At 45.4% G+C, this 57,671-nt stretch carries 53 protein-coding genes (2 of these 53 cut by a window edge); 20 read left to right on the top strand and 33 right to left on the bottom strand.

Annotation, left to right across the window (positions count from 1 at the left end):
• Both GZK95_RS20920 and GZK95_RS20915 read right to left on the bottom strand, forming a co-directional pair.
• Positions 1-421: the 5' portion of an AraC family transcriptional regulator gene (locus GZK95_RS20920; protein ID WP_075714508.1), read on the bottom strand. It extends 407 nt beyond the left edge of the window; 421 of the gene's 828 nt are visible here — the first part of the coding sequence; the start codon lies at positions 419-421; its stop codon lies beyond the left edge, outside the window.
• A 37-nt stretch (positions 422-458) separates the two neighbouring features.
• On the bottom strand, positions 459-1,055 hold the full coding sequence (locus GZK95_RS20915) for a LysE family translocator (RefSeq protein ID WP_075714510.1): 597 nt from the start codon (positions 1,053-1,055) through the stop codon (positions 459-461).
• Positions 1,056-1,275: 220 nt separating this feature from the next.
• Between GZK95_RS20915 and GZK95_RS20910 the strand changes: the two genes are divergently transcribed.
• The 3 genes from GZK95_RS20910 (at position 1,276) to gltS (ending at position 5,028) form a co-directional block, all read left to right on the top strand.
• Positions 1,276-2,880: an ABC-F family ATPase gene (locus GZK95_RS20910; protein ID WP_075705525.1), complete on the top strand. Its 1,605-nt coding sequence runs from the start codon at positions 1,276-1,278 to the stop codon at positions 2,878-2,880.
• 102 nt (positions 2,881-2,982) lie between these two features.
• Positions 2,983-3,393, top strand: a complete 411-nt coding sequence (locus GZK95_RS20905) for a VF530 family protein (protein WP_139312600.1) — start codon at positions 2,983-2,985, stop codon at positions 3,391-3,393.
• Between the two features lie 408 nt (positions 3,394-3,801).
• Entirely contained in the window at positions 3,802-5,028 is a 1,227-nt protein-coding gene (gltS, locus tag GZK95_RS20900) for a sodium/glutamate symporter (protein ID WP_075705519.1), read from the top strand.
• 95 nt (positions 5,029-5,123) lie between these two features.
• Here gltS and GZK95_RS20895 read toward each other — a convergent pair whose 3' ends face one another.
• Together GZK95_RS20895 and GZK95_RS20890 are read right to left on the bottom strand one after the other, a co-directional pair.
• Positions 5,124-5,990: a hypothetical protein gene (locus GZK95_RS20895; protein WP_075713221.1), complete on the bottom strand. Its 867-nt coding sequence runs from the start codon at positions 5,988-5,990 to the stop codon at positions 5,124-5,126.
• 131 nt (positions 5,991-6,121) lie between these two features.
• On the bottom strand, positions 6,122-6,505 hold the full coding sequence (locus GZK95_RS20890) for a hypothetical protein (RefSeq protein ID WP_075705515.1): 384 nt from the start codon (positions 6,503-6,505) through the stop codon (positions 6,122-6,124).
• A gap of 384 nt (positions 6,506-6,889) precedes the next feature.
• Between GZK95_RS20890 and GZK95_RS20885 the strand changes: the two genes are divergently transcribed.
• Entirely contained in the window at positions 6,890-7,918 is a 1,029-nt protein-coding gene (locus GZK95_RS20885; RefSeq protein WP_075713223.1) for an alpha/beta hydrolase, read from the top strand.
• 68 nt (positions 7,919-7,986) lie between these two features.
• Here GZK95_RS20885 and def read toward each other — a convergent pair whose 3' ends face one another.
• A complete protein-coding gene (gene def, locus GZK95_RS20880) occupies positions 7,987-8,490 on the bottom strand; it encodes a peptide deformylase (RefSeq protein ID WP_075713225.1) in 504 nt (167 codons plus the stop codon).
• A 383-nt stretch (positions 8,491-8,873) separates the two neighbouring features.
• Here def and GZK95_RS20875 point away from each other — a divergent pair, with 383 nt between their 5' ends.
• On the top strand, positions 8,874-10,142 hold the full coding sequence (locus GZK95_RS20875) for a hydroxymethylglutaryl-CoA reductase (protein WP_075713227.1): 1,269 nt from the start codon (positions 8,874-8,876) through the stop codon (positions 10,140-10,142).
• A gap of 44 nt (positions 10,143-10,186) precedes the next feature.
• On the opposite strand, the gene GZK95_RS20870 is transcribed toward GZK95_RS20875, so the two are convergent.
• Positions 10,187-10,846, bottom strand: coding sequence for an HAD family hydrolase (locus GZK95_RS20870; protein WP_075713231.1), 660 nt, complete (start codon positions 10,844-10,846; stop codon positions 10,187-10,189).
• A gap of 231 nt (positions 10,847-11,077) precedes the next feature.
• Here GZK95_RS20870 and GZK95_RS20865 point away from each other — a divergent pair, with 231 nt between their 5' ends.
• Positions 11,078-11,428 (top strand): DUF3147 family protein, encoded by a 351-nt coding sequence (locus GZK95_RS20865; protein WP_075713229.1) that lies wholly within the window; start codon positions 11,078-11,080, stop codon positions 11,426-11,428.
• A 56-nt stretch (positions 11,429-11,484) separates the two neighbouring features.
• Here the strand turns inward: GZK95_RS20865 and GZK95_RS20860 are convergent, their stop codons facing one another.
• From GZK95_RS20860 to ppsA, 3 genes are all read right to left on the bottom strand, one after another.
• Entirely contained in the window at positions 11,485-11,745 is a 261-nt protein-coding gene (locus tag GZK95_RS20860; RefSeq protein WP_075705508.1) for a hypothetical protein, read from the bottom strand.
• A gap of 227 nt (positions 11,746-11,972) precedes the next feature.
• A complete protein-coding gene (locus GZK95_RS20855) occupies positions 11,973-12,701 on the bottom strand; it encodes a MipA/OmpV family protein (RefSeq protein WP_075715273.1) in 729 nt (242 codons plus the stop codon).
• Between the two features lie 319 nt (positions 12,702-13,020).
• Positions 13,021-15,390 carry a phosphoenolpyruvate synthase gene (gene ppsA, locus GZK95_RS20850; protein WP_075715274.1) on the bottom strand — a complete coding sequence of 790 codons (2,370 nt, stop codon included), beginning with the start codon at positions 15,388-15,390 and terminating at the stop codon, positions 13,021-13,023.
• A gap of 175 nt (positions 15,391-15,565) precedes the next feature.
• Between ppsA and ppsR the strand changes: the two genes are divergently transcribed.
• The 3 genes from ppsR to GZK95_RS20835 all read left to right on the top strand — a co-directional run bounded on the left by ppsR (position 15,566) and on the right by GZK95_RS20835 (position 18,458).
• Positions 15,566-16,399: a posphoenolpyruvate synthetase regulatory kinase/phosphorylase PpsR gene (gene ppsR, locus GZK95_RS20845; protein WP_075705502.1), complete on the top strand. Its 834-nt coding sequence runs from the start codon at positions 15,566-15,568 to the stop codon at positions 16,397-16,399.
• 141 nt (positions 16,400-16,540) lie between these two features.
• Entirely contained in the window at positions 16,541-16,972 is a 432-nt protein-coding gene (locus GZK95_RS20840) for a hypothetical protein (protein WP_075705500.1), read from the top strand.
• A gap of 58 nt (positions 16,973-17,030) precedes the next feature.
• Positions 17,031-18,458, top strand: coding sequence for a coniferyl aldehyde dehydrogenase (locus GZK95_RS20835; protein ID WP_075706209.1), 1,428 nt, complete (start codon positions 17,031-17,033; stop codon positions 18,456-18,458).
• Between the two features lie 106 nt (positions 18,459-18,564).
• Here the strand turns inward: GZK95_RS20835 and secF are convergent, their stop codons facing one another.
• From secF to GZK95_RS20815, 4 genes are all read right to left on the bottom strand, one after another.
• Positions 18,565-19,461, bottom strand: coding sequence for a protein translocase subunit SecF (gene secF, locus GZK95_RS20830; RefSeq protein ID WP_075705498.1), 897 nt, complete (start codon positions 19,459-19,461; stop codon positions 18,565-18,567).
• Between the two features lie 2 nt (positions 19,462-19,463).
• Positions 19,464-21,278, bottom strand: coding sequence for a protein translocase subunit SecD (secD, locus tag GZK95_RS20825; protein WP_075715297.1), 1,815 nt, complete (start codon positions 21,276-21,278; stop codon positions 19,464-19,466).
• Positions 21,279-21,390: 112 nt separating this feature from the next.
• Entirely contained in the window at positions 21,391-21,903 is a 513-nt protein-coding gene (locus GZK95_RS20820; RefSeq protein ID WP_075715275.1) for a hypothetical protein, read from the bottom strand.
• A gap of 371 nt (positions 21,904-22,274) precedes the next feature.
• Positions 22,275-24,122: a M3 family metallopeptidase gene (locus tag GZK95_RS20815; RefSeq protein WP_075715276.1), complete on the bottom strand. Its 1,848-nt coding sequence runs from the start codon at positions 24,120-24,122 to the stop codon at positions 22,275-22,277.
• Between the two features lie 346 nt (positions 24,123-24,468).
• Between GZK95_RS20815 and GZK95_RS20810 the strand changes: the two genes are divergently transcribed.
• Complete coding sequence (locus GZK95_RS20810) at positions 24,469-25,272, top strand: Cof-type HAD-IIB family hydrolase (RefSeq protein WP_075715298.1); 804 nt, start codon at positions 24,469-24,471, stop codon at positions 25,270-25,272.
• Positions 25,273-25,333: 61 nt separating this feature from the next.
• Here GZK95_RS20810 and GZK95_RS20805 read toward each other — a convergent pair whose 3' ends face one another.
• Positions 25,334-25,624, bottom strand: a complete 291-nt coding sequence (locus tag GZK95_RS20805) for a putative quinol monooxygenase (protein ID WP_075705492.1) — start codon at positions 25,622-25,624, stop codon at positions 25,334-25,336.
• Positions 25,625-25,811: 187 nt separating this feature from the next.
• Here GZK95_RS20805 and GZK95_RS20800 point away from each other — a divergent pair, with 187 nt between their 5' ends.
• The 4 genes from GZK95_RS20800 to GZK95_RS20785 all read left to right on the top strand — a co-directional run bounded on the left by GZK95_RS20800 (position 25,812) and on the right by GZK95_RS20785 (position 28,605).
• On the top strand, positions 25,812-25,991 hold the full coding sequence (locus GZK95_RS20800; RefSeq protein WP_075715277.1) for a hypothetical protein: 180 nt from the start codon (positions 25,812-25,814) through the stop codon (positions 25,989-25,991).
• Between the two features lie 7 nt (positions 25,992-25,998).
• Positions 25,999-27,204 carry an MFS transporter gene (locus GZK95_RS20795; RefSeq protein WP_075715278.1) on the top strand — a complete coding sequence of 402 codons (1,206 nt, stop codon included), beginning with the start codon at positions 25,999-26,001 and terminating at the stop codon, positions 27,202-27,204.
• 84 nt (positions 27,205-27,288) lie between these two features.
• Positions 27,289-28,023: a sulfite exporter TauE/SafE family protein gene (locus GZK95_RS20790; RefSeq protein WP_075715279.1), complete on the top strand. Its 735-nt coding sequence runs from the start codon at positions 27,289-27,291 to the stop codon at positions 28,021-28,023.
• A 150-nt stretch (positions 28,024-28,173) separates the two neighbouring features.
• A complete protein-coding gene (locus GZK95_RS20785) occupies positions 28,174-28,605 on the top strand; it encodes a YccF domain-containing protein (RefSeq protein WP_075705484.1) in 432 nt (143 codons plus the stop codon).
• A gap of 38 nt (positions 28,606-28,643) precedes the next feature.
• Here the strand turns inward: GZK95_RS20785 and GZK95_RS20780 are convergent, their stop codons facing one another.
• The 3 genes from GZK95_RS20780 to glgX all read right to left on the bottom strand — a co-directional run bounded on the left by GZK95_RS20780 (position 28,644) and on the right by glgX (position 33,536).
• A complete protein-coding gene (locus tag GZK95_RS20780; protein WP_075715280.1) occupies positions 28,644-29,513 on the bottom strand; it encodes a glycerol kinase in 870 nt (289 codons plus the stop codon).
• 139 nt (positions 29,514-29,652) lie between these two features.
• Positions 29,653-31,419, bottom strand: coding sequence for a sensor domain-containing diguanylate cyclase (locus GZK95_RS20775; RefSeq protein ID WP_318630698.1), 1,767 nt, complete (start codon positions 31,417-31,419; stop codon positions 29,653-29,655).
• 134 nt (positions 31,420-31,553) lie between these two features.
• Complete coding sequence (gene glgX / locus GZK95_RS20770; protein ID WP_151148833.1) at positions 31,554-33,536, bottom strand: glycogen debranching protein GlgX; 1,983 nt, start codon at positions 33,534-33,536, stop codon at positions 31,554-31,556.
• A 475-nt stretch (positions 33,537-34,011) separates the two neighbouring features.
• On the opposite strand from glgX, the gene GZK95_RS20765 reads away from it, so the two are divergent.
• A complete protein-coding gene (locus GZK95_RS20765; protein WP_075705478.1) occupies positions 34,012-34,206 on the top strand; it encodes a hypothetical protein in 195 nt (64 codons plus the stop codon).
• A 62-nt stretch (positions 34,207-34,268) separates the two neighbouring features.
• Here the strand turns inward: GZK95_RS20765 and GZK95_RS20760 are convergent, their stop codons facing one another.
• The 3 genes from GZK95_RS20760 to GZK95_RS20750 are packed head-to-tail and all read right to left on the bottom strand — an operon-like array spanning position 34,269 to position 37,631.
• Positions 34,269-35,501 (bottom strand): ABC transporter substrate-binding protein, encoded by a 1,233-nt coding sequence (locus tag GZK95_RS20760; protein ID WP_075715282.1) that lies wholly within the window; start codon positions 35,499-35,501, stop codon positions 34,269-34,271.
• A gap of 2 nt (positions 35,502-35,503) precedes the next feature.
• On the bottom strand, positions 35,504-36,934 hold the full coding sequence (locus GZK95_RS20755) for an ATP-binding protein (RefSeq protein ID WP_075715283.1): 1,431 nt from the start codon (positions 36,932-36,934) through the stop codon (positions 35,504-35,506).
• The gene (locus GZK95_RS20750) at positions 36,924-37,631 is read right to left on the bottom strand and encodes a response regulator transcription factor (protein ID WP_075705472.1); all 708 of its coding nucleotides are present in this window, start codon (positions 37,629-37,631) and stop codon (positions 36,924-36,926) included. Before GZK95_RS20750 ends, GZK95_RS20755 begins: the two co-directional genes overlap by 11 nt.
• Positions 37,632-38,107: 476 nt before the next feature.
• Here GZK95_RS20750 and soxR point away from each other — a divergent pair, with 476 nt between their 5' ends.
• Positions 38,108-38,551, top strand: coding sequence for a redox-sensitive transcriptional activator SoxR (gene soxR, locus GZK95_RS20745; protein WP_075706205.1), 444 nt, complete (start codon positions 38,108-38,110; stop codon positions 38,549-38,551).
• Here soxR and GZK95_RS20740 read toward each other — a convergent pair.
• From GZK95_RS20740 to GZK95_RS20730, 3 genes are all read right to left on the bottom strand, one after another.
• On the bottom strand, positions 38,548-39,423 hold the full coding sequence (locus tag GZK95_RS20740; RefSeq protein ID WP_075705470.1) for an AEC family transporter: 876 nt from the start codon (positions 39,421-39,423) through the stop codon (positions 38,548-38,550). The genes soxR and GZK95_RS20740 overlap by 4 nt on opposite strands.
• 114 nt (positions 39,424-39,537) lie before the next feature.
• Positions 39,538-40,044, bottom strand: coding sequence for an AAA family ATPase (locus GZK95_RS20735; protein ID WP_075715284.1), 507 nt, complete (start codon positions 40,042-40,044; stop codon positions 39,538-39,540).
• Positions 40,041-40,952: a LysR family transcriptional regulator gene (locus GZK95_RS20730; protein WP_075715285.1), complete on the bottom strand. Its 912-nt coding sequence runs from the start codon at positions 40,950-40,952 to the stop codon at positions 40,041-40,043. Before GZK95_RS20730 ends, GZK95_RS20735 begins: the two co-directional genes overlap by 4 nt.
• A gap of 129 nt (positions 40,953-41,081) precedes the next feature.
• On the opposite strand from GZK95_RS20730, the gene GZK95_RS20725 reads away from it, so the two are divergent.
• Both GZK95_RS20725 and GZK95_RS20720 read left to right on the top strand, forming a co-directional pair.
• Positions 41,082-42,047, top strand: coding sequence for an NAD(P)H-dependent oxidoreductase (locus GZK95_RS20725; RefSeq protein ID WP_075715286.1), 966 nt, complete (start codon positions 41,082-41,084; stop codon positions 42,045-42,047).
• Positions 42,048-42,219: 172 nt separating this feature from the next.
• Complete coding sequence (locus GZK95_RS20720) at positions 42,220-42,732, top strand: hypothetical protein (RefSeq protein ID WP_075715287.1); 513 nt, start codon at positions 42,220-42,222, stop codon at positions 42,730-42,732.
• Between the two features lie 14 nt (positions 42,733-42,746).
• Here the strand turns inward: GZK95_RS20720 and yqfB are convergent, their stop codons facing one another.
• The 4 genes from yqfB to GZK95_RS20700 form a co-directional block, all read right to left on the bottom strand.
• Positions 42,747-43,064 (bottom strand): N(4)-acetylcytidine aminohydrolase, encoded by a 318-nt coding sequence (gene yqfB, locus GZK95_RS20715; RefSeq protein WP_075705460.1) that lies wholly within the window; start codon positions 43,062-43,064, stop codon positions 42,747-42,749.
• Between the two features lie 119 nt (positions 43,065-43,183).
• Positions 43,184-44,398, bottom strand: a complete 1,215-nt coding sequence (locus GZK95_RS20710; RefSeq protein WP_075715288.1) for an OmpP1/FadL family transporter — start codon at positions 44,396-44,398, stop codon at positions 43,184-43,186.
• Between the two features lie 19 nt (positions 44,399-44,417).
• Positions 44,418-44,921 (bottom strand): hypothetical protein, encoded by a 504-nt coding sequence (locus GZK95_RS20705; RefSeq protein WP_075715289.1) that lies wholly within the window; start codon positions 44,919-44,921, stop codon positions 44,418-44,420.
• 56 nt (positions 44,922-44,977) lie between these two features.
• On the bottom strand, positions 44,978-46,948 hold the full coding sequence (locus GZK95_RS20700) for an alkyl sulfatase dimerization domain-containing protein (RefSeq protein WP_075715290.1): 1,971 nt from the start codon (positions 46,946-46,948) through the stop codon (positions 44,978-44,980).
• 122 nt (positions 46,949-47,070) lie between these two features.
• Here GZK95_RS20700 and GZK95_RS20695 point away from each other — a divergent pair, with 122 nt between their 5' ends.
• The gene (locus tag GZK95_RS20695; protein ID WP_075705452.1) at positions 47,071-47,997 is read left to right on the top strand and encodes a LysR family transcriptional regulator; all 927 of its coding nucleotides are present in this window, start codon (positions 47,071-47,073) and stop codon (positions 47,995-47,997) included.
• A gap of 452 nt (positions 47,998-48,449) precedes the next feature.
• Here the strand turns inward: GZK95_RS20695 and GZK95_RS20690 are convergent, their stop codons facing one another.
• Positions 48,450-50,441 carry a U32 family peptidase gene (locus GZK95_RS20690; RefSeq protein ID WP_075715291.1) on the bottom strand — a complete coding sequence of 664 codons (1,992 nt, stop codon included), beginning with the start codon at positions 50,439-50,441 and terminating at the stop codon, positions 48,450-48,452.
• Between the two features lie 513 nt (positions 50,442-50,954).
• Positions 50,955-51,887, bottom strand: coding sequence for a universal stress protein (locus tag GZK95_RS20685; protein ID WP_075715292.1), 933 nt, complete (start codon positions 51,885-51,887; stop codon positions 50,955-50,957).
• A gap of 185 nt (positions 51,888-52,072) precedes the next feature.
• Between GZK95_RS20685 and GZK95_RS20680 the strand changes: the two genes are divergently transcribed.
• Entirely contained in the window at positions 52,073-52,633 is a 561-nt protein-coding gene (locus GZK95_RS20680; RefSeq protein WP_075715293.1) for a sugar O-acetyltransferase, read from the top strand.
• A 62-nt stretch (positions 52,634-52,695) separates the two neighbouring features.
• Here GZK95_RS20680 and GZK95_RS20675 read toward each other — a convergent pair whose 3' ends face one another.
• From GZK95_RS20675 to fghA, 4 genes are all read right to left on the bottom strand, one after another.
• Entirely contained in the window at positions 52,696-54,831 is a 2,136-nt protein-coding gene (locus tag GZK95_RS20675) for a sensor domain-containing diguanylate cyclase (RefSeq protein WP_075715294.1), read from the bottom strand.
• A 133-nt stretch (positions 54,832-54,964) separates the two neighbouring features.
• A complete protein-coding gene (locus tag GZK95_RS20670) occupies positions 54,965-56,644 on the bottom strand; it encodes an RluA family pseudouridine synthase (protein WP_075715295.1) in 1,680 nt (559 codons plus the stop codon).
• Positions 56,645-56,748: 104 nt separating this feature from the next.
• Positions 56,749-57,150 (bottom strand): hypothetical protein, encoded by a 402-nt coding sequence (locus GZK95_RS20665; RefSeq protein WP_075705438.1) that lies wholly within the window; start codon positions 57,148-57,150, stop codon positions 56,749-56,751.
• 145 nt (positions 57,151-57,295) lie between these two features.
• Positions 57,296-57,671, bottom strand: the 3' portion of a protein-coding gene (gene fghA, locus GZK95_RS20660) for an S-formylglutathione hydrolase (RefSeq protein ID WP_075705436.1). The gene runs 467 nt beyond the window's last position; only the last 376 of its 843 coding nucleotides appear in the window; its start codon lies beyond the right edge, outside the window; it ends in the stop codon at positions 57,296-57,298.

Below are 57,671 nucleotides of genomic sequence, written 5' to 3'. Positions count from 1 at the left end.
CGAATGATAGGCAGTGGAACAGAGCTTCAAATTGTTGGGTCATACGCGTAGAACGCTGATAGTCTGAATCAAACGGCGTGTAATCAAAGGCATGCTTCGATGAGACTTCACGTTGATATTTTGCCATTTCTCGGCTGTCGACGAACAACATTCGATAGGACCAAGCCGCGGCCTGATTCAGCCGCCGCTCTGGATTACACGCATGTATATCACCAGGATTGATCGTAACAATGTCTCCTTGGGAGATTTGGTTTGAACGTTTTTGATTCGTGTAGCAAGCCTGACCACTGTCTATGATGCCAAAAGAGAACTCATCATGTGAGTGTGCGTCATAACACGCGTGACTGTTATCTGCGATCCTCAGTTCGACCCAAGGTAGTAATGTACTTTGTTTAAAGGTGACGGTATTATCTGGTTTCATCTTTCCTATCGACTCTTTCTGCTCTTTTCCCTAAAAGCTATAGCCAAATCATGCAAACCGAGATTGCTAACAGGCCAGCCATTACTCTATTAAATTGCAATTGATTCGTCGAATTTTGCAAGTAACTTGTCAGCAGATGGCCTAACACTGCCCAAGTACCTACTCCGAGCAAGCACGATATCAGAGAGATTGCGGTGAATGAGGTTAGAAGCCAAGCTTGGTTCTGGTAACCTATTACATACAAACTGATGCCCGAAAGTGCGACCAACCATGCTTTGGGATTGATGAGCTGAGTAATGACTCCTGTCCAAAAGCTCGCCATTGTGTTGATTTGCGCGTTTATAGGGGAGATTGGCGCGGTCAGTATTTTGAAGGCTAAGTATAGAATCAAAAAGCTACCTGCGACTTGCATTGCGATTTCGATCTTGGGCAATGTGGTCATGATGTTTTGCATAAGGAGACCAGAAAGAAAAACCACGAGCGCGTATGCCAAAGATGCGCCTAATACGAATTTCAATGAAGCTCTCATTCCTTGATGGACAGCTGTGCTGGTCGCGATAAGGTTGACAGGCCCTGGGGTCGTTGCGCCAACAATAGCAAATATCATCATGGCGAATAGTAAACTTACAGTCATGCTCTCTCCTTGTTTGGAAAAAGCGTAAGTCAAACGTTAGAGGTGTTATTGAACAATATTGCGCTATTGCCTTGCTGATTATCTTTCTGTGCTTTTTAGTGATCTCTATCACCTTTAAATATAGAATAGCGCTCCCACGCAATTTGACCTTTTAAAACAGTATCTCAAGAGTGAATTAAGATTTTGTTATTAAAAGAAAATTTATTCTGAGGATACTGTTTTGATTAGTACAAATAACATCACCATGCAGTTTGGTGCTGAGCCGCTATTTGAAAATATTTCGGCAAAATTCGGTAATGGCAACCGCTATGGTCTGATTGGCGCCAATGGTTGCGGTAAGTCGACGTTTATGAAGATCCTAAGTGGCGCGTTGATGCCAAGCTCAGGAAACGTTTCGATTACACCAGGACTAAAACTGGGCGTTTTGAGTCAAGATCAGTTTGCGTTTGAACAGTACAGCGTGATTGATGCGGTGATTATGGGTGACCGCAAACTGTGGGAAGTAAAACAAGAGCGTGATCGTATCTATTCTTTGCCAGAAATGAGCGAAGAAGATGGCATGAAAGTAGCGGAACTTGAAAGCGAATTTGCTGAGATGGATGGCTATACCGCAGAAGCTCGCGCAGGCGATATCCTACTGCAGGCGGGTATCGAAGAAGCACTCCATTACGGTTTGATGCAGCAAGTGGCACCTGGCTGGAAACTCCGCGTACTATTGGCTCAAGCGCTGTTTGCTAACCCTGATATCTTGCTACTCGATGAACCGACCAACAACTTGGACATCCACACTATCAACTGGCTGGCAGAAGAGCTTAACCAACGTAAGTGCACGATGATCATTATCTCCCATGACCGTCACTTTCTTAACTCGGTGTGCACTCATATGGCGGATATTGACTACGGTGAGTTGCGCATTTATCCGGGTAACTATGAGTATTTCTTGGAAGCGTCTGGGCTACGTCGTGAGCAACTACTTGCTTCAAACGCGAAGAAAGCCGCAGAAATCAGTGAGCTGCAAGAGTTCGTAAACCGTTTTGGTGCCAACGCATCAAAAGCAAAACTGGCAAGCTCACGCGCTAAGCGTATGGATAAAATCCAGCTTGATGAAGTGAAAGCGAGTAGTCGAATTAGCCCTTCGATTGATTTTGGCGAAGGCAAAAAATTACACCGATTGGCGCTAGAGCTACAAGAACTTGGTCATGGTTTTGAAGATAATACTCTGTTCTCTGGTGGTAATTTGTTGTTAGAGGCTGGAACGCGTTTAGCCATTATCGGCGAAAACGGGGTCGGTAAAACAACTTTATTACGTTGTTTGGTTGGTGAGTTAGCCCAAACACAAGGCGTGGTGAAGTGGTCGGAAAACGCCTCCATTGGTTACTGTCCTCAAGATAGCAGCGCAGATTTCGACAACGATTTAACCATCTTTGAGTGGATTTCACAGTGGCGAACAGTAAAACACAATGATCTGATGGTGCGTGCAATACTAGGGCGACTACTTTTCACCGCAGACGATGCAAACAAGAAAGCTAAAAACTGCTCAGGTGGGGAGAAAAACCGCCTATTGTTTGGTAAGTTGATGATGCAAGACATCAATGTGCTGATTATGGATGAGCCGACGAACCACATGGATATGGAGGCGATTGAAGCTTTGAACAGTGCTTTGAAAAACTATCAAGGTACCTTGATCTTTGTGAGTCATGACCGAGAGTTTGTGTCATCGCTAGCGACCTCGATTATTGACGTGAAAGACAATCAGCTCGTTAGTTTCCATGGCACTTTTAACGAGTACATGGATCATCAGCAAAAAGTGCTGAGTGCAGCTTAAGTATGTGGTCGCATTAATCTGCGGCTAACTGAGATAGATTTAGGGTGATTGGTATCAAGTCCGGTCACTCAATAAGAAGGAAAGTTTATGACAGATCCAATTATGTCAGATGAGCTTAGAATTGAACTGCAAAAGAACAATCCGTTACATGGTCTAAAGATTGAGGATATGATCCAGCAATTGGTTGACCATTACGGTTGGGAAATTCTTGATGCAGCAATGCGTATGAACTGCTTTAACACCAAACCAAGTGTGGCGAGCAGTGTTAAATATCTTAAGAAAACCGAGTGGGCGAGAGAAAGGGTAGAAAACTTCTATCTGTATCGTTTTAAGCGCATGCCGAAAGCATCGGAGTACGAGTATAATTTACCGCCACGAGCGCGAACTTTCCCACATGGCTTAAAGCCTCGTGAGCCGATGGAATTGACGGTCGAGTCCATCCAACTTTCTCAAGCCAAAGCGGCATCCGCATTTAAAGCGCGCTCATCGCGAAATCGTTTTAAGCGTCGCTAAACTGACATTAATGTTAGAGTTCTAAACGAAAGGTCAAGCTGGTATCCAGTTTGACCTTTTTGTTTGTGTAAATCATTTTCAAAACGCTATTTTTCCCCCAGTTTGATGCGAAATTTTTATAATTTTTACCGAGTTTTACGAAGTAAAAAATGCCAGTTGGACAAATAATCGCCACACCGATCACGTTATTTTCAGTTAATTGTTTGCTTGTCAAGTATGAGTTTTTATTATGTTTTCTCGTTATATGAAAATAAAAACCTGTTAATACCTTCTAAATTCTTATTTATTGAGAATGTGGCTTAAGCTTAGTCTGGTAATGTAACTTCATAACAGGCAACCTGATGTTTAGAGATACAACTCACAGTTTGAGTTCGAAGTTCTGACAGTGAGAAAGGAATAAGAGGATTTATGAGTCAGGTTATATCTGTTGGCCCACAGGAGTCATTTTTAGTCGCGATCTGCGTATTGTTTTTAGGTCAATTTATCAATTCGAAATTACCTCTATTAAAGAAATTCAATATTCCTGAGCCGATTGTTGGCGGCTTAATTGTCGCTTTCTGTATTACGATCATGCATTTCAATGGCATTGAGCTAATTTTTGATTTGCCATTACAAAACACATTTATGTTGATGTTCTTCGCGACGGTAGGTTTGGCAGCAAACTACACCCAACTTGTCAAAGGGGGGGCGAAGGTCTTCATTTTCTTAGCGATTGCGTCGGTTTATATTCTTATCCAGAATGCCGTAGGCGTATCCTTAGCGACGATGTTAGGGTTAGACCCTCTAATGGGCTTGATTGCAGGATCCATCACTCTGTCTGGTGGTCATGGTACGGGTGCGGCATGGTCGCAAACTTTCCAAGATGTGTATGGATTGGATAACGTACTAGAGATTGCGATGGCTTCTGCCACCTTTGGCCTTATTGCTGGTGGTATTATTGGCAGCCCAGTTGCGCAGCGATTAATTGAAAAGCGTAAGCTGGTCTCTTTTTACGGACGCACTAGCCAAAGCCATAAAGAGTTTCCTGAGTTAGTCAGCTACAACGAAGATGAAGAAGATCGTGTAACGGCGAAAAAGGTCATCGAAGGCTTGGCACTCATTATGTTGTGTGTGACGGGTGCAGACTACCTCGAAGGCTTAGTGAGCTCATTAGGTGTGAAATGGTTGATGATCCCAGACTTTGTCTACGCACTGTTTATTGGTGTGGTTATCACCAACATTCTTGAAGTCACTAAAGTGCGTAAGTTGGACATTGATACGGTCGATGTTCTTGGTACAGTGTCGCTATCTCTGTTTTTAGCGATGGCTTTAATGAGCTTGAAGCTGTGGAACATTTTTGATTTAGCGATCCCATTCCTAATCATCTTGATGATTCAGTCTTTCATTTTAGCGGTTTTCTCATACTTTGTGACTTTTACGCTAATGGGACGCAACTACGACGCAGCCGTGATGGCAAGTGGTCATTGTGGTTTTGGTTTGGGGGCTACACCTACGGCAGTGATGAACATGGGGTCAATTGTTAACCGTCATGGACCATCGCCACAAGCTTTCATGGTGGTACCAATTGTGGGTGCATTCTTCATTGATATCGTCAACTTAGTGATCCTACAAGGTTTTATTGCCTTTATTCACTAAGATGAGCGAGTTAGTTTCACTATCAAGCCAGTCCATAAGGACTGGCTTTTTTAGTTCTAACGTTATAAATGTTGGCAAAAACTTCGATTATTCATCTATTTGCAGCGATCGAGATAGAGGGCATAGAGTTGTTGCCAACATTGCTCGCTGATATGTTCAAGTGGAACATACTCAGCAAAAATTATCCCATTTTTATCTGGGAAGGCTTGCTCGGTATAGTGACTGACGAAAGGGTTTTCGCCGTTCTCGTTCCAATAGGCAATGCACAGTTGTTTAAAGCGGACAATTGGAACAGGGGTGTTATCAGCCAGTAAGTAACTAAGGTTAGTTTGGTGTTCAAGTGGTTGAAAATACTCTCTTGATTCAAATAGAAACAATGCGAGCAAACTAATCGCATGGGCATCCCACAATCTATAGCGATGGTAATTATCGCGATAGTAGCTCATTGTCTGGGAGAGAAGATTATCAAAACTTAGCTCACGGATACTGCAACTGAAAGTATGCTCGATATTGAAGTGTTCGATGTCACGCAAACTGACATCTGGTCGGCTGTAGAACAATATCATCTTTCTGCACACTGAGGTTAAAGAGCCGCGAAATATTCGGCTATTGCGCGGGAGTTTGATACTGTCGTTAACGATATCGTGTGCGAGGTGTTTGAGAAAGCTCTCAACCGCCAATGACAACTCGGTTTTAAGATGCTGGGTTGCGGCGATTTTTATCGTCATGTTTAGCAGTGGGGCGTCTGCTGCGATGGTGATTGGCTGCTCGCTGTATGCGTGACAAGCGTGTTCAAACTCTTGCGTGACTCGGTTGATGTTGGCTTCAATATTAATCGAGCGGCAAAACGCTTCCAATTGATAACCAAGTTCTTGTTTTAACTTATCGGACTGTAAGTGATACTCATCGATCTCTTTATCTGTAAGTTGATGGAGCCGATATTCATTTAGTAATGAGCTCATAGGGCAATCCTCCTACTTCTTGCCCCAATATACGCCGATTGAATGTGTATTTCTTATGACTTAGTTCTAAATTTAACGATTAAAATTAGATGGTTAACTTCCTGAACAATCCGTTGTTCGTAAGGAAGGTGTCAAATGCGAGCAAGTATTGATACTGCTTGATGTTCAAATAGATGTTTAACTTTTGGCTGATTACTTTTGGCGACAGATACCCACTGTAGTCCAGTTTCGTCGCTATGCTGAAACTCGATCTGCAACTCGTATTTTCGGACAGATGCAAGAGCAGACAAAATACCGAGAGAGAACGCGAAGGGGGCGGTGAACAGCCCAAGCGACTCGGGGCAAATCATCAACACCACACTTGAGACAACCAAACCGATGCAGGTGATTCTTAGTATGTGATCTTGGAGCGCGTTGGTTTTTACACGTGCGCTTTTGATACTTGCCAGCGGATACTCATCTTTTTTGTAGCGTAGCTTACGGTCGCATATTTTGAAATCGTCGTCGCCTATCACATGGTCTCCTTAATAATACTCCAAGACTACACGGGCTATGTTGCCGACAGCGGTGGCCTGTGCAAAGGGCTATAAGGATTTTCTGAACGTAAATGCTGGCGAGATCCCGAAACTCTTTGGGTTAACAAGTCGAGACTCCTATTGAGAAGGTGGGGGGCAAATCGATACTACTTTGTCGTTCCCGTGATTTATTTTGCCACATATGTCGTTACTTCATCTTTCTGGTTTCAAATAAGATGTTTAACGCATGTAAATTTCATTTTTTGGTATTAAAATTGATGCCGTGTGATTCATTTGGTATATTTTGTGTTCACTAATGATTCTCGCGGTGATGCTGGGCAGTACTCAGTAACTTAACAGTAATAAAAAACGACAGGATTAAAGATGAAACGAATTTTAGCAGCGTTAGTACTATCTTCTTGCTCAATGGTTAGCTTGGCTAACCATTTCCATGTGCCAACAACCATTTCGCAGGAAGGCCAAGAATTTTTCACCGCGTTTTTCCCGCCACAAATGAAAGAAACTGCGATTCCACCTGCGATGACAAAGCAGCAATGGCGCGACTATCAAGCAAAATCAGATCTTGACGTAAAGCCTCTTAATGACTTTGCAAAAGCGAGCTATCAAACCAATATTCAAGAAGCGGTGATCAACCACGTACCAGTACTTGACGTTAGGCCGGTAAACTGGAAGGACAATGGTAAGGTGTTAGTTTATACCCATGGTGGTGCGTATGTGGGCTATAGCGCAGCATCAACACTACCTAGCGTTGTTCCTGTTGCGGCGGAAAGTGGTATGCGCGTGATTTCGGTTGATTATACTTTGGCGCCACATGCTCAATATCAAGAGATTACCGACCAGGTGATCAGTGTTCTTAGTGGTTTAGTCGACAGCGGTTACGCGATGAATGATATTGCGATTTATGGAGATTCTGCGGGCGGTGGACTCGCCGCTGGGACACTGTTGAAAATGCGTGATAAAGGCATGGATTTGCCTGCAGCGGTTGTTCTGTGGTCACCTTGGTCTGACATTACAGAAACAGGTGATACTTACCACACATTGGCAGAGGCAGAACCCTTGTATCGCTACGACCGACTATTAAAGCCAAGTGCCGATGCTTATGCTCCGGTTAGCGAGCAAAAACATCCCTATGTCTCTCCGGTTTATGGCGACTTTACCAAGCCATTCCCTCCAACACTGATTCAAGTGGGTACGAAGGAGTTATTTGTTAGTAATGCAGTGCGTCTTTATCAAGCCATAGACTCCAATGGCGGGAACGCAAAGCTTGATATGTATGAAGGTATGTGGCACGTGTTCCAGTCATTCTCGTTCCAGATTCCAGAGGCGAAATTGGCGAGAAAGAAGATGTTTAGTTTCGTCAATGAAGCGTTTGAGTCCGCTTCTAACCATTAAACGAACAATAGAAACCCTCTTTCTCACGGTATGCAAATACGGTGGCTTAAGAGGGTTCTCTGTTTAGCTTAAGCCTGAGCTTTCAAGTGTTTCTTTACTTTTTTCATCGCCATTTGACGTTTTAGCGGCGATAAGTAGTCAATAAATAGATTGCCAGATAGGTGGTCTATCTCATGCTGCATTACAATCGCTAGGAACTCGTCAGTCTCAATTCTGAGTGGATTACCGTGACGATCTTGTGCTGAAACAACAACAGACGTGTAGCGTTCAACGTCGGCATAATAATCAGGCACAGAGAGACACCCCTCTTGCCCCATGGCTTTGTTACTGCCACCTTCTACTACCGGGTTAACTAGAACGAGCGGGTCGTTGCGCTCTTCGGAAAGATCGATCACCACGATTGCTTCTTTATGTCCTACTTGAGTTGACGCCAGTCCAATACCGTTGTCGGTTGCATAAAGAGTGTCGAGCATATCGTCGATCAGTGTTTGCACAGAATCGAAGTCCTCGACTTTCTCTGCATTAATTTTTAAACGTGGATCCGGAGCGGTTAGAATTTCTAAAACTGCCATATCTTTTTCTTATCTCTGACTATACCGAGCGAGGGTGTATCACGCAGAGGTGCTTTGGATCAAGTGGATTATGCTGCTCATTTTATCGTTATTTGGTTTTCTCATCCCAGTTAACAAAGATTTGTAACACATTTATCCATTGGTCAGTCTTGTGTGATGTCTTGTCTAATTGCTTGATTATTCGTGGTTAATTTCAGGGCTTCTCAATATTTATCCTTTGTTGGCAGGTTTGTTGAAGTTGTTCTGACCACTTAGTGAATTATCTTAGTTACAATGCCAGATATAACAACATTGAAGATGCGTTGATCGTGTCTACGACCAGATAGATCTCAGAATAAGTTGCTTCACCAAAGTTGAGTGTGAAGCGCAATAGAACCGTTTGTATGCCTAAATTGAATTTAAACCTAAATAACGCGAAAAATGACAGCGTGTTTTCTGACGCGCAAATGAAACTCAAATCATGGTCTGTGCTCGAGCCTAAGTTTACTAAGCCGAACAAGCGCATCTGCATGAGTGCAGGGTTAACAGATAAACATCTAAGACGGCGTTGGCAGGTTTTAGACTCTCTTACTGAGCAAGACTTATTGCTCGACAGTTTTACTCAAACGCATTGTCACCAATATGCCAACAATATTGAGCACTTTATTGGAACTGTAAACGTCCCGGTTGGGGTGGCAGGGCCCCTGCGTATCAATGGTTTGTTTGCTAATGATGACTACTTGATCCCACTGGCGACGACAGAAGCTGCGTTAGTCGCTTCATACAATCGCGGTGCTAACCTTATCACTGCGGCGGGCGGCGCCAGCGCGATGTTGCTCAATGAGGCAGTCAGTCGTACTCCGGTCTTTGCGTTCGCTAGCTTGGTAGAATCGGCACAGTTTGTTTCATGGGTTGTCACGCAATACGAAGTGTTTCGTCAATTGGCTGCAGAGACAACGCGCCATGGAAAACTGAAAGACATTAACGTCAACATTGAAGGTAATCATGTGTATCTGGTCTTCGAGTTTTTAACCGGAGACGCCTCAGGGCAGAACATGGTGACGATAGCGACCGAACATGTGTTTTCTTACATCCTTGAGATGAGCCCAATCAAACCGGAAGAAGCGTTTTTGGATGGCAATCTCTCGGGTGATAAAAAAGCCAACAGTTATACATTGCGTTCCGTGCGTGGTAAGAAGGTGTCTGCCGATGTTGTGATTTCAGCAGAGTTAGTCGCGAAGTATCTTCACACTACGCCAGAAAAAATGGCAAGTTTTGCCAAAATGACAACCGCAGGTGGGTTGTTAAGTGGTTCCATCGGTGTGAACGCTCATTATGCCAATGCCTTAACCGCACTCTACATAGCATGCGGGCAAGATGCTGCGTGCGTGGCGGAGTCTGCTGTGGGGATCACGCGTATGGAAGTGACGCAACAAGGCGAGCTGTATGCCTCTGTGACATTACCAAACATCATGGTTGGAACCGTCGGTGGAGGCACAGGATTGCCAACACAAAAGGCGTGTCTTGATATTCTCGGTTTGGCCGGTAATGGTAAAGCGAAAGCGTTGGCTGAAGTTACTGCTGCACTTTGTTTGGCGGGAGAACTTTCAATTGTCGGTGCGTTTTGTGCTGGGCATTTTTCTCGCGCGCACCAAAAACTGGCTCGAAAGTAGACTTGATACCTGAGAGGATGACTCGCCCTTGTGAGCCTAACTGGTCAGTCCCATTGCAATTTCTGCCAGTTTTCTCTGTCAGGCAGGGCACGTAACTGCTTGCAAGGATTGACTAAGTAAACGAAGTCAGCGCGCTCGCAAAGGGGTAAGTCGTTAATGGAGTCGGTGTAGAAATGGATTTCACTATAGTGTTGAGATTGGTTAGCTAGCCAAGCGTTTAATCGGGTGACTTTCCCTTCTCGGTAACTGGGGATACCGTCGATTTTGGCGGTATAACAACCATTCTCTTCAATCATATCAATGCCGAGCGTTTCAGGAATACCAATGCGCCGCCCTACAGCGTGGACTATAAAGCTTACCGTTGCAGAGATGATCAGCATATCCACATTGCGTTGATTGAGCTGTTCGATCAGAAGTTTCGCTCGTGAAAACAGCCGAGGGAGCACATGTTGCTCAACACATTCTATCGCAAGACGGTTAACGTGATCTGACGGTAAGTTGGCTAATGGAGACATAGCAAACTCAAGGTAGCTCTCCATATCCATTTTCCCTTCGGCATAAAGGGCCATCATATGTCGATCTTGTTCAAGAAAGTCATCGGAATCGACCATACCTTTCTGCACCAGAAATTGATTCCAAATCATTGCGCAATCGCCATTGATTAGCGTGTCATCCATATCAAAAACATATAAGGGATTCGACATCATAAGCTCTCAAAAGTTGAATTAGACAAGACCAATGGCACCTTGCGCTGATGGTCGCGGTAAATGCACATCATAGTATGGCAGAAATATGACGATTTTATGTGTTGGGGTTATCACCTTGACAGTTTGGTTTCGCTGATGGCTTTACCGAAATTGCTAGGGAAAGCGCTGCTGATAAGATGAGAGTGCGCTAAGCTAGCGAGTGGGACGATTGTCAGTTGAGGGAAAGCCATGCTGTGGATTATTACTAAGTACGCTTTGACGGCAGGAATCGTGGTACTGATCTCCGAAGTCGCAAAGAGAAGCGATAAAGCGGGGGCGTTAATCGCGGCGCTGCCAACAGTGACGATTTTAGCCTTGATCTGGATGTTCATTGAAGGACAAGGGCAGCAGAAACTTGCCAATCACGCTTACTATACCTTTTGGTATGTCTTGCCAACGTTACCGATGTTTTTAGCTTTTCCTATACTGCTCAGTCGCTTTTCCTTTTGGCCAGCCTTAGGGTTTTGCGCGTTGATCTCAGTTATCTGTTTTTTTGCTGTCGCCTTGGTTGTGAGGCAGTTCGGGATTGATCTTATTTAGCGGGGTGAGGGCGTGGGGCATAGAAATGGCGGATAGACTCCGCCATTGGGTATCGCTTAAAGTGCTTTTTCAAAGCACATGGTTAGCTCTGTCGTCGATTTGTTGTCAGTTGTGTACTCAGAAGCATAGACAAGTGACCAACCATCGTAAGCCGCCAGCTCTTCATTGGTGTCAGAGTCACCCGTTTCAACCGTAACGCAACGTAGCATTTTCGCAGAGTTTGTTGCATCGAAATCTCGAATTTGGCTAGTCACATTCGCACCTGAACAGGCCGTTAACGTTACTAGAGTCACTGCTGCAAATAGAGCTTTAATCATTTTAATAAATTCCATGATAAAAATAGCGTACGGAAAATAATAGAACGCGATTCTGTTTGCAAGGTGTTTTAACCTAAATTATTGTTAATAGTTTAATAAAATCAATTTGTTATACATTAGTGGCTAATGCTGTTTATCAGCGGTTGCTAAAGGGTGAAGGTTGAGTTTACTTAAGTTAAAGATTAAGCCTGAGTAACATGACTCACTCAGGCTTTTAAGGGCACGTATTAGAATTTATACGCAACGCCTAAGCCGAATTTCCAGCCAAGATCATTTTGAATCAATGGGCTGTTGCTGTCGTGATGCTCGATTTCAAACTTCGATATTGCCAGTAAGTGCTCGCTCACATCGTATAACGCAATAATTCCCCCTTGATAAACCCAAGTCTCATCTGCGTCGAAACGGGCCAATCCAGATGCCGTCGCCTCTGCTTGAGAAATGCTATAAAGGTGGTTTGAAAGTTTATCGTCGCGGTAGTTGACTTGGACATAGGGTGAGAGCGTTAAGTTGGAAATGGGAGTATCAAAAGCGCGACCTAAATGAAGTTGAATCTCATAACCATCGTGCTTATTGGTGACATCGTGGAGATAGGTCAGTCGAGCGCCGACTGTACCAAAGGTGACCCCAAGTTCACCGCTACTATCGCGATTATCGATACCATCGGGGATATCACCAAAGTCATCAGAGACTTCGGAAAGTCGTAAGTTACCGGAAATACCAAACCAAGGAAGCAGCGAATAGTTCGCTAAGCTGCCATCGATAAACCCATAGTCACTATTGTGGAATAGATACGGTTCTGCGCCAACGCGTGTCCCTTTGTCAGAAAAAACGCTCTCACCAACGGTGAGCGCGCCGCCAATAAACGTAAAGTCTTTGAACTTATCTTGAGAATAAGCTTGCCCAGATAGGGTCAACGTCCCCATTCCAATTAGCAATAATAATGGTGTGTTGTGCATTGCGTGTCTCCTCTCATCTTATAAGAGGAACTGTCGCGAACTGTATTTATTGCAAAAATGTTAAAATAAAAATCAGATTAACACTTCTATTTAATGTGTTTGGATAAGTAATTCTATGAAAAATAGCCGTTTTTAAGCCAAGCTACTGCTATAACAATAACGCAATCTTTATAGGGACAGACACCATTATTTAATAAGGACAGGCACTATAGCGGCGATAACTGGGAATCACGTCGGTCTCTGTTTGGCGAGGAATTGCGGGGAGAAAAAAGCCCCTATCGAGTAGGGGCTGGAGGTTATTAAAACCAATAGGCAGTGATTATTGGCTGACTTTGCTTAGCTTCAACCAAGTATCAATAACGGTGTCTGGGTTTAATGAGACAGAGTTAATACCTTGTTCCATTAACCATTGTGCAAGGTCATCATGATCCGATGGGCCTTGACCACAAATACCGATGTATTTACCAGCTTTGGTCGCAGCATCAATTGCCATCTTAAGCATCGCTTTAACAGCCGGGTTGCGCTCATCAAAGAGGTACGCTACGTCACCCGAATCTCGGTCGAGACCAAGAGTCAGCTGAGTCATATCGTTTGAACCGATAGAGAAGCCATCAAAGTGCTTAAGGAACTCTTCTGCCAAAATGGCATTGGAAGGCAGTTCACACATCATGATCACTTTTAGACCTTGGTCGCCACGGCGTAGATCGAATTTGCCTAGCAGATCGATAACTGAAGCCGCTTCGTCAGTGGTGCGTACAAACGGGATCATGATCTCTACGTTCTTAAGACCCATATCATTACGAACGCGTTTGAGTGCGCGCGTCTCAAGCTCAAAACACTCTTCAAAGTCAGGAGAGATGTAACGAGATGCGCCACGGAAGCCCAGCATTGGGTTCTCTTCATGTGGCTCGTACTCTTGTCCGCCAATCAAGTTACCGTACTCATTTGACTTAAAGTCAGACATGCGCACGATGACTCGTTTTGGCCAGAAAGCAGAGGCGATGGTCGCAATCCCTTCAGTGAGTTTACTCACGTAGAAGTCGACAGGATCTTTGTAACCACGAATACGTTGACGAATTTGTGCTTTTAGCTCGTCGCTTTGCGCATCAAAGTTAAGCAGAGCTTTCGGGTGAATGCCGATCATCTTGTTGATGATAAATTCTAAACGCGCTAGACCCACACCTTCGTTTGGAATTTGGGCGAAATCGAAAGCACGATCTGGGTTACCCACGTTCATCATCACTTTGGTTGGAAGTAGTGGCAATTCATCAACGGCTGAAGATTTAACTTCAAACTCTAGTTCACCTTGGTAAACATAACCGGTTTCGCCTTCCGCACAAGAGACAGTGACTGTTGAACCGTCGGCCAGCAACTCAGTAGCATTACCACAGCCAACGATAGCTGGAATACCGAGCTCACGAGCAATGATTGCTGCGTGACAAGTACGACCGCCGCGGTTAGTCACGATCGCAGAAGCTTTCTTCATCACAGGTTCCCAATCTGGGTCAGTCATATCTGTAACAAGCACATCGCCATCTTGAACCAGTGACATTTGCTCTAAAGAATCAACTAAGCGAACTGGACCGCTACCGATACGTTGACCGATCGCACGGCCTTCAAGTAGTACTGCGGCCTTACTGTTTAGCTCATAACGCTCAATAACATTTTGATTGCTTTGCGAACATACTGTCTCTGGACGTGCTTGAACAATGTATAGTTGACCATCAATACCATCTTTTGCCCACTCGATGTCCATTGGGCGCTGGTAGTGTTTTTCGATGATCATGGCTTGCTTCGCGAGCTCTTTGATTTCTTCATCGTTCAGTGAGAACTGGTTGCGCTCTTGTTCATCAGTGTCGATGATTTCAACTTGCTTACCAATCTCTGGGTTTGGAGAGTAGATCATCTTGATCTGTTTTGAACCAAAGGTTCGCTTGACGATCGACTCGTGGCCAGCTTCAAGCATTGGCTTGTGGACGTAGAACTCATCAGGGTTAACTGCACCTTGCACCACCATTTCACCTAGGCCCCAAGATGAAGTAATAAACACTACTTGGTCGAAACCTGATTCGGTATCTAGAGTGAACATTACCCCAGAGGAAGCTTTGTCCGAACGCACCATGCATTGAATACCTGCAGACAGTGAGATTCCACGATGGTCAAAGCCTTGGTGAACACGATATGAGATAGCTCGATCGTTAAACAGCGATGCGTATACGTGCTTAGTGGCTTCAAGCACTGCATCAATACCTTTCACGTTAAGGAAGGTTTCTTGTTGACCTGCAAATGAAGCATCTGGCAAGTCTTCAGCTGTTGCTGATGAGCGAACTGCAACCGACATTTCAGGCTTGCCGGCTGTCAGCTCCTCATAATTATCACGAATGTCTTTTTCAAGATCAGCTGGGAAAGGGGCATCTAACACCCATTGGCGAATTTGAGCACCAGTTTTACGCAGTGCGTCAACGTCACTAACGTCGAGTTCATCAAGGAGTTGGTGAATACGATCATCAAGACCGTCATGGTCAAGGAATTGGTTAAAGGCATATGAGGTGGTAGCGAAACCATTCGGTACAGAAACTCCGGCTTTAGATAGGTTAGACACCATCTCACCTAACGAAGCGTTCTTGCCACCAACCTTATCAACATCTTCCATGGATAGGCCATTAAACCACAGGGTATTGTTTTGCATGTCTTTCTCCAGAATGCAGCGTTTTGTGTAGGGTTTTATGGCAAACGTTTACGTGATGGCTCAAAAAATTTTTAACAAATTTTCAAAGCTGTGCTCAGCGTAATAGTCTGCTCGGGTTATTTATTTGTATTATGGGTCTATCCTAATCAAATAATTTTGAAAGTTTAAATAAAATATGCAAAACAATAGTCAAAGTCGTGATGTATTCTATGTTTCTGACGGAACCGCCATAACATGTGAGACGTTAGGGCATGTTGTTCTGGGTCAATTTCCTTTTAATGCTAATGAAAAAACGTTTCCTTTTATCGAGAGTGAAGAAAAATTAGCCAATTTGTTAAAAGAAATTCGAACGTCATATGAGAAAAACGGTGAAAAGCCATTAGTGTTTTTCTCTATTGTTCTGCCAGAACTCAAAGCAATGCTGCTAGAAGCGCCCGCATACTGCTATGACGTGATTGAGAGCATGGTGCAGCGGGTACAGAATGACACACAGCAGACCCCCGTGCCTAAGTTGCAACGTTCGCGCAGCGTCAATAAAGATTCAGACACCTATTTTGACCGTATTGCGGCGATTGAATATACCCTTGCTCATGATGATGGCATTACGCTCAAAGGGCTGGAAAAAGCCGATATTATTTTGCTTGGTGTTTCTCGCAGTGGCAAAACGCCAACCAGCCTGTATATGGCGATGCAATTTGGCTTGCGTGTTGTGAACTATCCATTTATTGAAGAAGACATTAAACGCTTAAGACTGCTACCGGAGTTTGAAATTCATCGCCACAAGCTGTTCGGTTTAACCATCGACCCAGCCCGATTGACGCAAATTCGCGAAAACCGCTTGGCGGGGAGTGAGTATGCGAGTACCGAGCAATGCTTGGCAGAGCTTTCAAACGTAGAGGCGTTGTTTCGTCGCGAAGCGATCCCTTACATCAATACTTCAGATTTATCTGTGGAAGAAATCTCCACCCGAATATTGGAAAAGTCAGGATTAAGGCGTCGTCTGCAGTAATCACGGTTGTTTACGCTGCAAAGATTAAGATTCGATAAATATCCAACAGTTTGCGATATACCTCACTGAGGGCATAGCATCCCATACCCGTTAAGTTGGTAGAGTGAAAACCGTGTCACCGTATCAAGGATATTTGCAGGGATGAAAAAGATAGCTTTAGTTGCGACCAGCTTAGGTTTTGTGCTGTTCGTTGGGGTTGGTATGCGATTTGACTGGTTTGGTACAAGTAAGGCGGAGCGCTTTCCCAAGCTGCCATCGCAGCCTAACTTCACTGTCTCGTTAGACTATGATGGTGATTGGCTGGGCAGACGTGTGGATGTTACTGGCAATAATCTGTGTGAGAGAACGACCATAACAGGCAGCGTGGAGCAAGGCTTTGTTCAATTAATACTTACTTACAATGGCACCCCATTGAGGGGGTGGATTGACACTCAAGGCAATATTAAGCTGTATGCAAACCATAGCCAATGGGACTATCGTTTTTCAGGTACCGTAAGTGGCAATGTGATGCAAGGCTCCTGGTATCTGACGAACGGTCCGTGCAAAGGAACTTGGCGTGTGCAGCGCCAGTGATTTTTTGGGCAGAAATAGCTACGCTTATTCTGTTCGGTAACAGAAGTGAAGTGGGATGATGGAAAAAGTTGTTGACCTAAATCGTTGGCAAAAAGCACATGTAAAATCGCAACAAGAGCTACAAGCGTTGTTTGACGAAATGGGGGGGCTTTATCAAAGTGAACCTTATGCGAGCCTTTCCAATCGTCTAGCTCGTTTGCAAAAGCTTAAGTTAGCGCTACTACGATTTCAGCCACAGCTGGTGCAAGCACTGGGTGAGGATTTTGGTTATCGGAGCGAGTTCGACAGTACGATTTGCGATTTACTTCCAGCGGTTGAGCACATCAACTATACCGTCAAACATCTACGCAAGTGGATGAAGCCTAAACGGCGCAGAGCTGGGCTGATGCTGACACCTTCAAAACTGGAGGTCGTTTATCAACCATTGGGGGTAGTTGGAGTCATTGTTCCTTGGAACTTCCCGATATTTTTGAGTATTGGCCCGATTGTCACCGCACTGGCAGCGGGTAATCGAGTGATGGTCAAACTGAGTGAACATACTCCGAACACCAATCAGGTACTGAGCCAAGTATTAGCGGAGTTGGAGTCTTATGTATTTGTGGTCGAAGGCGAGGTGGAAATCGCCGAATACTTTTCTCAATTGCCGTTTGATCACCTACTTTTCACCGGTTCCACTAAAGTGGGCAAGTTGGTTGCTGAGCAAGCCGCGCGCAACCTTACTCCGGTGACATTGGAACTGGGGGGCAAATCTCCGGTCATTATTGCGCCAGATGCAGACTTGGATAAGGCCGTCGATGCGATTCTGATGGGCAAATCCATCAATGCGGGACAAATATGTGTGGCCCCTGACTATGTGTTGCTACCTGAAGAGAAGCAACAGCAGTTTGTTGATATTTATCTGCGACGTTTTTCTCAGTTGTTTATTGAAACGGGTCAACCGTTAACTCAAATCATCAACGAAGCGCAGTTCGAGCGTTTGAAGAGCTATATTGAAGATGCGAGAGAGAAAGGCGCTCAGATTCATACGCTTGAACAACCTGTCGCAGATGGTGTGATGCTGCCCCATTTACTGACTGACCTCAGTGAGGGAATGTTGGTGATGAAAGAGGAAATATTCGGCCCTATTTTACCAATAGTGGGTTATCGCCACATTCATCAAGTATTTGAGTATATTGAAAATAAGCCCAGACCTTTGGCTCTCTATTTGATGAGTAACGACAGCAATCTTATTGAACAAGTTCGTACGCAAACCCACAGCGGAGGCTTAGCGGTAAACGACACCTTGCTGCACGTTTCAGCCAAGGATGCGCCCTTTGGTGGCATCGGACAGTCAGGAATGGGGCATTACCACGGAGTCGAAGGGTTTCAAACTTTTTCCAAAGCGAAAACAGTGCTTACCACACCTTCATGGCTGCCGCGCAGTCGTTGGTTACTGGAGCGTCAAATTCAGTTTAAGCAACTCCTTTCAAAGCTTTTCTTGCGTTAGATGTAGATAGACTTACTCATAAAAAAACAGACCCAAATGGGTCTGTTTTGCTTAGCACTTTATTTTTGTTTTTGATGCTGACTTACTTCTCAACGGACAGTTGGAATTATGGGGCATCTGAAATAGGTTCAGGTGCATAATGCTGAGGACCTAATTTTGCCATCTCTGGGATAATGGTCGCGATGGTCATGGTTGACCAAGTACCGGCGACAATACCGATAAACATGGTCACAGAGAAACCATAAAGTGGCTCGCCACCCAGCAACCAAAGAGACACGACTGAGATCAATGTGGTACCTGAAGTGATCAAGGTACGCGATAGCGTGTTCAAAATGGCTTGGTTGTTAAGCTCTGCAATTGGAAGCTTTACATTGGCTTTGAGCAGTTCACGAATACGGTCGGAAATGATGATCGAGTCGTTGAGTGAGTAACCCAGAACCGCCAGCAGTGCAGCAAGAACCGTTAGGTTGAACTCAAGGCCAGTGATAGCAAAGAATCCAAGCAAGATAAAGACGTCATGCATTAAGGCTAGCAATGCACCGGAGGCTAAGCGCCATTCGAAACGGAAGCTGAGGTACGCCAAGATCACCAATAGAGTGATCAATACTGCAATGCCGCCTTGCTCAGCCAGTTCTTGACCAACTTGTGGGCCCACTATGCTGACATTGATCATCTCTACTTTGTTCGAGAAGCTTTCTAGTAGCGGTTTGATTTCTGGCTGTTGCTCGAGGTTTTCAGGCGCTGCGTAGCGCAGCATCCATTGACCTTGATCCCCTGTTGCAACCACAGAGACAGGTTGCTTGAGTGCAGTTTCCAGTTTAGCTTGGATTTCTGGGGCGGTTAGGGTTTTATCGAGGCGAACCTCGCTAATCATACCGCCAGTAAAATCAAGACCAAAGTTAAGCCCTTTGGTTGCAAGGGTAAAAATAGAGACAACAATTAGCAGGCAAGATAGTAAGCTGCCTGCATGACGCCATTTGGTTAATTTACTTAGTTTGTTCATCGTTATACCCTCACTCCACGACGTGAATCTTTACCCCAAATAATGTTGATCACTGCTCGCGAAGCGAAAATGCCAGTGAACATACTGGTCAAAAGACCCAGTCCGAGAGTTAAAGCGAAACCTTGAATTGGACCATTACCGATTGCGTACAAGGTGGCCGCTGAGATCAGCGTGGTAATGTTCGAGTCGAGAATGGTGGCAAATGCGCTACTAAAACCTAAGTCGATAGATTGCGCCATACTGCGACCTTCACGAATCTTCTCTTTAATACGTTCAAAGATCAGCACGTTAGTATCGACCGCCATACCAATGGTTAGCACCAAGCCTGCAATACCCGGTAAGGTAAGTACAGCACCTGGGAGCAAAGCGATAAGACCGAGCAGCATCACCATATTGATCATTAGCGCAAAGTTTGCCACCCAACCCAGTTTTCGATACCACACTGCCATAAATAGCAGCGTCAAACTTAAACCTAGCGCCAGAGCAGCGAAGCCGTTTTCGATATTCTCGGCACCAAGAGAAGGACCAATTGTACGTTCTTCTACGATGGTGACAGGTGCGGTCAATGAGCCCGCACGAAGTAATAACGCAAGATCTTGGGCGTCGTTTAGCTGACCGACACCAGTGATTCTGAAGCGATTACCTAATTGCGATTGAATGGTGGCAATACTAATGATGGTATTAGATTGTTCGACATGACCTTTAGCATCTCGGCTATATTCACTGTATCCCGTAGCCATCGGTTTCCCGATGTGTTTGCCGGAGAAATCAGACATCATGTGCCCACCAGTCGAGTCGAGCGTGATGTTCACCTCTGGCATGCCCATTTCACCCATTCCGGCACGCGCATCGACGATGTGTTCACCTGTTAACACTGGTTTGCGAACCACATACACAGGGCGACCGTCCTGGTCTGGAATGACAATGGTACCGACAGAACGCTCAGGCTTCACTTCATAGAAGGCGAGACTGGCGGTGGCACCAATCACATTTTTTGCTGCGGCGGGATCTTGCACACCTGGAAGTTCGATACGAATACGGTGTTCACCTTGACGCTGCACTGCTGCTTCAGTGATACCAAGCTCTTCAATACGGCTGCGCATCGTTTGCAGGTTTTGCTGAACAGTCAGGCTAGTCAGTGTCTGCTTCTCAGAGTCGATAAGTGCCATGGTTAAGCCATTGTCGCCTTCACCACGTACTTGCCATTGAGGATACTGTTCGCGAACATAATGACGAATGGTATCAACGGCTTTCTCGTTTGGTGCTTTGATCTCTAAACCTGACTCACGAGTCATTTCTACTCGCACGCCACGTAAATGTTGTTCGCGCGCATAGTCTTTGATCGCTTCTTGAGCTTGTTCTGCATGTGAGCGGAACACTTGGTTCATATCGACATCAAGTAGGAACTGCACACCACCGCGAAGGTCAAGACCAAGCTTGATTGGTTTAAAGCCCATTTCAAGTAACCATGCAGGAGCAGCGGGTACCATGGCAAGGGTAACCACATCATCTTCAGGGGTGAAGTCAGCCAAAAATGTTTTGGCTTGGTTTTGTTCTGCGGCATCGTCAAGCACAACAGTGGTCTCACCGTCACTTTGATCGATGCGCTTCACGGCGATGCTGTGTGCTTCAAGTTGCTGTTTAACAGTAACAACGGACAGCGGAGTGTTTTTGTGGTTAATGATTACCGCTGCATCTTCACCAAACCAAGATGGTAGGGCGCTGAACAGCATGATGATGATAGTGGTCACGAGTACCACATACTTCCATGCTGAATAATGGTTCAACACGGTGCGATTGGTTTTTTTTGTACGCATAAACATTGGTCTCTTTGGCAAAAGCCAATTGAGTTTCAATCCTTGCTAGCATTTTGTACGCATAGCAAAACACACGTTCTTTATTCCAAGAACGCTGAAAAAGAAAACAATGTTAGGCGTCGGCTTGGCTTATAAACCGATAGAGGATATTTGACTCTTTCCAGCCCGCGATGCGATGCATGGTCGAGGGTGGGTGTAGGGTCCAATCAAACCACGCATCAAGGGTTAAAAATACCCGCCAAACGAGCGTGTTAGGGGTGGTGTCTGCAAAGTCGAACACCAATTCATAAGTGGGTTCAGCTTCGTGCAGCCTCTCGGGAGTGAACGATCCATTTCTGAGTATTGAAGCAAGACTAGGAGAAAGTGATTTCGCTGGCTCACGTTGCTCAATATGGAAGTAGTGTGAAGGATCGCTTGGTTCGATAGGTGCTGGATGCAGATGAACCTGAATGGTTTGAGTGAGAAGAGGTTGCTGAGTCGACGAATGACTACTTGATTGACTTGCAAGCGCAGAGTTTGCGAACAAACAGACGAGCAGCAGGCTAAGCATTACGCTCACCATACGGCACTGTTTAATCCACTTGCAGTTCATATCATCACTCACTTCTCTGATCGTCGCTATCATAAGCCTGCTTTTGTGATTCAACAAGCAGTAGTTGTTAATTGGCGCAAAATAACTTGCAATACTTGCGCTGTTTTTCGACGGGGAAAGCAAAAACCTTATCGAGACAGACACCGTAAGGGACGCCATATGTCACGCGCCCTTATCAGGACGGACGCAATAAGGGGGACAGACGCGATAAGGGAGTGATTCTAAAGAGTGCTTATAAGGACAGGCACGATAAGGGGACACCATAAGCGTTGGGCTAGGTTTTGCTGGCGTATCGATTGGGTTGTGTGTTAACTGATATGATTCTGATAAATAAACAAAAAGCCGCATGGCGGCTTTTGTCAGTGGGTGCTTACTTTGTAGAGATGCGTTTTGTGCTGGTTGAGTTAACAGCCATACTCACGGGCAATGTACGCTTCAAAATCTTGACACATTTGTTGGTCAGAAACGCGATTGTCTGCCAACACTTTCGCGCCATCCACCACAGTGATTTTAGCATTGAGCGGGCGCGGAGCCTCTTGTGCTCGTGACGCTAGTGCTGCCATCTTTTCTTTTTGACTTTGCCAGGCTTGCTCTGGTGTGAGATTACACGCATCCGCGAGGTATTTTGCGTTAAACCCTTCACCCGTTAAGCTCTTGATGGTGTCGTTGTGGGTGATGCTGTTGCCTGGCTGCCAGTAGTGCTCGCAAAGTAGCGGGCCGATTTCTGGGTTATCCGTCAGGTAACCAAACTTATCGAGGAAATAGGCGCGCGTTTGGTATACCGCCATATGTGCCAGTAAGTAGCCTTGATAAGCGCAGGCTGCTTCGTCAGAAAGCAGGTGCGGTATTGCCATCAAAGGGCGTGGGCTGCATTGTAATCCAAGGATTTTTTGTTCCATGTCCCTTGCTAGTTGAGTAATGCGCTCAGGTTGCAGTTCTGCGTCATTCAGCTGGTAAAGTGCACGTTCGAAATAAGGCACCACTAAGATCGAACGTTCTTCGTAGGCTTTAAATGGCTGCTTACTTTCCGTGATCGTTTGAATCACGTGATCCGGCACCGCTTCTCCTTGGCTATTAAGGGCATAGCGCTTGAGCCAATCTGCATCGTTGAGCAAGCTATCACAGAACATCGATTGAGTTTCGGCGTACGCCATTGATGTCGGGGCGAACTCAATTGAGAAACAGGGTGCGTTTTGCTTCATGTTAGCAAAGTGCGCAGCGTGTCCTCCTTCATGGAAGAAGGTGTTGATACCACTATAACCACTGCCAATTTGATCTGGCTTGGCATTGCTAGTGAAGTTGACTTTAGCGGCAACCCAATTTCCTTGATCGTAGAAAGAAGGAATTGGACCATGGCAAAAACCATTTTGATATTTGCCTTTGCGATCAAGTAGATCAAGGGTGAGCTCTGCACCGGAATAATCGATGTTGAGTCGACCAAAAGAGTCGATCCAGCGACGCAGTGATTGCGAGAAAGGAACGTATGGGTCAAGGTCGCGCATTGCGTCGCCGGAATAGGCATAGACAAAGTTATGCCCGACAAGCGCGTCTTGTCCTTTTTGAGCGGCAAGATCTTTTAGCGCGCTCAGATGGCCTTGGCGAGTGCGCTGTTCAAAATCGTCTAAAATGGCAAACAGTTCGTCGCTACTCATATGCTCGGTTTTTTGCACCGAATAGTCGAAGTAGTTAGCATAACCAAGTGAGCGGGCAAAGCGGTTGCGACGTTTGACCAGCTCAATAAAACCATTGCCCAGCAACCACTGTTCAAGATCAAGCAGAGCCTGATGAGCCGATTGGCGGGTGAGTGGGTCATCACTGGTTCGAATCGCCGATGCGAGTACTGGTAAAGAGCCTTCAACGTCTTCACCCTTATCATTGCGATAGCGTAATGGGTGTTTCTGTTTGGCTTTAAATAGCTCTGACTCAAATTGAATGAGTTCAGCTTGTTGCTGCGCCGTTTGTGGGTCTTCGACACCGTGCGCTTTGAATACCGCAAGCCAACCTTTTAACGCATGGATGGTTGATTGTCTCTCTTGCGGTTGCGCGATCTGTTCTGCGAGTGAGAGATACTGCTTAACCTGATTGAGGTTGTCAGCGTTACTTAAAAACTGTGTCCACTCGGTTTGCGCTTGAGCAGAGCCTTGGTGATCATCGCTGATCCCCATATATGTATCCCAAAAGAAGTCTTCTTTACGGCGATGAATAGCCAAATATTGATGATTTAGCTGATTAAGAAATTGCGTGGCGTTCATGTCCTTTCCTTCATTTGTGCCTGAGACAGCTTAGGTCTTACTGCCCAACCTTGGCATTGAACGTTTATTATGCATATTGTGCTGAATGATCCCAGTGAAGTCGTATGAAATCGGCAAAAACATAAGTTTTCATAGCGTAAGTAACCATTTGATTGTGAATAAGTTGGTTAGAAAAGCGCGAGCAAACGCTTTGATAAATAGACCATCAATAAGTCATGGCATCGTGATGGGGGCCTGTGGCGAAAAGAATTGGTTGGTTTGCTTAGAATTGAAACAATTAAGGGGTTTACAATCTGATCGAGATCGCGCAATCTCTGTGACCCAGTTCAAGTTAAGCTATTTTCCAATGTCACAATACCAGATAAAGTTCATCGCTTCCGATATGGATGGCACCCTATTGGATGAGTCTTCTCAACTCTCTCCCGAGTTTTATGATGTTTATCATCAGCTCAAGCAAAAGGGGGTTATTTTTGCTGCGGCTTCTGGGCGTCAATATGCGAGCCTGCAAAAAACCTTTGCTCCGATTAAAGACGAGATCATGTACATTGCAGAAAATGGCACTTTGGTGATGCACCAAGGTGAAGAGTTGTATTGCTGTCCGCTCGGGAATGACGTGGTGGAAGGGATCGTTTCAGAAGCTCGACAAATTGAAGGGGCGTATATTGTGCTGTGCGGTAAGCGATCCGCATACATCGAGACGCAAGATCCGCAAGCGTTGGCTGAGCTGCAAAAGTACTACGCAGAATGTCAGTATGTCGAAGACTTGTTATCGGTTGAAGATGAGTTTATTAAGATTGCGATCTGCCATTTCGATAGTACCGAAGAACATGTATACCCAGTGATCAATCGCAAGTTTGGCAGCTCAAACCAAGTGGTTGTCAGCGCAAAAATCTGGTTGGATGTGATGCATGCTCAAGCTTCAAAAGGCGCGGCGATTGAGCACTTGCAGCAAACGTTGGGCTTTACACATGAGCAAACCATGAGCTTTGGCGATTACTTCAATGATGTTGAAATGCTTAAATCAAGCTACCACTCCTATGCGATGGAAAATGCTCATCCAGAAGTGAAAAAACTGGCCCGATTCGGCGCACCAAGCAATGTAGACAATGGTGTGTTAACGGTGATCAGAGAGAAAGTGCTGGCCGCTTAAAGCTGCATTTCGTTGTGATTTGTTTAAGCCCTGCTCTTGGTTAGCAGGGCTTTTTTATTGGTTAGCCAATCTGAGTCATTTCATTGACGACGAAACTCTCTACAGCACCTTCTGTCGCCGCGAGATACTCAGCGATGTGTGAGTTAGCCATATGCTGCTGCCAGAGTTCGCGAGTTGCCCAGTTTTCAAAAAACAGAAAATGGGCGGGATTGGTGTTGTCTTGGTGCAAGTCATAGTTCACACAACCTTCCTCGGCGCGTGTGAACTCAATTAGATTCAACAACTCTTGCTTTACGAGCTCAACCTTATCTTCCTTGGCAACAATGTTAGCGACGATGGTGAGATTAGTCATAACTTAGATTTCCTTTTGCTGGTTCCCGTTGATGTGAGTTATTCACTATACACCTAATTGCGTGGCGAAAAAGTAAACTTAGCGTTAATCGGCATGCATAAAGCACATAGATATCCTGACAAAATATCATTGGATGTTTTTCTCGCTCAGCAATACACTCCGCGCTCTTTTTTATTCAGGACACAGTATGTTCTCACAATCTTTGACTGCTCAGTTGACCAGAATGGTGTTGCTGCTTGGCATCACCTTGGTTGCGGTACATCACTGCGAACCCTTGCTAGAGTTACTCGCTCAGCAAGCGGTTGATATGGGCTGCCACCAAAATAGTGGCTCAGAGGAACACTCTTCTCATTTACATCATCATTAAGGTTGCTATGAGTATTTTTCGTTTTCCATTATTGGTGTGGCTTGGGATCGGCATATTGATCACCAGCCTTGGTATTCGTCAGTCATTTGGTATTTTTATGATGCCGGTGTCTGAACATTTTGGCACAGGGCGAGAGTTCTTTAGCTTTGCGATTGCTTTGCAAAATTTGTTGTTTGGCGCTTTCCAGCCTTTTGTTGGTATGGCGGCTGATAAGTTTGGTTCAAAACGCATTATCTTTTTAGGTGCACTTTCTTATGCGTTGGGCCTCTACTTTACGTCGATCACCAGTGAAGCGAGCATGCTTTACGTTTCATTAGGTGCATTAGTGGGTTTAGGGCTGAGTGCGACCAGCTACGTGATTGTGCTAGGTGCGGTGGCGAAAGTAGTGCCTGCCGAACATGCAGCTAAAGCATTTGGCTTAACAACGGCGGCAGGCTCATTTGGTATGTTTGCGGTGATCCCTGGAGCGCAATGGCTGCTGAGTGATTTTGGCTGGCAGCAGGCGTTGCAGGTGTTTGCCGCACTATGCACCATTATGATGGCATTAAGTCTGTTTATGAAAACCGCCAACGGTTCCAATACCAACCTTAACCAAGTGCAAGATAACCAAACTTTGTCACAGGCACTCAAAGAGGCATTTGCTCACCGAGGTTACTGGCTTATTCATGCGGGCTTTTTTGTCTGTGGTTTCCATGTGATGTTTATTGCTACTCATCTACCTAGTTACTTAGCGGATAAACACCTTCCTGCATCAAGTGCCGCGATGGCGCTGGCGTACGTTGGGATCTTCAACATCTTTGGTTCCTATTTTTGGGGCATTATGGGCGATAAGTTCAACAAGCGTTATGTGATGTCTGCGCTGTATCTTATGCGAACTATCGTTATTGCTGGCTTTGTCACCTTGCCAATTACAGAAAATACCGCCGCGATATTTGGCGGGGCGATTGGCTTTTGTTGGTTAGGCACAGTTCCGTTGACATCCGGGTTGGTGCGACAAATTTTTGGTGCGCGTTACTTATCGACACTCTACGGTTTGGTGTTCTTTACCCACCAAGTAGGAAGTTTCTTAGGTGCTTGGGCGGGTGGTCGAATTTATGATTACTACGGCAGCTATGAACCCATTTGGTGGTCAACGGTGGTTTTGGCATTTTTAGCGGCACTGTTGCATATTCCAATCAATGATAAACCTGTCATTCGTCTGGCGACAGCGTAAGATTGCTCGGTTAATCACTAACCGATTTAAAGAGAGCTGAGTTATACTCAGCTCTCTTTTCTTTTCTCAATTTGGATCTCATCCATGTTTTCTGAGTGGTTCACTTCAGAGGCGCTAATGGCTGCCGCGCTGATTTTTACAGGTTCATTTGTCCAAACATCTATTGGGTTTGGTTTAGCGATTGTAGCCGCGCCGTTACTGTTTTTTATTTCACCTATCTATGTCCCTTCACCGATTGTGATGGTGGCGCTATTTATCTCACTGCTGAATGCGTACAAGTATCGCAACAATGTCGAGATTGGTGGGTTAAAGATGGCGTTGATTGGGCGAGTGCCCGGTTCCTTGGCTGGCGGTTTGCTGCTGGTGATGGTCTCTGGAGATGTGTTAGCGCTTTGGCTTGGCCTATTGGTGCTGCTTGCTGTTGCAATCAGTACCTTACCGTTTCGTATTGAACCTACGCCAACGCGGATGGGAATTGCAGGTTTCTTCTCAGGTTTTTTTGGCACCAGTTCTGCAATTGGTGGACCTCCGATGGCGCTGTTGCTTCAACATCAAGAAGCCAATCAGTTGCGTGGTAACCTCTCCGCTTTTTTCGTGTTTAGTTCGATGATTTCACTTGCAGTACAAGCGCCTGCGGGTTTTCTGACCCTGCATCATGTGTGGATTACTTTGCCATTACTTCCGGCGGGTTGGCTCGGCTATCAGTTGGCACGGAAAACCACCGAGGCGTTGCCGAAAGAGAAAATCCGCATTGGTGCTTTACTGCTATGCTCAATAAGCGGGGCGACAGCGGTCTGGCAAGGTATCTCAGCCATGTGATTCATTTTAGGTTCATGTAGGCTATGGATACTTGGTGTTCAAAGTCATCTAAGTAGTCACTCCATTGAGATCGTGCGGGCTTTACCGCTGCGTATCGGAGTGGTGAGGGACTTAGGTGGTAAGTCAGTTTTTTGATTAAGGTTTAACGTTATGCGCACATTAGGAAACATCATCTGGTTTATTTGTGGTGGTGTGGTGATGGGATTGATGTGGTGGCTATTCGGTCTACTCGCGTTTATCAGTATTGTTGGTATCCCATGGGGCAGAGCGTGCTTTGTGATGGGTAACTTCTCGTTTTTCCCGTTTGGTCAAGAAGCGATATCTCGTGATGAGTTAACCCATCAAACCGATATCGGCACCAGCCCTCTGGGTATGATTGGTAATATTATTTGGTTCTTCTTGGCGGGAATTTGGCTCGCGATTGGACATATTATCTCGGCAGTCGCGTGCTTTGTGACGATAATTGGTATTCCGTTTGCGTTACAGCATTTAAAACTAGCAGTGATTTCACTTGCGCCAATCGGTAAGACCGTCGTTTCGAAAGAAGAAGCGGCGTATGCACGATACTCAGTTCGTAAGTAGAGTAATCGCAAACAAAGCCGCCCTTGACTGGCGGCTTTTTAATACGCCTTAATGCCATGAACTCTCAAGCGGCTGGGCAAAAGCTCATCGAGTTGAGTAATTTCATGACTGTACACTTCAATTAGCGCAAACTGGTGATCAACGTAGACTTGACGAATCCGTTCAATTTCATCGGCTTCCATCGCTCCTGTATCATCGCCCCAAAACTGCAGATACACTTTGCCGCTCGGCAAATAGAAGTCACTCAACAGTTCAGCTTCGATAGGTAGCGGCCGGTCATAGGCGTGAACAATGCCATTCATGTAAAGCCAGTTATCAATGATTAACTCTGCGCGAGAGCGCACGTAGTGTCCATCAAGAGTTCGGTGCTTCGCCGCAAATTTATGCTGAAAACGAGCAAAAGATTTGTCGGTTGCGTTAGCGTCGGCATCTTCCCCTAAGTACTCGACGACGGTCTGTTTTAATCGCTGATTGCGAGTAATGGTGTCATGCCAGATCACAAACGTCTGCCCACTCTCTTTGCTGACTTTTTGCTTGGCGCCGTGCGTGAGTCCAGCCGGGGTTGCCTGCCAGCCTTGAGGTGTTTTTTTGATCCAGCCGAGTTCGCTCAGCAGCAAATTGAGCCGCTTAGCACTCAAATTAAGCTTCTCACCAAGTTGGGTCGCGCTGAGCATTTTGCCGTGACTCAAAGCACTATCTATGAGTAGATTTTCAGGCCAGACGATAAATTGACCGAACTTGGTGTGTTGCGCATACTCTCCGCCGAACTTCGCTCCGATATCAGTCAACACCCAGTCTTCATCACTGCGGTTGATATAACCCGCTTGCTTAAGCTCAGCGAAAAGTGTTTTCACTGAAACGCCGCGCCGTTTCGCTATCTGCGAGGTAGAAAGCTTTTGCGTCGTCATGTTAGTTCCTTGAGAAGTGCGTATCTGTATTTTGGCAGGGCTTGAATCTAGCGCCAAGGGAAATCGATGTTCAAGATATGGATATGGGAGAAGTATCGGTTGAATAAAGTAAAAGGAGGCTAAGCCTCCTTTTATGTTGTTACTGTAAAAATGCGTCAAAGCTCACTTGGTTTCGTCCCGAGCCTTTGGCTTTGTAGAGCGCTTTTTCTACTTGGCATAAAGTGGATTGATGTGCGCCGTTCACGGCACCGCCACCGATACTGACGGTAAATGGAATATTGAGTTCGCCTAACTTAACCGGGCTTTTTTCAATCAGCACTCTCAGCTCTTCGCAACGGTTTATCGCGTCATCTTTATCGTGGGCATGAAACAGCAAGCTGAATTTGCCCATCCCATCTCGAGATAAACTGATCGCACGAGGTTTTGGAAAACACGTCTGCATCATCTCCGCGGTGGCAATGGTAATCTTATCGGCACATTGTGGACCATGGTGATTCAGAATCTGTTCAAAGTAGTCCACTTCCAGTTGAGCAAAAAAGACATTGCTGGTGTTTTGATGGCAATCGATCGATGCGTTCATGGTGTGCTGGCTATCGAGTTTGGTCATTACATCTTTACATAACAGTTTCTTGCGTAGCAGTAGATTGCACAGAGCAACTTCGGTGTAGTCGCGAATCATGCGCATAATTGTCCCGTTACAAGGCAGTAAGCACTGAATATAAATGACGGCCACTAACTCGTCTTGATTGTGCAAAGGAATGACGTAGTGATTGGCTCTAATTTGAAGTTTTTGTGCCAATATGTCCGCTTCTTTTTTGTTCACAAATCGCATTGAATCAGGGGGGAACTGGCGAGCTAAGGTTTGATCTTTAATGACAATTTTTGAGTTACCATGAAAATCTAGGGTGCAAAAATCCCCATGACGTTCGTCGTAGGTACAGAACTGGATGCCTTTATGCGGAATAAAGCGGTCGAGCGTATAGCGAAGTTGATGCTTAAAGTTTCCTAGATCAGTTTGGTTGTTAAGATCGGTAAGTGCATAACTCAATTGTCTCGTAAGGTAACTGATCGCGAGGGCTATATAGAGTAGTGATGCACAAAAAACCGCGGCCAAAGCAAACTGAAAAGAGACTGCCAGTATGTCTGAGCGGTCCGTACCCGCAATAAATACCCAATCGAGCTCATTGTTGGCATCAAAGACGACAACTTTGAATTGATCTCGGTAATAGTATTCGTAATTAGAAAAAGTGGTGCCAGAGTCAAGCAGTTCACTGATACCACTATGATAGCTGATAGACGGTTTACCAATTCGGCTTGGATCTGGATGGAAAACCAAACGGCCGGTGTGCCTATCAATGACAAACACATAACCATCATTTAGCGTGTGTAAACCACGCAAGCTTTGAGTGGCGTGCTTTAAGTCAAACTCTAACCAATATTGCTGAGAGCTGTTCGGCGTATACTTCACCGCAAACACCCAATAATTAGGAAACTTTTCGTAGAGTGACGAGATGGAAAGTTGATCTGAAAACTTGGTTAAAGGGGTCCAAGTGATATTCGGGTCTTTTTCTGCAAGTGTTGGATTCAACAGGACAGAGCGATATTGACCCGTTTCCATATTTACGTGGATAACATCAGCATAGAGAGGCGAGTGCTTTAAAATGTGTTTGGCTGTGTTATCAAACTCTGTCAGTGAATGAGTATCTTCGAGTAAAAACAGCTTACTGGATGCAGCTTCAACTTGTGACGAAACAAGATGCGTGGCAGTACTCAGATTATTCAGTGATTGATCGTGAGCGATGTGTTCTGAAGTTTTGAGTTGATCATAGGCGAGGTATAGCATGCCTAATGTTAATAGAATGACGTACGGTCTAAGCGTTTGAGTGATCAACTTAGGTAAAGTCATGGTAAAAATTGCCAACTTATATACGATTATTGTGATTTGTGTCGTATTTTAAAGGCATTTGATACGATAAGCAAACCGATCATGAGCATCGAGCGAGTACGCAGTGTGCGCTCGCTCGATAACAGATGGCGCGATTACCTCAGTAGGCAAACGGTATTGGCGTTGGCTGAGCAAGCAAAAATAGCCATTGAGGTGGCATCAAGCACGACGTTATTACGTTCAATCGGTTGGTGCATTTGGGTTGAACTGGTATTGCAAATCATCTGCCATTGCTGGCCTGATTTATTGGGTAGCGAAAAACGCGCGGGAGCATCAGTTTGGTTGATGGCATAGAAGAGTTGATCACCGTGTTCACCAATACCCATGTGCAAACCAACCGCAGTGATGGTGTTCCAATCTTCATGGCTAAGAGGTTTACCATCAAGCTTTCGCCAGTACACGCGGTTATTATTGCGGCTATCGCCACTAAAGGCGCGAATAAATGGCAGCATGTAGTGTTGTCTTGCCGCGACCATCTCCGCTAACCAAGAGCGAAATTCTTGTTTGGTATCATCTAACTGCCAATCCAACCAACTTATCTCATTATCTTGGCAGTAAGCATTGTTATTTCCCTGTTGAGTGTGGGAGAGAACATCAGCCATAAGAATGTGTGGAATACCAAAAGAAAAGAGTAGAGTCGTGATGAGGTTACGTTTCTGCTTCTCGCGAAGCTCAATAATAACCGGATCATCAGTTGGACCTTCTTGCCCATAGTTTGCTGAGCGGTTATCCCCATGGCCATCTCGATTTTGTTCGCCATTGGCTTCATTGTGCTTCGATTTGTACGAAACCAGATCCTGCAGGCAGAAGCCGTCATGATAAGTAATGTAGTTGACGGTTAGGCGATAAGGCCAGTTTGAAGCACTGTATAGATCGCGCGAGCCCATGATTCGGGTCGCAAGTTCGGTGAGATAGCCTTGGTCTCCACGCCAGAAACTCCGGCTGATATCGCGTAGGCGGTCGTTACATTCGTTCCAACCAAAGGGGAAATGGCCGACTTGATAACCGTTAGGGCCAATATCCCAAGGTTCGGCAATCAATTTGGTCTGCTTAAGCACTGGGTCTTGCGCAATCGCTTTGAAAAAACCACTGTTTGGATTGAAGCGTTCTCCTTCGCGCCCTAACGTCGCGGCGAGATCAAAGCGAAAACCGTCGACATGGAACTCACTGACCCAATAGCGCAGGGTATCCATAATAAGGTTAAGTGCCGGCTGGTGGGTGAGATCAACAGTGTTCCCACAACCGGTGTAGTTTGCGTAATGCGGACCGTGCTTTAGGTAGTACTGGTTATCAAGCGCTCTTAGATTGAAAATTGGACCGTCACTTCCACCCTCAGCAGTGTGGTTGTAAACAACATCTAAAATGACTTCGATGCCGTTGCGGTGTAACTCTCGAATCGCTGTTTTTAGCTCAGTGACGGCATCATTATCTGCGTAACGTGGGTCAGGAGCCATAAAGAGATAAGGGTTATAACCCCAATAATTGACCTTATCCATATTCAGTAAATGAGGCTCGTGCATACAGGCGGCGATGGGCAGTAATTGCAACGTATTAATATTCTGCTGCTTGTAGAAATTGAGCATTGCAGGGCTAACTAACCCAAGATAACGACCTTGAGAATCGGCTTCTATTTCGGGGTTGAGTTTCGTTACACCTTTGACGTGGGTTTCGAACACAACCATTTCTTCGCGCGGGCGCAGAGGAGAAGAGATGCTTTGCCAATCAAACTCGTCAGTGGTCACAACACATTTTGGCAGTTGGAAACTTTTGCGCGCATTAAATGGTGTGTGGTAATCAAGGGGGTGATCGATGGCTTTGGCGTAAGGGTCGGCAATGTAATGTTCTTGCCCTTTGACTAAGCCGATGTAGCCATATCGCTGCCCTGCAGAGATCCCTTCGAGGAAAGCATGTTTGATCCCTGCATACTCACCAGTGAGCTCATAAGTGACGTACTGTCCTTGTGTGTCAAAAAGGGCTAAGCGAATGGCTTCGCAATCAGGCGCATAAACCGCAAAATTACACCCTTCCTCCGTTAGGGTGGCACCTAACGGATATGGGCTAGAAGTCTTTATTGTCATGTTTGTTGTGTATACCAATGCTGTGCAATGCGTTTGAGACTGAGAGTGAATTTGAGTGTGACTATTTTTATGTCAGGCTTTTGAACGCATTGTTTTATTTGTGTCTTAAATAGTGAACTATAGGTCATTATCTGTGACAAATATTGTGCAGTAACAACGAATTTATTTGATAAAGAGTGATCCAGTTCGAAGAATCTTGCTTTTCATTGCTCGCCTTGCGTCCATACCACGGCGGCGTGAGATGTGGATTGAACTATGGCAGTAAAAGTAAGAGTTTCGTATTAGAGGTTGATACCAAGATCACAAACAGTCAGTTTGATTTAGAAATTGTGAAACTGTCTAATTCTATAAAATGTAATGACTTATTGTGGATTTTGACGTGTTTTGTTACATAGCTTACCGCCACCTGCTTTGACTCTTTTTACTGATTATCTACGCTTATCTATATCGATAAGCCAAATGAAAGGAGAACATAATGGCGACATTTAAGCAGGATATCCCCAACCGAGTCACCGTCTATCATGACGATATCGAACAAGAAAAAGCGTTGAAAAATGCGTTGGCTCCGGAAAAGCCGCGTTATTTCAACGGCTCACCTACCTACCAAGCTGAAAGTATCGATGCCTTTAGAGAGCGCGTTGAGAGTGTGGGTATGTCACTAGAGAAATAGTGGGATTAATGCTTAAGACAAGACCACCGCGAAGGTGGTCTTTTACGTTTGTGGGGGAAGATCTAAGTGCTTTTGGCAATGGAGATAATGCGTTTAAGAACTTCGTCTTCGGTCACTTCTGGGCTGCGATAGTAGCGGAAAATCTCAGAGTTTATCGCTTGTTGAGCAACGGGGTTGACCGCCATTGAATCGGTCATGCTTGGCACTGCCAGTCCGTTTTTTGTCGCTTGAATAAAATCATCGTGCGATTGAATCTGGCATGGGTTAAACCCAGTCAGGTCGATATCAGTTCTCACCGGAATCGAGCCTTTCGTTTGATTGAATTTAGCCTGAAAGGTTTTATCTGCTAGTGCATTGGCGACTTCAGTGGCTTGCTGCTGGGTGAAATCAGAGGCAGCCATAAAGATAAAGCTGTCCATGTTGTAGAGGAAAGCATTATGCGATTGCGGGGCAGAGTAGCAGCCAATTTGCTCAGGCACCTTGACGTCTGAGGCGAGAAGATCGCCCAATATCCAATCTCCCCCCAATTGAAACAGCGCTTTATTTTCAGCTAGTGCTTGCGTTGCTGTATCCCAGTTTTGATTCGGATGTTGTGTCGCCACAAGGTTGGATATTTGTCTCAGTTGGCGCAGGGCAAGGCGCATTTGCTCAGTATCAATATGATCACGTTGCAGCTCAACCAAGGCTTTGTAGTAAAAATCAACACCGCCATTGGCAATCACTAAGCTTTCGAACAACAAGGCGACTTGCCACGCCTGTTCACCAATAGCGAGCGGGATAAGGTCGGCTTGCTTTGCTTTCTCCATGGCTTGAAACATCTCAGGCCATGTTTTAGGCACTGACAACTCAAGTTTTTCCAGCAATGAATGATTCACCCACATCCAGTTCAAGCGGTGTAATGTGATCGGTAGGGCAACATAACCGTTGTCCGTTTTATTGATGTCGATTGTCAGTGGGTAGAGGTTTTGATCCCAGTTTTGTTCTAGTGCGGTTTGATTGATGGTGTGGACAATTCCGACATCGTCCCAAGCCTTAATGCTTGGTCCTTCTATTTGTGCAATATCTGGTGTGTTACCCGCGAGTGCTCGAGCTTGAAGCACCGTCATCGCGCTATCGCCACCACCCCCAAGGATTGGTGAGTGGGTTAAGGGAATATTATGTTCGAGTAGATGCTGCTCAAGTACGTTGAGCGCTTTGCTTTCACCTTTTGACGTCCACCAGTGCAGAAACTCGACGTCGGCTAAACAACTGGTGGAAAGGCTAGCGAGGATGAATGCTAGGGTTGTTTCTCTCATAACTAATCTCTTGGAAATGTGAGCGTTGCGCTCAAACCGCCCTGACGAGTTGTCTCAAGAGACAAGTGCCCGCCATGGGCTTTGACAATACTTTGTGAAATCGTTAATCCAAGTCCATTACCTTCTTGGCTACTTTCACCTCGATAGTAAGGCTGAACCAGTTTTTCTAATGTGTTTGGATCTAAATTGGTGCCGTGGTCTTCGATTCTTACCATCACGGCTTCGGCATTTTCTTCGAGATAAATATCGGCTTTAGAGCCGTACTTAATGGCGTTATCTACTAGGTTTTGAATGCAGCGTTTGATCGCTAATGGCTTGCCAGCATAAGGTCGTACATTGGAGGCTTGAATATGGATATTGTGACCATTTGGGTCAATGGAACTTGCGATATGGGCAATCAATTGCTCAAGATCGATGGGCTCAATATCTTCGTGGATATCGGTCTCTTTTATGCATTGTAATGCGCCTTTCACCATCAGATCTAAGTCATTGGCAATACGCATAAAACGTTCTCGGTCGGTATCATCATCGAGCATTTCAGCACGCAACTTTAAACACGCAATGGGCGTTTTTAAATCGTGCGATATCGCACCGAACAGCATTTCCCTATCTTTGATATGGCTGTCGATTCTGCGGTTCATTTTATTAAACGCATGTACTGCAGCACGCAGTTCAACGCTGCCTTCTTCTTTCACTTCAGGCACTTTTAAACGGCTCGACATCAGTGTTGCAGCCTTTGCTAACTGTTTGATCGGGCGAATTTCCCTTTTGACCACAAACCATGTGCAGATCAGCAGTAACAGTGCGGAAAGTAACATGGTGAACCATTCACGAATTTCAAAATAGTTGGTTTCCAGAGTGATATATGGTGCAGGGAGTACTGCAGCCAGATAGAACCATGCTTGTTGATCGACTTTTACTTGAATGACCAAGATCGGTGGGTTTAAGTCGCCGTAAGAGAGAGAATAATGACCCCAAAGCATCGGTAGTTCGTCAATGGGAAGTTCTTTATTAAATACCTTGAGTTTGTCGCGCCGCGTAAACTCGACCTGAATTACAGGCGCATCTTGTAGTTCGTTGTGCAACACATTTTGCACTTCGTCAATCACCATACTTTTACGTTCGCTGTCTGGTAGCGGCGCCACCGGAATTTGGTGATTATTGAGTGAGACAAAGAAACGCGTTCCACCCATATTACGCAACTGGTTAAGCACCAAGTGGCGGTACTCTGGTGGAAGTGTTTGGAAAAAAGAGATCGTTGAGGCAGCACTGAGCGCTAAACTGTTGACGGTGGTTTTTAAACCCTGTTCATCTCGCTCGCTGCTATGTTGATACCAGATCAGACCCGCGATGATCTGCGCAATGATAATGACGCAGAGCAGAAACAGACTGGTGCGCATCGCCAGCGAGTTAGTTACCCGATTACCCTTCATACTGTACGCCAGCGGTGAGCATATAGCCTTTGTTGCGCACGGTTAGGATCAGCGAGCGATCTTTATCATCCAGATGATGGCGCAGACGACTGATTTGCACATCAATACCCCGTTCAAATGGATCCGCGTCTCTACCCCAGATTTCACGAGCAATATCATCCCGAGAAAGGATGGATTCAGCGTGAGAGATAAACAGTCCTAGCAGTGATAAGTCTGCGCCACTGAGCTGTTTAATGGTTTTACTTGGAGTATGCATAAGTTGGCGAGTGACAGTATCGAGCTGCCATTCTGCAAAGCGTACCTTACGCGCCAGTTTTGCACTTTGGCTGGTGACACTGCGGCGTAAAATGGTCTTGATTCGTGCGAGCAGTTCGCGGGGGCTAAATGACTTAGTGATGTAGTCATCTGCGCCCATTTCTAGCCCAGCGACGCGATCAGCTTCTTCTGTCACGGCTGTCAACATAATGATGGGTACATTCGAAGTGCGGCGCAATTGCTGGCATAGGGTAAATCCATCATCACCGGGCATCATAATATCGAGAATAATCAGATCAGGCTGATTAGATTGGAGTATTTTCCACATCGCCGTGCCATTTTCAGCGCCAAGTACACGAAAGCCCGCTTTGCCGAGGTAATCGGTTAACGCTTCTCGCAAATCTTGATTATCATCGACGACTAAGATTTGTTTTTCACACATCTGTTGTCCAGTTCTCGTTACAGATTGATTCACCTATATGATGCCATTGAGCTGGGCTTTCTCAATCTATTCCTAGCGAAAGTGGTGCCTATTCCAAGAGATTTTTGTAAGCGAGCTCTTACAAAGGCGAGTGATTTTGCAACCTTAGCGGTTTTGCGAGACGTTACTATTGTCACTGCATAGCGAAGATGTACACAAACTCCTCACTTTTGCTTAAGGAAAATCGCACTCAGTAAAAGTGTTGTGCATCTTAGTGAGTGTCTATTTTTCGTGGCGTAGTTCGTCATCGATGGCCATCAAAATACTATTCACCCCCAGCAAATAGTGCTGATGGTTTAGTCAGCCAACCTCTTTTGAGGTTGGCTTTTTTTATGCTTTTTGAGTCATGAATCGGCATGTTTGTGGCGGCTTGATAGCCGGGTGAGTTTGATTAAGTTACAGTGGACGGCATTTACATCGAACGAGCAGAGATTGAAATGGAGATGTCAGTTGGGCAAGTCGCTCAAAGAGCAGGAGTGAACGTATCAGCGCTGCATTTTTACGAGCAAAAGGGGTTGATCAGCAGTTGGCGTAATCAGGGTAACCAGCGTCGCTACGACCGCAGTGTTATTCGTCGTGTTGCGGTGATCAAAGCTGCACAACAGGTAGGCATGAGCTTGGAAGAGATCGCGCAAGCATTTGCTGTCTTACCCAAGCATAAAGCGCCAACCAAATCGCAGTGGCAAGCGATGGCGACCAAGTGGCATGCAGATCTCGAACATCGAATTTTGCAGCTTAAAGCGTTGCAGCAAGACTTACATGGTTGCATCGGTTGTGGTTGCTTGTCGTTAGATAGCTGTAGCCTACGCAATCCAGATGATGCGCGTTCAATAGAACATAACGGTGAGTCTTTGCTTACCGAGCCCGAAGCGCCATTTTAAAGCGATAGCGCAAACGAGAGTAGTACTGGCAAAGTGAGTACACTAAAGAAGTTTCCATACAACACCATAGAGGCCACTTGCTCGGGCTGAATATCAAACCGCTCTGCAAAAAGATAGTTCATGACCGCTGGTGGCAACATCGCGAACAGCACCATCATTTGCAGTTGCATGGTTGGCAGTGGGATAAACGCATAGATCAAGCCAAATGCCACCGCTCCTGTAAACAAGGATTGCAGTGTACAGAGAATGCCAATTTTAATACCTGAAAGGCGCATATTACACATCTGAGCGCCGAGCGAGAGTAGCATGACGGGGACGGCGGCCTGACCCAATAACGCGGTCGCTTCGTAGAGGGGTTGCCAGAGAGAGAATCCAGCAAGGTTAATGGTGAGCGCTGCGGCTGCGGCAAGAAATATGGGCATCCGGACAACTTGCTTTAGCGGATTGCCGTTGCTTAGTAAGGTTAAGCCAAGGCTGATGTGGGTACAGGCTGAAACAACAAACAATAAAACGGCAGAAGCCAGCGCCGACTCACCGAAAGTATAGGTAAATAAAGGGATAGCCAAATTGCCACTGTTGCGGAACATATGCGGTGGTGCCCAAGCGCGAAACTCTATCTTCATAAGTTTACAGATGGGAATCATCACTATTCCGGGGACCAATACGGCAATTAACGCGGCACTAAGCAGCGGTATCTGCTCGGTATCAAGTGGCATCGCGACCAGAGAAGAGAACACCAAAGCCGGGGTAAAGGTATCCATGTTTATTCGGTTGATCGCTTTAAAATCTGGGCGAATCCAACGCCCAACCGAGTAACCGACTAATACTAACGCGAACACTGGAAACAGTATCCCGCTGACTTGTTCGAACATTCCATTGCCGTAAAGTAACTGAGTGAATCTAGACCATACCAGCTAAAAGCAAAACCGTCACGGTGAGAACTCTCCCTTCTCCGCTCATCTGACGGTCGTTGCCGGTAGTGAACACTATTGATTGAGCTTTGCTATCAACTCGTCACAACTGGATTGGATGGACTGACCTGCCGTATCAACCCGAATGATAGGCTCATTCCAAGGGTGATATTCACGGTCAACGACCTGTTGCCACGTTGGCAGAATCAAATTGTCGATACTTGATTGGCGCTGTTCGACGCGTGTCTGATGCTCTCGTCGGTCGCTACAGATGATTTCGATATCAATGTGCTGTGCACCTGCATCTCGCGCCACTTGTCGCCACTCGTCGCGGGTTAAAGAGATTGGGTTACAGCAATCGGCGATAACATGGTTGCCTAACCTTAGGTTATCGCTAGCGATACGATAGCTAAGCCGATAGCCTTCTCCCTCAACTTTGAACTGGCACAGGTCGCGCAAGCCTTGCTCTATGGTATCGATTCGAAGGTAAACTCCGCCGTTTTGCGCCGCGAGGTGTTGGGCGAGTGTGGTTTTGCCACTGCCAGGTAGGCCAGAGAAAATGTATAAAATGGCTGGCTTCATATCGTGGCTCCTTGGGCGATTTTATCGAGTAAGAAATCGATCAATACACGAACTCTACGCGCTTTTTGGCTGTTTCGATGGAAGTAAACGTAAAGCCCGGCATAGGTATACCAATATTCGCTCATGATGGGTTGAAGTTGTTGCGACTCAATGTAGTGATCAACCATAGGAGTAATGGCTCTGCATAGACCGAGCCCTTTTAAAGTTGCATCAATCAGTAGGTCAGTGTCGTTGACAATGATCGCGCTATGGCTTTCAAGGTTGAGAACCTCGCCGTGATCATTAAGCCTCAAGGGGGCTAGCTGGTTGGAAGTGATAAAGCGATATTGAACAAACTTGTGTTTGCTTAACTCACTGGGAGTAGTGGGTAAGCCATGTTGTGCAATATACGCAGGAGAAGCGACGATCGCCTCTTTCAGTGGTGGTGTGAGCGGGCGTGCCACCATACCATCTTCGACTTTGTCACCAAAACGAATACCGAGATCAAAGCCTTGGCTTAAAATGTCGACAGTGGCATCAGACACGGAGATCTCAAGTTCAATATCAGGGTAGAGCTGACAAAACTCAGCGTAAATCGGTTGAACATAGATTTGATAAGCAAAACGCGGCATGGTGATGCGCACTTTTCCAGACGGCACTTTGCTTAAGTCACTGACTGATTCTATCGCATGGCTCAGTTCATCCATTGAAAAGCGCGTTTTCTCCACTAATTGTTGACCCGCCTGAGTCAACTCCATTTTGCGAGTTGTGCGGGTAAACAGAGGTAAGCCAAGATGCTCTTCTAATGATTTAAGTGCTTGGCTTACCGAAGGCGGTGCAACTTCTAACTTGCGCGCCGCTCCTGAAATGCTGCCCTCGTGCACAATTGTGTGGAACATCACTAGTTGATTATAGGTAGTACCGTTCACAATATATCCTTGTACTTGTCGGTTATTATTAGTTTATAGCTAATAATTAATTAAGGAAATAGCGTCTAAAAATTTATAATTGCTAACGGTAATCTTGCCTCATCGGTTATTTAGATTTAGGGCATACCCATGAGCAAAGTGTTAGTTATTTCAGGTCATCCGGATTTAGACGCTTCATACACAAACAGCGTAATCATCAAGCAGGTTTCGCAACATCTAACGGATGTATCAGTGCGTCGATTGGACCAACTGTATCCAGACTATAAGATTGATGTCGCCGCCGAGCAGCAAGCGTTGATCGCGGCAGATATCGTGGTTCTGCAATTCCCGTTGTACTGGTATTCAGTGCCTGCATTATTGAAAAAGTGGATAGATGACGTGTTTTCATTCAACTTTGCTTACGGTACACATGGCGACAAACTAAAAGGCAAAGAGTTGATTTTGTCATTCACCATTGGAGGTCCCGCAGAATCTTATGATCCGCTTGGCTATAACCACTTTACTGTTGAACAGTTAGTTCATCCGCTGCAACAAACGGCTTACTTAGCAGGCATGAATTTCCAAACTCCGATCTATACGCATCGTATGGTTTATATCCCAGGTGTTTATAACAAGTTGGAAGAAGTACAAGCACGTGCAGAGGACCATGCTGAACGTCTTCTGAAAACCATTGAGGTGATAAGTGACTCTTCACAAGCGAAAATTACCACGATGATTCGCCAGTGGTTCGCTCAGTTTGATCAATTGGGCTCTGATACTCAAGTTTATACGCGTTACTTAGCCGAGAGCGTTGAATGGTCTTCTCCGGAAGGGGATTTCATTGGGCATCAAGGCTTCGAAGATTGGTATGGGATTGCTCGCGCTACATTTAAGCCCAATTGTCAGCATGATATTCACCAAATCGACATCACGCCTCAGGGGGACGGTTATCAAGTGGAGTTGCGTGTCTTATTGACCGCAGACACTTACCCTGAATCGGTTATGAAAGGCGAGCGCATTAGCCTACCCGTAAATGAGGTATGGCAGGTGAAGTTTAACTCGCAGGGAGTACCTATGATTTACTCCTACCAAGTGACTCCAGTGTTAGAAAAATAGAGGTTTTTAGGGAGCATATCGCTCCCTTTTTATTAATCCATGTCACGTTCGTCAGTATCGATAGCGCAGAAGTGAGGGATAGATTGTAAGTTTTAACTGAACTACTTGGCGATTGGCTATTTTTCAGGCTTATTTACAACTCTGTCAAATCTATCATTACTTAGGGGAAACCATGTATCGACTTGTGTGTGGCATAGGTGCATTGGCGCTCGGTCTACTGCTGTTCGGTTGTTATGACTGGGTGTTCTCTAGTCAATGGTATGTTTCTTTGTCAGGAAAGCTCATTGTCACGGCCTTGGAAGCGATTCCTGACCTGCGCAGCTATCTAGCAAATAGCGAGTTTATCAACTTAGTCAGGTTAGTGAGTATCGTGCAAGCCTTGGTGTTGAGCTTGATATTTGCGCTTGTGTTTAGCGCCATATTAGGAGCATTTAAAGGATTGATCAGTGTGGTGCAGTATGCGATTTTTGGCGCGTTTGCCGCATTTATGTATTTTGTGCTACCAGCCTTAGTTACCTATATCGATAACAATTTCTTTGCCAGCAGCTTGGCGCTGCCATTGAAAGGCAGCACGGGATTATTGGATGTCTTGATTTGGTATTTGCCGTTGATGCTTAGCGTGTTTTACATTGCAGGGGCGCGACGACGTCAACACGCTAGGACTGAGCGTTACTGGTTTAGATAGTCTGCAGGTGATTTCTATACCAGTTTGTAACTGATCACATACAGTTGATCGAGATTGGGGTAAATTTCAGCGATCAGACGCTTGAGTTCATCCAGTGGCAACGCTTCTTGTTCAGCATGAAATTCATTGATCTCATCGAACAGTAAAGGTTCAACAGATAAGATCTTAATCTCACAAACTTTTTTATCTGTTTCCAATGTAAAGACTTCAACTTGTGTACCTGGCACATAGTGACTTTCAGCTTCATCACGAATGGTAATGGTTTTCTTGCCTGCGGTAATGAGTGGGGTAAGAAACTCAAAGAAGGTAATTTTACTTGGTGCTATCGTCATGATTTTTACTGCTAGTGAACGTTAGGTGCAATTGTAAACCAAAACGGCGAAATAGCAGTACTAATTAAGCGTCAGCAGTGTGAGCAAAAGACAAAGGTGGCATTCGCCACCTTCTAAACCTAGTAAGAGTAATTGACCAGCAAACCAAAGAAGTGAACATTGGCGTCATACTCTCCGTGCAATTTACCGAGATTTTCTGTTGAGTACTCAATCTCTGGGGTGCCACCATAGTAATACTCATAGTAGAGTTGCATGCGCCATTGCGACGACAGGTTATAACTGGTCCCCATTCCCAGTTTCCATATTTCACCTGTTGGTACATCTGGGTACTGAAACTTCGGATCATCTTGCGGTGAAGTTTCATAATAGATCCCACTCTCTAAGCGCCAATCAGGGTTAACTTGATAATGTAGGCCTAAACTGGCTGAAAATGTATCTTCCCATTGACGTTGAATATCGAGCTGACCTTGGCGATCCGTTAAAGTAATTGCTGTTGACGCGATTTTGCTAAAGTCTGTCCAACCAAGGCTCCATAGCAGGGCGGTTTTGTTGCTGACGGTATGATATCCGCTGACGTAAGCGGTGGCAGGCATCACGATATTGACGCTTGAACTCAAGTTAGCACCTGATATTGAGATATCGCCATCCATGTTGTGGCTGATTTCAGAACGGTACGCAAAGCCAATGCGATGACCTTCGGCAAGGTGATAAAGGGCACTTAGAGTGTAACCGATCTCAAAACTGTCTCCGTCAGCTTGAACGTTTGGCAAGCCTGGTTGACGACTGCCAGCAAGATTTTGCTCAAGCATGCCATACTCAGCAACTAAGCCAACCCCAACTGAGAGATCTTGATTGACTTTATAAGCCACACTTGGGTTGAGTTGTGCGGTAAGCAGTTGTGCATCCTTGAGCAACAGCGCACCTTTAAAATCGCTACCGTAGTCGATAAGTGAACCGCCGGTTGAGGCAAAGGCTATACCGGCCGACCACTGATCATTGATTGGGGTTACCATGTAGAATGAGACGACCGGCATGGCGGTTCCGGCTTGTGTCACCTCGTCACCACGACTGAACGCTCCTGTTGAGCCCAAGTCTTGGTATTCGATATCCGAAACCATACCTTGAAGGTTGAATGCGATTTGGGTGTTGTCAAATTCTGTCATAGCGGCAGGGTTGGCAAACGCGGTTTCTGCTCCTTCGGCGACCGCCTGAGCGCCAGCGCCAGCGGTACTAATACTCATCATCCCCAGTTCTGGGAACATATAACCACCGGCAAAACTGTGTGTGGCGAGCAAAGCGGAAGAGAGTGCTAAAAGCTTAATTTTGTGAGTCATAGAGTGAGTTTCTAATCGTTTAATTATGTTGAAAGAGTGAGTCGAACAAGCCTGTTAGCCAACTGTCCAGTTGAGCCACTTGTTCGGGTAAACCATTAATATGCACGAGTTGTGACTGTTTGGCGGTTTGCCAACTTAGCCCACCGGTAGCAAGTGCATCTAATACATCCAGCTCGGTAACCAACACCAAATCGTCATCGTTAGGTAATGTATTGCGTCCCGTGATTTGATATGAGTTGGTTGGCGTGACTTGGCTATAGTGGCCTTTTATTGCTTCAAAAATAGTGAAGTTTGGAGCGGCGATGGCGGCTTGGCTGAAGGCTTTTTTTATCGAAAACAGTTTAAATTGGTCAGGTTTGGCGGTATTGGTTAAGTCGCCGGCTTTGCGGGCTGCGATAATCTCAGTAAAGACTTCTAGAGAGCCAGGCTCACTGGTGATGTGCAAGCCAAATGATTGATGAAGCCCGCAGCCCAACGCTAAACTTGGCAGTAGAAGGAAGAGAGTGAAGGCATACTTGAGCATAGCTGACTCCTAAAAAGAGGAAGAAACCCGAAGGTTCCTTCCTCTATAGCGTTAAATTAGCGTACGATGAGTTTGAGATCTTGCGGGGGAGTTGGTTTATCAAAGTAGCTCATAAACTGCCCGAAGCTTGGTATATCACCCTTGGCAAAGTTGAGTTCCCCTGACTGTATTTTCTCCGCCAGAACTTGTTGCCCATTCGCGCCGGCAAGCAAAATATCGTTCAACACCGCACGTGTCGTGTCGATCTCGATGTCACTGTTTTGGTAAGGCGTATCATGCAGTTGGACGATGCCATGACGAATCTCTAGCGTGAACGTTTCATTGGTATCAGCAAAGTTGTAGGTCAACGCCATCTCAGTTTCTAATGTGTTTTCCGCAATCAGGGTAGCGGTCATCATGTCGAAAATCTGTTTGCTTGGTAGCGCAGTCATCACATCAACAGAGGCAAAGCTAATCAAATTAGAGAAGTCTTGGTTGTTTTCCAGTTCAGCTGCGGCATTTAATGCCCAGTTTCGCCAGTTAATATTGACTTGGTCTGCTGCCCATTTTTTATACGCAGTAGCTTTTAGCTGACGTGCTTCCATGTCATCTTGATTGACGGTAATAGGGTAGGACAATATTTCAGCAGCAAAGGTGTAGTTTTCTGATTCGATCGCTGCCTTCGCTGTGTTGATAATGTTGTCTCGACCACCCATGAGTTCGACAAATGCACGAGCACGTTGTTGATAAGCCATCGGTTCTAATTGCCAAGGATCCGCTTCATAAAAACCGACATAGCCAACATAAATCTGGCGCACTGCGTGAGCAACGGTACCGTAGTGCTCGCCTAGCCATGGATGTGAGGCAAGGTGAGTAGGGAGTTTAACAACTTCCACTAACTCATCGGGCGTTAGCCCTTTGTTCATGTGGCGGATGGTTTGATCATGGGTGTACTGAATCGCGTCTCGATAAGCGGTCAGTACGTTATCCACGGCAGCTTTGCCCTCAACAGGACGACCGTGCGAGTTGATCATCACTTCCGTATCGAACTGACGCATTACATCGATGCCTTTAAACCACATCGCAGGATCACGGAACTTGGTACCACGAATGGTGTGCAAGTTAGGGAAGTTCTCGCCCTGCAGCACTTCCGCAGCATGAAGGATTTTTTGCTTAGGTAGGTATACAACCACTTCATCTTTGGTTTCAGATGGGACATTCACAATCTCCATCTCAACGCCAGCAATCGTAATATCCAAGCGGTCTTTTAGTGTCACATTAGGCTCGATAAAGGAGATATCACCCTGCATAAAGCGCGGACCTAATCCGTCATTGACCGTACCGTGTTCGCCTTCTTCAACGTGCTTTGCGCCGGTGTAAGAGGTACGTTGACCGAACAAAGGCCCAAGATTGGAAGACCAGTTAGCGACGGCTTGAGTTAAACCTTCTTGCGCAATGATCATTACTTCACCACTGGCAACTTGTTGATCGTCTACCCAAGCACGCACGCCCGAGATATGGTCAATATGGTTGTGGGAGTAAATAATAGCTTTGACCGGTTTGTTGGTGATTTTGCGAAACTCTTGTTTTACGCTTTGTGCCATCTGCACTGACTCACCGGGATCGACAATGATGATACCGTCATCGCCTTCAATCATTACTGGTGTATCGAGACCGAAGCCGTAACCCAAGTAAACATTATCATCCACTTGAATAATTGCCTGATCCATTTTGCGCCCATGCTTGGTTAAGGAATCATGCACGTGATCAGACTCGGCCGTGTATGCGAGCGTGCGGTCAAACTTGGTATGTACCTTGATGCGTTCGCCAGGTCCCCAAAACAGATTAGAAGAGTGCTCGACCAAGATTCCATCGTCATAACGTTGATCCAAAACGATGTTTTGATACTGAGGAGCGGCACTGGTCTGCAAGTGTTGTCCGTTAGTGGACGTTGCTTCAAGTGTCGGCGTTGCCGCAGAGAGTTGAGGGGTAATTAATGCGCTACTGATCGCTAAAGGTAGTAAAAGTGCTCTAAATTTTTTTGCCATTCTAGTCACCAATTGTTCATTATGTGCTGTGGTTACTAGCTAGGTTAATTGACAGCGGTTAATCTATCGACAGGCTAATACGATTTCTAATTATCGAAATTACGATGGGTTGGTAAGGTGAGATGAACAACGATATCGCGAACTTGAATTTACTGGTGGCGCTAGTTGCTGTGATTGAACACGGCAGTTTAAGTAAAGCGGCTAAATCTTTGGATACGAACCAATCGACGATCAGTACCATGTTGGGACGCCTAAAGCAGGACGTAGGACAAGAGCTGTTTATTCGCAAAGGTCGAGGTGTGGTGCCAACCAGTTATGCGCTTGATTTATACAACCAAGTGCAAGGCTCTGTGCATCAATTGATTAGCGTATTCCAATCCTTCTCTCGCTTTGACCCTAAGCAAAGTTCACGACGATTTATCACCACGGCACCAGAACACTTGCAGTGGTTCTTACTCGATAAGTTCTCCTGTCTGGCGGGTGGTAATAGCTTAGAGGTGTACGATCAGCCGGATGATGATAGCCATCTTTACGACATGCTAGTTCAACAGCAGTATGACGTCATGATAGATATTGTGCCGCCTTCTAAACCGAGTATTGCTAGCCAGTTATTGCTGGAAACGGAGTTTGTGGTGATTTGTCGACAAGGTCACCCGAGGCTGACGCAAGATACTTTGTCTTTAGAGCAATTCTTAAGTGAAGAACACGCGGTGTTAGAGCGTAAGCGTAATGATCTATACAGCTTAGAGCAGTTCACCAAAATTGATTTGTCTAAACGTAAGATCGCGTTTCACAGCCGCTCTTTGTTTAGTAATTTGATGATTACCAGTCAGATGGATTGCATCGCAACAGTGCCTGTGTCTATGGCAATGCAGTTCAAAGATAAGTTGAATCTTAAGGTGTTTAAGCCGCCGTTTGAATACAAGAAAGTGCAAAACTATCTGATTTGGCATAAGAACCTAACCAATGATCCCGCGAATGTTTGGCTGCGCAGTATCTTAATAGACATTGCCAATCGCGTGCGACTAGAAAAATCAGGTGTCGCCTAATCTTAGTGTTCAACACTCAATGACCCACCACAGATATCAAAGACCGGCAGGTCATTGGGGCTAAGAATTGTTATGCGGATGCGGAGCGTTTTACCCAGCAGTTTGCGTTGACGTGAGCGCCGATAGCGGCAATCAGCATAAGGGGTCCAAGTGCACAAGAAAGACATGCGCAAAGGATGCGTTTGGTAGTCAATGTTTTCGATGGAGAGAGAAGTTGGATAGCTAAAAAGATAATCAAACCGGTTATCGACCAAATCAACATAAAATATCCTTAATAATATGAGGCCAATTGCCCCGTTACTAAGATAATCAGTTATGGGTTACGGTGATATGACGAAATACGGATTTTGTGATACTGCAAGGATATATTTTGCGCTGTCTCTGTTAATCAGCAGGTAAGCCTTGGGCAAGTTCTGCCATCGGTCAAACCGACCGATGGCGGACAAAACTGGCTACAAACCTTTTTGGTATTGGGCGTTAGCAGTTGGTTGAATCATCTGATGAATTTGCGCTTTTTGCATCGGGTTGGGTGATTCAAGTAGGGCAATAAACATAGCAATGATTTCAGTTTTGCTCAGTGACACTTGAGTTTCTGTTTGGATATCTCGTAGATCAATCAGTATATCGGTCAATAGCATCGGCAGATCACTAAGAATATCGGTGTTCAGCACATTGTGTTCGCTGTAAATAGAGTTGTGGCTACCACGCTGTTTTTGAATGACATATGGGTTGTCTTTTAGATTGATGATTGAAGTACGTTTGTTGCAGCGTTTCAAGCAGCCTTTGTTGACTTTGATTTTTTTACAGCCTTCTGTTTGCTGGAACAAACATTGACGACTGGTTAACAAGGTATTCGGATGGTAAACACTATAAAAGCTGCGCATGCCGTGAGGGCGTTTGATATGACGCATCTGCTTCATATTTAACTCATTAGAGATAAATGCGCCGCTGGCAGCAAACTCTTCCTGCAGACATTTGAAGGCGTAAGAGTTGGTCGTGTTCATCTGTGGCCCCGCAATCCAGTTTAGTCCGAGTTGCTTAGCAATAAAACCGACCCCTGAGTTATTGGTAATCAAGCACTTAGGCTTGATCTGTTCTAAGAACTCGCGTGCTGCTTGAAAGTCAGCATCGATTAAAATCGCAGGGAACCAAGGCTTGAGATTAGGATATTGAGTAAACAGCACAACAAGGCTTTGCCATTGATCAGCCAGCCCCATTGGCATTTGGAAGTAGACGTCAAAATGCTCTTGCACTGCAAGCTCGCAATCATCGGTTGAAGAGACAAGAACGGCGAGTTTTGCAACACCTTCACGTTCAGGTGACTGAGGAAGCGGGGCAAGGTGCGGTACATCTATCGCCCCTTTTAAACTACTGCTTTTGTCCTGTGTGCCACTGATATCAAAGGCTTGTGTTTTCTGCGCAACATTTTCAATAATCGCAGTCTTGTCGTCGTAGAGTTTCTTCTTGATTTGTTGTACATCTTCAACGCTCTGACATTGATAGATGGTAGAGAAGTGTTTGACAGCATGGTCTCGTGGGTTGTCGATATACATCGACTTACCATAATCGCCCTGCAAGAAAGCATTAGAGAAATCACGGTTAAATACTGTGTAGAGCTCAGTGGTATCTTGAGATAACTCTTCACCATCACACAAGCGATCAATTTGCTTACGCCAGTTATCCACCACAGTGTAAACGTAATGGGATTTTTTAATGCGCCCTTCAACTTTTAGTGAATAGACCCCAGCATCCGCAAGCGCTTGTAAATCGCCAAATGCGGAGTTGTCTTTCATATTGAGCGGGTACTGGTTCCCCGTTTTGGTCGTCTCGTATTGCTCTCGGCACGGTTGACTGCAACGCCCTCGGTTACCCGATGCGCCATTGCGTGCGGAACTAATGTAGCAGATACCCGAAAAACCAATGCAGTAAGAGCCATGGACGAACACTTCCATCTGCACGTTATGCTGCTGACCAAAGTGTGCTAGATGCTTTATTTCATTGATGTTCAGCTCGCGGGAGAGGTTGACTCGACTTGCGGTCAGTTGATTTAAGAACTGAATTTGCCCCTCATTATGGGTATTAAGCTGAGTGGATGCGTGAACATCTAAATGAGGGAAATGGTGTTTAAGAATATAAGCCAAGCCGAGGTCTTGTACGATTACGCCATCAATGCTGGTGGTACTTAATTGGCTTAATAGTCTGATAATGGCAGGGATTTCACTCTCAAGAATCAATACATTTAGAGTTAGAAAAATCTTACAGTTATGCTGATGAGCAAGCGATAGAACACCATTTAAGTTATCTAACGTCAGGTTGGTGGCACGGTTACGGGCGTTAAATCGATCCAAACCACAGTAAATGGCATCAGCCCCTGCTGCGATAGCGGCTTTTATCGAGTCTAAATCTCCGCCTGGTGCTAATAACTCAAATTGATCGCGTGTCACGTCTTATCTCTTACTCAGCAAAAATAGGCGCGCATTTTACGTTTTTCATCGCAGGGATGCGAATTTTATTGCGTTTGATAGCAAGTCGTAGGCAGATGAAAAGAAAAAAGAGCCAGAACGGCTCTTTAAACAGCGTGGTACAAAGAACTACTCCGATTTTACAGTAGCCATAACGTTGTTCGTTTTTCCCAACAAGTGATCTAACTCCGATTGATCGATCACTTGGATGTTCTTTAGTTCCTTTAGATAGATCTGACAAGAATGGCGTTCCATGCATTTGAAACACTTAAAACTTGCTTTCATTAACGATATCTTTCTCCATACACTCTTTACGTTAGCCAAACGTGTTTTATCAACTGAGTTGGATTAGTGAAGCGCTAGACTATTTTGTCCAGTTTATTTGTCGCTATTTTAACGGTTTTAGTTTTCGAACCGTGAGTTAGCCAAGCCGGATTTTTCCAAATATTCAGCCATTTAGTTGTAGGAAAATTCCACTTTAACCGAGAAAACCACTTAACGAATAGGTGAAACAAACCCTGTCGGTTTTAATGCGACTAACGAACAGCTGAGCGATTGCAAAATGTTCTCGGCGGTATTGCCCATCACTAAACCTTCAATGCCCGTCCGGGCAATCGTCCCCATGACCAAGATATCAATCGCCAGTGTCGTGGCGCATCGAGGAATTTCGTCATCGGCTCGTCCATTGATATGATGGACAATCATTTCACCTGCGATCCCTGAATCAGCCACTAGGCGATCCAGCTGTTGACGGTGATGGTCACGTAACGCGGCAATATCGGCGTTGAGCTGTTGATCATCAACCTGGATCCAAGGATTGTGCCTTAAATAGCTCTCTAACTTGTACTCCCAGCAAGAGATGATATGTAATCGGCTGTTGCAGCTGTCGGCGATATTTCTCGCCAATGTTAGCAGCCGCAGAGCCAATTGCTCTTCTTCATCACAGGTAATGATAGGATCGATGGCAACGGCAACACATTTATGTTGATGAGGTATGGTTGTGGTGCGATTTAACCAAACAGGGCAAGGACATTTACGCAGCAATTTCATATCCAGCGCTTTAAATCCTTCAGACCCCTCACCAAGAGGCTCGGCGTTTTTGATCAGCAAATCTCGGTTGTGCTGCTCAACGTACTGAATGACATCAACAATAGGCTTATCACCACTTGAAATATCAACGGTGAGGGGCGATGTCTGCGTGAGATCGCTCGATTGACCGATTTGATTGATTTGCTGGTTCAGGTTGTTGATCAGAGATTGTTGATAGGTATCCTGATATTGACTCATATTTGCCGGTAGTTTGGGGCAGACAATGAGCCCTTTCAGTGAAGCGTTATTACGTTGAGCGAGTGTCATCGCTTGTTGTAAAGAATCACCCGTTTCAGGCAGACCTTGGCTGACGAACAGAATATTTTTAAATTCATGCATACCTACCTCCTTTGTTTGTATTAAGTGTTAGTCCCGACAAGCAAAATGTCCACTTTATTAATAAGGTTATTAATTGCCGCCATTATGTTGCTGATTCTGCGTGGAATGACCAAACTCAATGCACGGCGAGATAATACAGTGTCAATATCAATACCCTTTTAGCGTCAATGACCAACGAGATAAGAATGAAAACAGAGCGCGATAAAATGTTAGCAGGTGAGCCATATAATCCTTGGGATGAGGAGCTGTATAATGCTCGTATTGCCTGCCGTAAAGTGTTGCAGCAACTCAACAGTAGCATCCCAGACTCTGAACAATGGCGAGAAGCAATCCAAAACTTGCTGCCCAATGGGGAGGATGCTTTTCTTGAGCCGCCTTTTCGTTGTGATTACGGCACTAATATCAAAACAGGCAAGAACTTTTACGCTAACTTTAATTGCGTGGTACTTGATATTGCTGAGGTGAAGATTGGTGACAACGTCTTATTTGCGCCCAATGTACAGCTTTATACTGCAGGACACCCTCTCGACGTCAAAGGACGGGTTGAAGAGGGAGTCGAGTTTGGAAAACCGATAACCATTGGTGACAATGTATGGTTGGGGGGCGGTGTGATTGTTTGTCCAGGCGTAACTATTGGTCACAACAGTGTGATTGGGGCAGGTAGCGTTGTGACCCGAGATATTCCAGATAATGTGGTGGCAGCGGGGAATCCGTGCCGTGTTATTCGAGCGATAGAGCAAAAGTAGTTTGAGGTGCTAGCTAAATGTAGCTAGCACCGATGTTGATTTAAGCGCGAATAAGCGACGCTTTAAGCAAATTGATGTGAGGTCATACTGATTCTATTGCGCCCCGCTTTTTTCACTTTATACAGCTCTTGGTCTGCCAAGTTAAACAGGGTGGCGAAACCGCTGTCGACATACTCGATATTGGACAGGTCCGCCGCACCAATCGAGAGAGTAATCGCCTCACTGCACTGTGATAAGGGGTTGGCAAGCGCTAGGTTGGCAATAGCTTGTTGCAAGTTGCTTAGCCTTTCAGCCAGTTCATTGCTTGAAGAATCGCAACTGAGTAATAAAAACTCATCGCCACCATAGCGGAAAAGATAGTCACTCTCTCGACTAAAGACTCGTTTCATTTCTCCAGCAATGAGTTCAAGGGCGACATCCCCCTGATGGTGCCCGTGGTAATCGTTGTAGCCTTTGTAGTAATCAACGTCGATTACGGCAGCAGCAAGGTGAGTATTGGTCTTGATAGCCTTGGTCACTAATTGCGGTGCAATATCATCCAGTTGGTAGCGGTTATAGAGCCCTGTGAGTGGGTCAGTTTTTGATATCAATTCAAGCTTTTGATAGGCGTCTGCGAGTCGATTGCGCTGGATATGGTTCTCGAGTGCAACGGCAATAAAACTCGCTAATTGCTCGAACAGATTACAGTGATATTGTAAGTACTGATCGGCTAGTGAGTGCTGAATTGAAAGGACTCCTAAAACCTTGTTTTGCATGACAATAGGTGTGAGGATAAGTGACTCCACTGGCGTGTCATTACGAAAATGTGCGCACTCTTTAAAGCGTTCGTCTTGAGGGACAAAGACGCTGAGCACTTCATCATTGATTCGGTTGAGATGAACCGTACGACGGTTTTTGACCACGTAACTGCCAACGGAATATTGAGTCTTGCAGTTGACGATTGAGTTTTCAACTGGGCCATTGCGATCATAGAAGTAGCAATATTCAAGCGTATCTTGCTCTTCATGATAAAGAGCAATACCAAACTCGTTGGTTGGAAAAATCGAACAGATTTTCTCGTAGATCAGCGGTAAGGTGTTGGCGATATCCTCTGATGTTGCGATAGATTGTCCAACCTCGGTGACCGCGCCAATGTGTTGCTGCATTTTATCCAATACCAACCGTTCGTGATCTTGTGTGACCTTCTCGATTTGATTGAGCAAGCTATCAAACTCTTTGTTTTGCAGCTTATCTATTTGCTTGCGTGCGGCTTGAATATAGCGAGCTTGAACGTCACTTAATAACTGGACATCATCATGAGATGCGAGTAACTGGCATAAGCAATCACACAGCAGAGCGAAAAAGCCATAATTCTCCTCAGCGCGGATCGTTTGGTATAAGTTTAGCGCTAACGGCAACGCTGCTTTATGCTCGCCAACCTCAGTCATATAAGCGATTTGGTGAACTTGGCACTCAGTTTGGTTATGCACATCATATAGGTGAGTAAACAGCTTATCTGCTTGAGCAAAATGGTGGTGAATTTCATCTGTAGTGTAACTTTGATGATGACGGGCCATTATCTGGGCAATATAGCCATGAGCGATGGCTTCGCAACGCAGGGCATTGTTATTCGCACCGATTTCTAAGGCTTGTTTACAGTGTAAAATCGCTTGCTCATGCATCCCTTTTTGGTAGCCAAGTGCGTACCCCATATTGAGTAAGCAAATGGCTTGATTAGAGTGGTGACCAATTCTCTCACCTTGTTGGGCGCCATAAGAGGCAATTTGATAGGCCTGTTGATATTGCGCTAGACACAGATAAAAATCGCTAATATTGGTGTACGCTAGCGACAGGTAGTTCGCATCAAGACGGTAGGCGTTCTCCAGTACGTCACGATATAACTCATACGCTTTATGAAAATCTTCGTAGTCTGCGTAAATTGAGCCCAATAAGGTTTTGATTTGCAAACGTTGCGTCATGTCCTCATCACTGCAAAGTGTCAAGGCTTCTTCAAAGACGATAATGGAATGGCGACGATTGTCGTTGCGGTTTCCTTTTACGCCCTCAAGAATGAGATGGTATAACGTTGGCAGATCATACTGGTGCTGTTGGCAAACTTGATTGATTTTTTTTATGGTTTGCTCAACGCCCTCAACACCTTGAGTTAAAGGTAGTTGGGACATCATAGCTTGAATTTGTTTTAATGCAGCGTGACTCATTCTCTTTCCTCCAGAGCCCGTACATTATACGTTTAACATATGTGGATATGAAACTTAACAAACAGCGTGAAATCACCTTTTCTTCAATAAAATCAGGCGATTTCAGCTATGATTGTAGGAAAAGTCTGACGAGTTAAAAATCGCACTCTGCGACAAACGTCATACGCTGTTTTGTGTATGGGTGCTCAAACGAAAGCTGTTCTGCATGTAGGTGTAAACGGGAGTCTTTTTCACCGTATAAACCATCACCCACCATCGGCATATTTAGCCCTTGATAGTGAGCGCAGTGAACACGCAGTTGATGGGTACGTCCAGTCTTGGGATACATCAAGAGTTTGCTACGCCCATTGGTGACTTCGACCAGCTCCCAGTGGGTGGTTGCAGGTTTACCATGTTCAAAGCAAACGAGCTGGCGAGGACGATCATCGGGATCGCCGCGCATAGGTAAATCAATGTCACCGCGGCTCTGTTCCACCACACCTTCAACCATGGCGAGGTAGCGCTTCTCTACGCCACGTGTAATAAATTGTTTTTGCAAGCTTTTGTTGGCTCTGCGGGTTAGTGCAAACACTAATAAACCGGACGTTGCCATATCAAGACGGTGGAGTACAAAAGGACCTTCAACATCAGGAAACAGCGTTTGAACTCGAGTGTAAGCGGAATCTTTAATGGTTTTTCCCGGTACAGAGAGAAGACCCGCAGGCTTGTTGACGACCACGATGGCGTCATCTTGATAGACGATTGTGAGCTCTTTGTCTTTGCCCCAGTTTTCTTCCAATGGATTAGGATCAACCTTTAGCCCTTGGAGCATGTGGCCAAGAATTGGGTTACATTTGCCGTGGCATGAAGGGTAAAACTTTTTGTGCTGTCTAACTTCTGATTTCGGTGATGCGCCCCACCAAAATTCAGCCATCGCTACCGGTGTAAAACCATATTTATATGCGTAGTGAAGCAGTTTTGGCGCGGCACACTCTCCCGCCCCCGCTGGTGGGGTGGGGGTTGTCGTTTCGGCAAAAATGGCTTTGAGTGATTTCTGTTCACCATTGGCGTTGAGGAAACGATATTGCTCAAACAGTTTATTTTGCAGGGCATTGGAGAGATGTTTGCGCTGCTGTTTGGTCAGGTCAATCTCGTGGTTGAGGTGCTTGAGCTCACTTTGGATCTCGGCGATTTTAGCGTCCCACTCTAGCTTGAGATATTTAAGGACGTTTTTCTCTGCCACACTTTGTTTGGCCAGTGCATCAATCGCTTCTTTTAGTGCTTCATCATGCAGAGTTTCTTCCGCTTGTTGGCGCAGCTTTTTGCGTTCTGCACGTCCATCAATCATCGCTTGGCGTTGTTGCTGCTCTTGCTGCTGATAGTCGTTTTGATGTTGGGCAAGTGAGGCGTTTAACTCTGCGAACCTCGGGTTCGCTGAAAGCTGTTTTACTTGATTATTTAGTTGCGTAATTTCGGCTAGTTCTGTGCGGAAAAAACACTCTTTTGCCAGCATATCAAATACCGGTGGTACAAAGTTTGGCAGCAAGTTTTGCTCAGCGATTTTACCAGAAAATGCACTCAAGTAACCGAGTTCGCCTTGTGGTGAACGAACCAACAATACGCCAAACATTTTGCCAGTACCTGTTGGGTTATTTTCGTTACCAAAGTTATGCTGCCAATCTGATTGGTTCTCAATATGTTGCTGTAACTCGTTTGCGGCAATGATGCAAAGCGGGTGAGGCTGATAGTAAAATGGAAAAGTGAACGCGCTTGGCAGCTCAATACCTGTGATATCGGCATGGAAACGAGTGAACAGTTGTTCTGGTTGGTGCATGGTAAAACTTCTATCAGCGTAATTAAGAGCCGAGATTTTACCTGTTTAGACGAGGAATACCACCTTGTCTAAACAAGGTGGTGTTTTAACTGTGCTGGTGGCGTTTAGCGAACGTAGCTTGAGTCTAAGCTAATCAACCAGTGGTGAACCGTTCCGTCAGACTTTTCTACCCAAATATCATTGCGATACTGCTCAATGCGACCTTTAACGTTGAGTTTGAATGTATTGTCTTTGACCGATTCTACGCGAAGAAACTGATCTGAAGTCGTTAGCACCGGTTCTTGATCACCAATCTCGCTGCCATTGGCAATTAAGAAATATTGGTTGAGTTTATTGAGTTTCTTTTCAGTCGAAGCAATTTTATGACCGACGAGTGTTAAGTCATTGCCAATAGGAATTGAAGCGATTTGAGGGCCTAAACTGGTGTGGGTTGGGATAAATACCCATGCAGCAACTGCCGCCGCGATAACCACAAGAGATAAGCATACGATTTTTAATTTAGACATGTTGAGCTGTTCTTAACAAGCAAACGAAAGTTGCTGCTAGTGTAGCGTAGCAGGCGTGATGCGCAAAGCTGTGCTCGAAGTCGATGGAGTAAAAAGCCCTTCTAGGCAGTGAGAAGGGCTTGGTCTTATGAAATTTGAAACGATTTTATTCGGCGAACAAATATTTGGCGTGAAAACGTAAATGCTCTTCAATAAAGGTCGAAATAAAGTAGTAGCTATGGTCGTAGCCAGCTTGCATTCGCAAATTCAGCTCACTGCCATGCAAGCTCGCCGCATGGATAAGTGATTCTGGTTTTAGTTGTTCATGCAAGAAACTGTCTGCGTCACCTTGGTCTACCAACATTGGCAGTTTTGTGCGACCAAGTTTAAGTAGCTCAGTGGCATCGTATTCTTTCCAACTTTCAATCGATGTACCTAAATAAGCCGTAAACGCTTTTTGTCCCCATGGACATTGCATTGGGTTACTGATTGGGCTGAAGGCTGAAATGGAACGGTAGCGCTCGCTATTTTTTAGACCAATT

The sequence above is a fragment of the Vibrio panuliri genome (assembly GCF_009938205.1).
Lineage (GTDB): Bacteria > Pseudomonadota > Gammaproteobacteria > Enterobacterales > Vibrionaceae > Vibrio > Vibrio panuliri.
This window is presented reverse-complemented; position numbering and strand designations above follow the sequence as displayed.

Excerpts from the sequence above, each read along its gene's own strand:
- GZK95_RS20665 (WP_075705438.1), bottom strand. The coding sequence starts at position 57,150 with ATGTCTAAATTAAAAATCGTATGCTTATCTCTTGTGGTTATCGCGGCG.
- GZK95_RS20780 (WP_075715280.1), bottom strand. The coding sequence starts at position 29,513 with ATGACGACGCAAAAGCTTTCTACCTCGCAGATAGCGAAACGGCGCGGC.
- GZK95_RS20785 (WP_075705484.1), top strand. The coding sequence starts at position 28,174 with ATGCGCACATTAGGAAACATCATCTGGTTTATTTGTGGTGGTGTGGTG.
- GZK95_RS20810 (WP_075715298.1), top strand. The coding sequence starts at position 24,469 with ATGTCACAATACCAGATAAAGTTCATCGCTTCCGATATGGATGGCACC.
- GZK95_RS20835 (WP_075706209.1), top strand. The coding sequence starts at position 17,031 with ATGGAAAAAGTTGTTGACCTAAATCGTTGGCAAAAAGCACATGTAAAA.
- GZK95_RS20820 (WP_075715275.1), bottom strand. The coding sequence starts at position 21,903 with ATGATAGCGACGATCAGAGAAGTGAGTGATGATATGAACTGCAAGTGG.
- GZK95_RS20755 (WP_075715283.1), bottom strand. The coding sequence starts at position 36,934 with ATGAAGGGTAATCGGGTAACTAACTCGCTGGCGATGCGCACCAGTCTG.
- GZK95_RS20675 (WP_075715294.1), bottom strand. The coding sequence starts at position 54,831 with ATGAGTCACGCTGCATTAAAACAAATTCAAGCTATGATGTCCCAACTA.
- GZK95_RS20915 (WP_075714510.1), bottom strand. The coding sequence starts at position 1,055 with ATGACTGTAAGTTTACTATTCGCCATGATGATATTTGCTATTGTTGGC.
- ppsR (WP_075705502.1), top strand. The coding sequence starts at position 15,566 with ATGCAAAACAATAGTCAAAGTCGTGATGTATTCTATGTTTCTGACGGA.
- GZK95_RS20750 (WP_075705472.1), bottom strand. The coding sequence starts at position 37,631 with ATGTGTGAAAAACAAATCTTAGTCGTCGATGATAATCAAGATTTGCGA.
- GZK95_RS20895 (WP_075713221.1), bottom strand. The coding sequence starts at position 5,990 with ATGAGCTCATTACTAAATGAATATCGGCTCCATCAACTTACAGATAAA.
- GZK95_RS20700 (WP_075715290.1), bottom strand. The coding sequence starts at position 46,948 with ATGGCAAAAAAATTTAGAGCACTTTTACTACCTTTAGCGATCAGTAGC.
- GZK95_RS20710 (WP_075715288.1), bottom strand. The coding sequence starts at position 44,398 with ATGACTCACAAAATTAAGCTTTTAGCACTCTCTTCCGCTTTGCTCGCC.
- secD (WP_075715297.1), bottom strand. The coding sequence starts at position 21,278 with ATGCGTACAAAAAAAACCAATCGCACCGTGTTGAACCATTATTCAGCA.
- GZK95_RS20855 (WP_075715273.1), bottom strand. The coding sequence starts at position 12,701 with ATGCACAACACACCATTATTATTGCTAATTGGAATGGGGACGTTGACC.
- GZK95_RS20720 (WP_075715287.1), top strand. The coding sequence starts at position 42,220 with ATGTATCGACTTGTGTGTGGCATAGGTGCATTGGCGCTCGGTCTACTG.
- GZK95_RS20885 (WP_075713223.1), top strand. The coding sequence starts at position 6,890 with ATGAAACGAATTTTAGCAGCGTTAGTACTATCTTCTTGCTCAATGGTT.
- GZK95_RS20705 (WP_075715289.1), bottom strand. The coding sequence starts at position 44,921 with ATGCTCAAGTATGCCTTCACTCTCTTCCTTCTACTGCCAAGTTTAGCG.
- GZK95_RS20905 (WP_139312600.1), top strand. The coding sequence starts at position 2,983 with ATGTCAGATGAGCTTAGAATTGAACTGCAAAAGAACAATCCGTTACAT.
- GZK95_RS20805 (WP_075705492.1), bottom strand. The coding sequence starts at position 25,624 with ATGACTAATCTCACCATCGTCGCTAACATTGTTGCCAAGGAAGATAAG.
- GZK95_RS20725 (WP_075715286.1), top strand. The coding sequence starts at position 41,082 with ATGAGCAAAGTGTTAGTTATTTCAGGTCATCCGGATTTAGACGCTTCA.
- ppsA (WP_075715274.1), bottom strand. The coding sequence starts at position 15,390 with ATGCAAAACAATACCCTGTGGTTTAATGGCCTATCCATGGAAGATGTT.
- GZK95_RS20670 (WP_075715295.1), bottom strand. The coding sequence starts at position 56,644 with ATGCACCAACCAGAACAACTGTTCACTCGTTTCCATGCCGATATCACA.
- GZK95_RS20840 (WP_075705500.1), top strand. The coding sequence starts at position 16,541 with ATGAAAAAGATAGCTTTAGTTGCGACCAGCTTAGGTTTTGTGCTGTTC.
- GZK95_RS20735 (WP_075715284.1), bottom strand. The coding sequence starts at position 40,044 with ATGAAGCCAGCCATTTTATACATTTTCTCTGGCCTACCTGGCAGTGGC.
- GZK95_RS20765 (WP_075705478.1), top strand. The coding sequence starts at position 34,012 with ATGGCGACATTTAAGCAGGATATCCCCAACCGAGTCACCGTCTATCAT.
- GZK95_RS20740 (WP_075705470.1), bottom strand. The coding sequence starts at position 39,423 with ATGTTCGAACAAGTCAGCGGGATACTGTTTCCAGTGTTCGCGTTAGTA.
- yqfB (WP_075705460.1), bottom strand. The coding sequence starts at position 43,064 with ATGACGATAGCACCAAGTAAAATTACCTTCTTTGAGTTTCTTACCCCA.
- GZK95_RS20800 (WP_075715277.1), top strand. The coding sequence starts at position 25,812 with ATGTTCTCACAATCTTTGACTGCTCAGTTGACCAGAATGGTGTTGCTG.
- soxR (WP_075706205.1), top strand. The coding sequence starts at position 38,108 with ATGGAGATGTCAGTTGGGCAAGTCGCTCAAAGAGCAGGAGTGAACGTA.
- GZK95_RS20860 (WP_075705508.1), bottom strand. The coding sequence starts at position 11,745 with ATGATTAAAGCTCTATTTGCAGCAGTGACTCTAGTAACGTTAACGGCC.
- def (WP_075713225.1), bottom strand. The coding sequence starts at position 8,490 with ATGGCAGTTTTAGAAATTCTAACCGCTCCGGATCCACGTTTAAAAATT.
- GZK95_RS20790 (WP_075715279.1), top strand. The coding sequence starts at position 27,289 with ATGTTTTCTGAGTGGTTCACTTCAGAGGCGCTAATGGCTGCCGCGCTG.
- GZK95_RS20875 (WP_075713227.1), top strand. The coding sequence starts at position 8,874 with ATGCCTAAATTGAATTTAAACCTAAATAACGCGAAAAATGACAGCGTG.
- GZK95_RS20680 (WP_075715293.1), top strand. The coding sequence starts at position 52,073 with ATGAAAACAGAGCGCGATAAAATGTTAGCAGGTGAGCCATATAATCCT.
- GZK95_RS20865 (WP_075713229.1), top strand. The coding sequence starts at position 11,078 with ATGCTGTGGATTATTACTAAGTACGCTTTGACGGCAGGAATCGTGGTA.
- GZK95_RS20695 (WP_075705452.1), top strand. The coding sequence starts at position 47,071 with ATGAACAACGATATCGCGAACTTGAATTTACTGGTGGCGCTAGTTGCT.
- GZK95_RS20795 (WP_075715278.1), top strand. The coding sequence starts at position 25,999 with ATGAGTATTTTTCGTTTTCCATTATTGGTGTGGCTTGGGATCGGCATA.
- GZK95_RS20815 (WP_075715276.1), bottom strand. The coding sequence starts at position 24,122 with ATGAACGCCACGCAATTTCTTAATCAGCTAAATCATCAATATTTGGCT.
- GZK95_RS20685 (WP_075715292.1), bottom strand. The coding sequence starts at position 51,887 with ATGCATGAATTTAAAAATATTCTGTTCGTCAGCCAAGGTCTGCCTGAA.
- glgX (WP_151148833.1), bottom strand. The coding sequence starts at position 33,536 with ATGACAATAAAGACTTCTAGCCCATATCCGTTAGGTGCCACCCTAACG.
- GZK95_RS20775 (WP_318630698.1), bottom strand. The coding sequence starts at position 31,419 with ATGACTTTACCTAAGTTGATCACTCAAACGCTTAGACCGTACGTCATT.
- GZK95_RS20870 (WP_075713231.1), bottom strand. The coding sequence starts at position 10,846 with ATGTCGAATCCCTTATATGTTTTTGATATGGATGACACGCTAATCAAT.
- gltS (WP_075705519.1), top strand. The coding sequence starts at position 3,802 with ATGAGTCAGGTTATATCTGTTGGCCCACAGGAGTCATTTTTAGTCGCG.
- secF (WP_075705498.1), bottom strand. The coding sequence starts at position 19,461 with ATGAACAAACTAAGTAAATTAACCAAATGGCGTCATGCAGGCAGCTTA.
- GZK95_RS20760 (WP_075715282.1), bottom strand. The coding sequence starts at position 35,501 with ATGAGAGAAACAACCCTAGCATTCATCCTCGCTAGCCTTTCCACCAGT.